The organism is Cellulophaga sp. BC115SP (genome assembly GCF_009905545.1).
Classification (GTDB): domain Bacteria; phylum Bacteroidota; class Bacteroidia; order Cytophagales; family Spirosomataceae; genus Flectobacillus; species Flectobacillus rivi.
This window is the reverse complement of the sequence record NZ_JAAALB010000034.1, coordinates 1-57,671: the sequence shown is the minus strand read 5'-3', so window position 1 is coordinate 57,671 and position 57,671 is coordinate 1. Positions and strand designations below refer to the sequence as shown.

Annotated in this window: 51 protein-coding genes (1 of these 51 running past the window's edge); 22 read left to right on the top strand and 29 right to left on the bottom strand. The window is 36.3% G+C overall.

Annotated features, from left to right (window positions below):
• Nucleotides 1-2,899, top strand: partial view of a T9SS type A sorting domain-containing protein gene (locus GVN22_RS19930; RefSeq protein ID WP_166552769.1) — the 3' portion only. 1,364 nt of this gene lie to the left of the window's left edge; 2,899 of the gene's 4,263 nt are visible here — the last part of the coding sequence; the start codon falls outside the window, past its left edge; the stop codon is at nucleotides 2,897-2,899.
• Between the two features lie 306 nt (nucleotides 2,900-3,205).
• Here the strand turns inward: GVN22_RS19930 and GVN22_RS19925 are convergent, their stop codons facing one another.
• Both GVN22_RS19925 and GVN22_RS19920 read right to left on the bottom strand, forming a co-directional pair.
• Nucleotides 3,206-3,643, bottom strand: coding sequence for an RDD family protein (locus GVN22_RS19925; RefSeq protein WP_166552768.1), 438 nt, complete (start codon nucleotides 3,641-3,643; stop codon nucleotides 3,206-3,208).
• 156 nt (nucleotides 3,644-3,799) lie between these two features.
• Complete coding sequence (locus GVN22_RS19920) at nucleotides 3,800-4,450, bottom strand: VOC family protein (RefSeq protein WP_166552767.1); 651 nt, start codon at nucleotides 4,448-4,450, stop codon at nucleotides 3,800-3,802.
• A gap of 141 nt (nucleotides 4,451-4,591) precedes the next feature.
• On the opposite strand from GVN22_RS19920, the gene GVN22_RS19915 reads away from it, so the two are divergent.
• From GVN22_RS19915 to GVN22_RS19815, 21 genes are all read left to right on the top strand, one after another.
• Nucleotides 4,592-5,269 (top strand): response regulator transcription factor, encoded by a 678-nt coding sequence (locus GVN22_RS19915; RefSeq protein WP_166552766.1) that lies wholly within the window; start codon nucleotides 4,592-4,594, stop codon nucleotides 5,267-5,269.
• A complete protein-coding gene (locus GVN22_RS19910; RefSeq protein WP_166552765.1) occupies nucleotides 5,266-6,633 on the top strand; it encodes a HAMP domain-containing sensor histidine kinase in 1,368 nt (455 codons plus the stop codon). Before GVN22_RS19915 ends, GVN22_RS19910 begins: the two co-directional genes overlap by 4 nt.
• Before the next feature lie 357 nt (nucleotides 6,634-6,990).
• A complete protein-coding gene (locus tag GVN22_RS19905) occupies nucleotides 6,991-8,406 on the top strand; it encodes a TolC family protein (RefSeq protein ID WP_166552764.1) in 1,416 nt (471 codons plus the stop codon).
• Between the two features lie 61 nt (nucleotides 8,407-8,467).
• A complete protein-coding gene (locus GVN22_RS19900; RefSeq protein WP_166552763.1) occupies nucleotides 8,468-11,677 on the top strand; it encodes an efflux RND transporter permease subunit in 3,210 nt (1,069 codons plus the stop codon).
• Nucleotides 11,678-11,703: 26 nt separating this feature from the next.
• On the top strand, nucleotides 11,704-12,801 hold the full coding sequence (locus GVN22_RS19895; RefSeq protein WP_166552762.1) for an efflux RND transporter periplasmic adaptor subunit: 1,098 nt from the start codon (nucleotides 11,704-11,706) through the stop codon (nucleotides 12,799-12,801).
• An 82-nt stretch (nucleotides 12,802-12,883) separates the two neighbouring features.
• Complete coding sequence (locus GVN22_RS19890) at nucleotides 12,884-13,432, top strand: hypothetical protein (protein ID WP_166552761.1); 549 nt, start codon at nucleotides 12,884-12,886, stop codon at nucleotides 13,430-13,432.
• A 112-nt stretch (nucleotides 13,433-13,544) separates the two neighbouring features.
• Nucleotides 13,545-14,591 carry a c-type cytochrome gene (locus tag GVN22_RS19885; protein WP_166552760.1) on the top strand — a complete coding sequence of 349 codons (1,047 nt, stop codon included), beginning with the start codon at nucleotides 13,545-13,547 and terminating at the stop codon, nucleotides 14,589-14,591.
• A 144-nt stretch (nucleotides 14,592-14,735) separates the two neighbouring features.
• Complete coding sequence (locus tag GVN22_RS19880; protein ID WP_205690977.1) at nucleotides 14,736-15,086, top strand: DsrE family protein; 351 nt, start codon at nucleotides 14,736-14,738, stop codon at nucleotides 15,084-15,086.
• A 370-nt stretch (nucleotides 15,087-15,456) separates the two neighbouring features.
• Nucleotides 15,457-16,818: a hypothetical protein gene (locus GVN22_RS19875; RefSeq protein WP_166552758.1), complete on the top strand. Its 1,362-nt coding sequence runs from the start codon at nucleotides 15,457-15,459 to the stop codon at nucleotides 16,816-16,818.
• Nucleotides 16,819-17,034: 216 nt separating this feature from the next.
• Nucleotides 17,035-17,244 (top strand): DUF6132 family protein, encoded by a 210-nt coding sequence (locus GVN22_RS19870; RefSeq protein WP_205690976.1) that lies wholly within the window; start codon nucleotides 17,035-17,037, stop codon nucleotides 17,242-17,244.
• Between the two features lie 103 nt (nucleotides 17,245-17,347).
• Nucleotides 17,348-18,232 carry an alpha/beta hydrolase family protein gene (locus tag GVN22_RS19865; protein ID WP_166552757.1) on the top strand — a complete coding sequence of 295 codons (885 nt, stop codon included), beginning with the start codon at nucleotides 17,348-17,350 and terminating at the stop codon, nucleotides 18,230-18,232.
• Nucleotides 18,233-18,382: 150 nt separating this feature from the next.
• A complete protein-coding gene (locus tag GVN22_RS19860) occupies nucleotides 18,383-19,612 on the top strand; it encodes a hypothetical protein (RefSeq protein ID WP_166552756.1) in 1,230 nt (409 codons plus the stop codon).
• Nucleotides 19,613-19,830: 218 nt separating this feature from the next.
• Entirely contained in the window at nucleotides 19,831-20,517 is a 687-nt protein-coding gene (locus GVN22_RS19855) for a response regulator transcription factor (protein ID WP_205690975.1), read from the top strand.
• Nucleotides 20,514-21,884 (top strand): HAMP domain-containing sensor histidine kinase, encoded by a 1,371-nt coding sequence (locus GVN22_RS19850; RefSeq protein WP_166552755.1) that lies wholly within the window; start codon nucleotides 20,514-20,516, stop codon nucleotides 21,882-21,884. The genes GVN22_RS19855 and GVN22_RS19850 overlap by 4 nt, the downstream gene beginning before the upstream one ends.
• Before the next feature lie 152 nt (nucleotides 21,885-22,036).
• Nucleotides 22,037-23,287, top strand: coding sequence for a TolC family protein (locus tag GVN22_RS19845; protein WP_205690974.1), 1,251 nt, complete (start codon nucleotides 22,037-22,039; stop codon nucleotides 23,285-23,287).
• Nucleotides 23,287-24,357 (top strand): efflux RND transporter periplasmic adaptor subunit, encoded by a 1,071-nt coding sequence (locus GVN22_RS19840; RefSeq protein WP_166552754.1) that lies wholly within the window; start codon nucleotides 23,287-23,289, stop codon nucleotides 24,355-24,357. Before GVN22_RS19845 ends, GVN22_RS19840 begins: the two co-directional genes overlap by 1 nt.
• 92 nt (nucleotides 24,358-24,449) lie before the next feature.
• Complete coding sequence (gene mgtE / locus GVN22_RS19835) at nucleotides 24,450-25,820, top strand: magnesium transporter (protein ID WP_166552753.1); 1,371 nt, start codon at nucleotides 24,450-24,452, stop codon at nucleotides 25,818-25,820.
• Between the two features lie 138 nt (nucleotides 25,821-25,958).
• The gene (locus GVN22_RS19830; protein ID WP_166552752.1) at nucleotides 25,959-29,078 is read left to right on the top strand and encodes an efflux RND transporter permease subunit; all 3,120 of its coding nucleotides are present in this window, start codon (nucleotides 25,959-25,961) and stop codon (nucleotides 29,076-29,078) included.
• Between the two features lie 240 nt (nucleotides 29,079-29,318).
• Nucleotides 29,319-31,778, top strand: coding sequence for a TonB-dependent receptor (locus tag GVN22_RS19825; protein WP_166552751.1), 2,460 nt, complete (start codon nucleotides 29,319-29,321; stop codon nucleotides 31,776-31,778).
• Between the two features lie 365 nt (nucleotides 31,779-32,143).
• On the top strand, nucleotides 32,144-32,728 hold the full coding sequence (locus GVN22_RS19820; protein ID WP_166552750.1) for a hypothetical protein: 585 nt from the start codon (nucleotides 32,144-32,146) through the stop codon (nucleotides 32,726-32,728).
• A 47-nt stretch (nucleotides 32,729-32,775) separates the two neighbouring features.
• A complete protein-coding gene (locus GVN22_RS19815) occupies nucleotides 32,776-33,366 on the top strand; it encodes a DUF4468 domain-containing protein (RefSeq protein WP_166552749.1) in 591 nt (196 codons plus the stop codon).
• A 371-nt stretch (nucleotides 33,367-33,737) separates the two neighbouring features.
• Here the strand turns inward: GVN22_RS19815 and GVN22_RS19810 are convergent, their stop codons facing one another.
• The 27 genes from GVN22_RS19810 to GVN22_RS19680 all read right to left on the bottom strand — a co-directional run bounded on the left by GVN22_RS19810 (nucleotide 33,738) and on the right by GVN22_RS19680 (nucleotide 57,475).
• Complete coding sequence (locus GVN22_RS19810) at nucleotides 33,738-34,850, bottom strand: acyltransferase (protein WP_166552748.1); 1,113 nt, start codon at nucleotides 34,848-34,850, stop codon at nucleotides 33,738-33,740.
• A gap of 109 nt (nucleotides 34,851-34,959) precedes the next feature.
• A complete protein-coding gene (locus tag GVN22_RS19805; protein WP_166552747.1) occupies nucleotides 34,960-35,790 on the bottom strand; it encodes a VanZ family protein in 831 nt (276 codons plus the stop codon).
• 68 nt (nucleotides 35,791-35,858) lie between these two features.
• The gene (locus tag GVN22_RS19800; protein ID WP_166552746.1) at nucleotides 35,859-36,773 is read right to left on the bottom strand and encodes a hypothetical protein; all 915 of its coding nucleotides are present in this window, start codon (nucleotides 36,771-36,773) and stop codon (nucleotides 35,859-35,861) included.
• Nucleotides 36,774-36,820: 47 nt separating this feature from the next.
• Nucleotides 36,821-37,648, bottom strand: coding sequence for a hypothetical protein (locus tag GVN22_RS19795; protein ID WP_166552745.1), 828 nt, complete (start codon nucleotides 37,646-37,648; stop codon nucleotides 36,821-36,823).
• Between the two features lie 29 nt (nucleotides 37,649-37,677).
• Complete coding sequence (locus GVN22_RS19790; protein WP_166552744.1) at nucleotides 37,678-38,220, bottom strand: hypothetical protein; 543 nt, start codon at nucleotides 38,218-38,220, stop codon at nucleotides 37,678-37,680.
• Between the two features lie 21 nt (nucleotides 38,221-38,241).
• The gene (gene arr / locus GVN22_RS19785; RefSeq protein WP_166552743.1) at nucleotides 38,242-38,985 is read right to left on the bottom strand and encodes an NAD(+)--rifampin ADP-ribosyltransferase; all 744 of its coding nucleotides are present in this window, start codon (nucleotides 38,983-38,985) and stop codon (nucleotides 38,242-38,244) included.
• Between the two features lie 422 nt (nucleotides 38,986-39,407).
• Nucleotides 39,408-40,490, bottom strand: a complete 1,083-nt coding sequence (locus GVN22_RS19780; RefSeq protein WP_166552742.1) for a serine hydrolase — start codon at nucleotides 40,488-40,490, stop codon at nucleotides 39,408-39,410.
• Nucleotides 40,491-40,693: 203 nt separating this feature from the next.
• Complete coding sequence (locus GVN22_RS19775) at nucleotides 40,694-41,482, bottom strand: PhzF family phenazine biosynthesis protein (protein ID WP_166552741.1); 789 nt, start codon at nucleotides 41,480-41,482, stop codon at nucleotides 40,694-40,696.
• 59 nt (nucleotides 41,483-41,541) lie between these two features.
• Nucleotides 41,542-41,982, bottom strand: coding sequence for a hypothetical protein (locus tag GVN22_RS19770; protein WP_166552740.1), 441 nt, complete (start codon nucleotides 41,980-41,982; stop codon nucleotides 41,542-41,544).
• 153 nt (nucleotides 41,983-42,135) lie between these two features.
• Nucleotides 42,136-42,732 (bottom strand): DUF1287 domain-containing protein, encoded by a 597-nt coding sequence (locus GVN22_RS19765; RefSeq protein WP_166552739.1) that lies wholly within the window; start codon nucleotides 42,730-42,732, stop codon nucleotides 42,136-42,138.
• A gap of 295 nt (nucleotides 42,733-43,027) precedes the next feature.
• Complete coding sequence (locus GVN22_RS19760) at nucleotides 43,028-43,687, bottom strand: hypothetical protein (RefSeq protein WP_166552738.1); 660 nt, start codon at nucleotides 43,685-43,687, stop codon at nucleotides 43,028-43,030.
• A gap of 15 nt (nucleotides 43,688-43,702) precedes the next feature.
• Entirely contained in the window at nucleotides 43,703-44,029 is a 327-nt protein-coding gene (locus GVN22_RS28450) for a M23 family metallopeptidase (protein WP_370520455.1), read from the bottom strand.
• A gap of 452 nt (nucleotides 44,030-44,481) precedes the next feature.
• The gene (locus GVN22_RS19750; protein ID WP_166552737.1) at nucleotides 44,482-45,144 is read right to left on the bottom strand and encodes a hypothetical protein; all 663 of its coding nucleotides are present in this window, start codon (nucleotides 45,142-45,144) and stop codon (nucleotides 44,482-44,484) included.
• A gap of 107 nt (nucleotides 45,145-45,251) precedes the next feature.
• The gene (locus GVN22_RS19745) at nucleotides 45,252-45,794 is read right to left on the bottom strand and encodes a YcxB family protein (RefSeq protein WP_166552736.1); all 543 of its coding nucleotides are present in this window, start codon (nucleotides 45,792-45,794) and stop codon (nucleotides 45,252-45,254) included.
• A 265-nt stretch (nucleotides 45,795-46,059) separates the two neighbouring features.
• Nucleotides 46,060-47,265, bottom strand: a complete 1,206-nt coding sequence (locus tag GVN22_RS19740; protein ID WP_166552735.1) for a WG repeat-containing protein — start codon at nucleotides 47,263-47,265, stop codon at nucleotides 46,060-46,062.
• Between the two features lie 180 nt (nucleotides 47,266-47,445).
• Nucleotides 47,446-48,165: a DUF1444 family protein gene (locus tag GVN22_RS19735; protein WP_166552734.1), complete on the bottom strand. Its 720-nt coding sequence runs from the start codon at nucleotides 48,163-48,165 to the stop codon at nucleotides 47,446-47,448.
• Nucleotides 48,166-48,252: 87 nt separating this feature from the next.
• The gene (locus tag GVN22_RS19730; RefSeq protein ID WP_166552733.1) at nucleotides 48,253-49,293 is read right to left on the bottom strand and encodes a hypothetical protein; all 1,041 of its coding nucleotides are present in this window, start codon (nucleotides 49,291-49,293) and stop codon (nucleotides 48,253-48,255) included.
• A 61-nt stretch (nucleotides 49,294-49,354) separates the two neighbouring features.
• Nucleotides 49,355-49,870, bottom strand: coding sequence for a hypothetical protein (locus tag GVN22_RS19725; RefSeq protein ID WP_166552732.1), 516 nt, complete (start codon nucleotides 49,868-49,870; stop codon nucleotides 49,355-49,357).
• Nucleotides 49,871-50,008: 138 nt separating this feature from the next.
• On the bottom strand, nucleotides 50,009-50,566 hold the full coding sequence (locus GVN22_RS19720) for a hypothetical protein (protein ID WP_166552731.1): 558 nt from the start codon (nucleotides 50,564-50,566) through the stop codon (nucleotides 50,009-50,011).
• A 215-nt stretch (nucleotides 50,567-50,781) separates the two neighbouring features.
• Complete coding sequence (locus GVN22_RS19715) at nucleotides 50,782-51,846, bottom strand: two-component regulator propeller domain-containing protein (RefSeq protein WP_166552730.1); 1,065 nt, start codon at nucleotides 51,844-51,846, stop codon at nucleotides 50,782-50,784.
• 185 nt (nucleotides 51,847-52,031) lie between these two features.
• On the bottom strand, nucleotides 52,032-52,802 hold the full coding sequence (locus tag GVN22_RS19710) for a hypothetical protein (protein ID WP_166552729.1): 771 nt from the start codon (nucleotides 52,800-52,802) through the stop codon (nucleotides 52,032-52,034).
• A 38-nt stretch (nucleotides 52,803-52,840) separates the two neighbouring features.
• On the bottom strand, nucleotides 52,841-53,908 hold the full coding sequence (locus GVN22_RS19705; protein ID WP_166552728.1) for a serine hydrolase: 1,068 nt from the start codon (nucleotides 53,906-53,908) through the stop codon (nucleotides 52,841-52,843).
• Nucleotides 53,909-53,997: 89 nt separating this feature from the next.
• The gene (locus tag GVN22_RS19700) at nucleotides 53,998-54,657 is read right to left on the bottom strand and encodes a DUF4844 domain-containing protein (protein WP_166552727.1); all 660 of its coding nucleotides are present in this window, start codon (nucleotides 54,655-54,657) and stop codon (nucleotides 53,998-54,000) included.
• Nucleotides 54,658-54,844: 187 nt separating this feature from the next.
• Nucleotides 54,845-55,447 carry a hypothetical protein gene (locus GVN22_RS19695; RefSeq protein ID WP_166552726.1) on the bottom strand — a complete coding sequence of 201 codons (603 nt, stop codon included), beginning with the start codon at nucleotides 55,445-55,447 and terminating at the stop codon, nucleotides 54,845-54,847.
• Between the two features lie 91 nt (nucleotides 55,448-55,538).
• The gene (locus tag GVN22_RS19690; protein ID WP_166552725.1) at nucleotides 55,539-56,006 is read right to left on the bottom strand and encodes a hypothetical protein; all 468 of its coding nucleotides are present in this window, start codon (nucleotides 56,004-56,006) and stop codon (nucleotides 55,539-55,541) included.
• 57 nt (nucleotides 56,007-56,063) lie between these two features.
• Complete coding sequence (locus GVN22_RS19685) at nucleotides 56,064-56,588, bottom strand: hypothetical protein (protein WP_166552724.1); 525 nt, start codon at nucleotides 56,586-56,588, stop codon at nucleotides 56,064-56,066.
• A gap of 47 nt (nucleotides 56,589-56,635) precedes the next feature.
• Nucleotides 56,636-57,475: a hypothetical protein gene (locus GVN22_RS19680; protein WP_166552723.1), complete on the bottom strand. Its 840-nt coding sequence runs from the start codon at nucleotides 57,473-57,475 to the stop codon at nucleotides 56,636-56,638.
• Nucleotides 57,476-57,671 lie beyond the last annotated feature (196 nt).

Here is a 57,671-nt window from a genome sequence, read left to right as displayed (position 1 = left end):
TACTTTTGGTCTTTTCCCCAATCCGTTAATAGGTTCAACATTCGAGTACGGAGCTACTCGATGTCTTTTCAAATCAATCCCCAAATTTGCCTACAGTAATACTAGTAACCCTTATATCATTGAAAAACCAAGCTGGGCTTATGGCAGTCTTGGTTTTTCAGGAGGGGGGAGTATTGAATATGAAGATAATTTTGGTAAAAAATCTACACTCTTTATGCCCGAAGGTGGTGTAGCCTATTTTAATTTCAAAGTCTATGCCTCAGATAATATGACATATAAAGTCAATAAGGTATCGAATGAATGTGGAGTGAATAATGATATAAAACTGAGTTTGGATATTCAAGTTTTAAACCCTGTAAAAAGCCTAAAACTCCTAGCGCCATTTGGTCAAGGTTCGACCATTTGTGCTGGGTCTACACAGGAGTTAACCTTACAGCGGAATGGTCCTTTCGACGCTGGTGCAAGATTTTATTTGGATTATTTAGATGATTCAGGTTTTATAGTTGAAGCTGGTGTTGGTGAGTTTATTAATGATAAGTTGTCGTGGATAGTACCCTCAAAGTATTCCACTATCAATTTACAGGTAAGAGCTTCGGCTCCCTATACTACGGGCGAGAGGTATCTTGTGGAGGTTGGGGATATTCCGACTTATTCTGGACCAAAAGAGATTAATGCCATTGTGTCTAATAGCAATTATTACAGTGGGACGTTAAGATTGGATAACAAGCTATACACTACCGCTGTGTTTGATAATGGACAGAGAGTATCGGGATATGGAGGTTACTTAGGTTATTCCTTTGATGTAGTGAATTCTGGTACTTTTGCAATCAAAAAACTAACGAATGGCTGTGCTACAAAAGATGTTGATATCAAAATAAATGTGAGATTGGCTGACAGAGTAGTTGAGTTTAGAGGCATCAACTACAATGTTACTGCATGTGCTGGTAAAAAAATAGAGCTTAGGTATACCGAGATAATGACCAGACCATCAAACCGTGTGGCAAGTTATAGATTAATGCTCTTTAAAGCGGATGAAACCTTATATTCTAAGCAAGCTATTCTGACAGGAATCAAACAGAGTCCTTTTGAAGTAACTTTACCCCAAGACCTAGCGGAGGTTAATTACAAGTTCCGATTAGTTGATGAGTCAGATTCACTCTTGTATAGTTACGCAAAAGAAATTCGAATTCAAAAGGCTCCTAATGTATCTGTTGTTTTGGCTAATAATCAAAAAGATATTGAGCTGAGTTATGGTGAGTCGATTCAACTTAGTATTGTCGATAATGGAAATTCAACTTTTGAAGGTGTTATAAGAGGGAAGACTGGCGAGGCATATCCTATTGATTACTCTAATTATAGTTACATCAAACTTTCACCTAGTTACTCTACAGTTTATACTCTGCCTTCAGTTTCAAATCAGTGTGGAGTACAAGATTTGAATTTTTCTCTTAATGTACGAGTGAAGCCACAAATTAACTGGTCAGTTATAAACCAAAGTTCGATTGGCTTAAACAATATCTGTCGTAATGATAAGCTTCAGATTAATTTAGCTTCTTATGGGGATGTGGATACGACACAACTTTATAAAGTGTCACTTTTTACGTCTGAAAGTGGCGCTTCTGTATACTATGAAATCGCAAAGATTAAACCTTATGGTCGATACTCTTTATCAATTCCAGCCAATGTCCCACTTGGTTCTTACGCGATGGTTTTACAAAATATTTCAACGCAAAAAGTTGATTTTAGAGGTTCGTGGTATGGTACTTTACTAGAGGTGCCAGAGCTTACCATCGCAGGTAATGTCACCACAGTAGCCAATCAGGCAGTTATTTTGACTGTGAAGTCTACAAGTACTGCAGAAGGATACTATTTGTTTAGTAGCAATCCAGCGTTTGAATTAAGTAATGGTTCGATTGGCAAAATCACAAATTGGAGTAAGCAAACAGGTTTTGTAAGTTTTGTAGCCCAAAAATCTGAGACAGTTACCTTAAAATCAGTATCTAACCAATGTGGAGTTGCCGCTGGTAAAGGTTCAGCAACTATAACAGTTTTGCCTGAATCTGCCAAGTATATTTTAACCATGGGTTCAACCTTGAATAATGGTTATAGCTACCTTTGTGCAGGAACAGAAACAAATGTAGGTTTCAAATTAGTAGGTATTACTGGTGCAAATCCTAGTCTTGGACTTGAAATGTCAGATAGCTCAGGGGTTAATTTTAAGGAGATTGAGACACTTGGAGCCTCATATACAACAAATACAATATCCTTTAAAATTCCGAATAACACTCCTGCTGGACAAAATTACCGTTTTAGAGTAATTGCTAAAGAAAGTGGCATAAACTCAACTACGAGTGTTAATCCTCTCGAAGTAATAAAATCTCCTTCAGCCTCATTTGATACCACCGTGTATTATTTCTCACCTGAAAAGAAGGTTGATTTAAAAGTAAAATTGACGGGTAGTTTTCCTGTAAGTTTTAAATTAGGTACAGATGAATTAAACGCAAAAGACTTTAGCGCACCATCCTCGCCATATACTGTTATTTTGAATCCTACGAGTCCAACTAAGTTTAGATTGTTCAACGTTTCTGACTATTACTGTAGCACAGGAATCATCGGTTCAAACTCAACAGTTAGTCTGGAATTAGTCACTGGCTTCGAAGACATCCAAAACTTAGGCGTTACCATTGGTCCTAATCCAGCGACAGATTTTGTTATGATTAATACCGATGAAAATGGTATCAAAGCTGAATTAGTCGATGTTGCAGGCAATGTGGTTTCTGAAACAAAATTGCAGTCTGGCAGTAATCAACTTGACCTCAAAAACTATCCGAATGGAATGTATCTTTTGCGCATTAGCAAAGATCAGAAGGTGGGAATATTTAAGTTGATGAAGTTTTAAGTACGTTATTTGTTAATTGTATATTAGTTATTTGAAGGAGGGTATATTCAAAAAATTAAATCTTTCCTTATACTTAATTGATGTTTTCAGAATAGCGTAAACCTGAGTTATCCCGAGCTTTAGCATTGGGATTATTCTCCAAGTTTTTATCAAAAAAGGGGTCGAAAAATATTTTTCGACCCCTTTTTTGATGCTACTATACTAGATATGACTTGGCTTAAGATGTAATCATTGCGTCTATTCTGATGGAATACAAATTTTTAAATAATCACTCATTCACTCAATCTCAATTCACTCAATTTGAGATTATTTCCAAAATTTATAGTTACCCATCGTAACGGTTGTACCAGCAAATCTGTCGCCAATACGTTGTACTTTTTTCGAATAAATAGCAGAAATAATGGCGCCTAATCCAAGTGTTAGATAAAAATCGAATATCACACCAAGCCATCTGAAAAAGGCATGTTTGGGCTCAATCATTTTCCCGTTGAGTAGCCTTACTCTAAGCCCACAAATGAATTTTCCTAGGGTAAACCCAAAGGAGAGATATTCGAAGAATAGTTCGTACAGTACACAAAATGGAATAAACAAAATCATCTCTTGAAGACCCGTAAATAATCCATCATGAGGGACGATAGCGTCTCGGTTGAGAAAGTCATAAAACTTACCAAAACAGTAATTTAAAAAGATAAGGTCAATGAGTCTAGCAAGTGCGCGAAGTAAGATTATTTTAGTTTTTTGCATGGGTTATTTATTAAACAAATCGGTAGGTCGATCATCATGGTGCTATCAATGCTATGTAGTCTTGATAAATGAGATTTCGTGATAATATTTTAGAAATTAGACAAAACGATTTCATTTTTTCATGAGAAATGCATCGACCTTTACCCACATACTGAACTAAAAATCTAACGTATGTATTTGATTCTCTACCGTAAATTTAATCGAAACGCTATTCTTTTGTGCAGGATGTTGGGTCGGATACCAATTTCTTCCTGTTCTGGACAAAATTAATAAACCATTGTGGTCACCCAAGGCTGTGAAGTCAGAAAGAATTGGCCCTTTTTCAAAATAATTTAATCCATATTCTTGAATTAATTCTTCTGCAAGAGTTAACGGCTCATCACTTACCAAGCCAATTTCACTAACACATCGAATTAAATTACTTGAAAAACTCTCTGAACTATGATCATTCAGGTCTTTACGGGCAATAAATTCTAAAATATTGCCATTATTGTCATAAAAATAGACACCCTGAGCATTCCAATCTTCAAACTTTGTAATAGATTGCTCGTTGGTATCTAGAATTACTTCAACTTTGCTTTGTAACCAACTTAAGGCTGATTCTACTTGGTTTTGTGGAATGTTGAAAGCAAAATGATAAATTGTGTTAAAGGATAGGTTTTCGGTAAAACGTATTAGCGAAGTTCCAACCCTGAAAATCACTTCATGTTGATTTTTCGTTACTACTTCAAAATCGAGGAGTTCTTGGTAAAAAGCAGTAGTTTTTTCAAGATTGTTAGTGAGAAGCTTAATAGAAATAACGTCCATTTTTTGAAAAAGTTTGGGGAGGTTGTTTACCTATTTTAAACCTTTTAGCAGGTAAATCGTTCCAAGAACTCAGGAAAGGTTTTTTACTTTCGTGCTCCTTTTTATGTTGTTTTTACAAAATTTACACTCAATCAACAAGTTATGCATGTATTACTAGTGGAAGATGACCCCAAATTGGCAGGGTTTATTCAGAAAGGTTTTTCTAGCGAAAATATTAATTTAGATATAGCTTACGACGGTTTGATTGGTCAAAGAATTTTGTCACAAAAGCCCTATGACGTGGTAATTCTGGACGTTAATCTACCAAGTATCAATGGATTTGAGCTTTGTAAGTTTGTTAAAAATAATTGGGCATCTACACCCGTGATGATGCTAACCGCATTGAGTACCATCGAAGATAAAGAGATAGGATTCAATGCTGGTGCTGATGATTATTTGGCAAAACCCTTTGAGTTTAAAGAGCTTTTACTGAGAGTTAAGGCACTTGGTCGTCGAAATATGTTTGTTTCTAAACCAAGCAAGATGCTGGAAATTGCTGATTTGAAATTGAATCTGGATACGCAGGAGGTATCTCGTTCAGGTAAAAAGATTGAACTTACCAAACGTGAATACGATTTGCTGGAATATCTGCTACTCAATAAAGGCAAAGTCGTAAGTAGGGTAGATATCTTGGAAAAAGTCTGGGACTTAAATTTTGATACAAATACCAACGTCATCGATGTGTATATTACGTATCTGAGAAGGAAGTTAGATAAAGATTTTGAACCAAAACTGCTTCATACTATTATCGGTAGAGGCTATTCCCTACGAGAAGAATGACCATTAAGCAACGAATCATCATTGCCTTCCTCTTTGTAGTGTCGGCTATTCTCATCTTATTTTCTTTGTATGTGTATTATTCTTATGAAAGCTACAGAGAAAATTTGATGCACGACCGTTTGATTTCGAGAACAGAGGCTACAAAACGCTTTGTAAAAAGCCTGAGTCGATTCAAAAAGGAGTTTTTCTTTCCTTTGAGTGAACAATACGAGGCGGTGTATGATGACAAAAATAAAATCGTTTATACATCAGATGCCAACCATGATTATTTTCCCGAAACAAGTCTTCTGAACCAAATTAGGGCAGAAAAAAAAGTCTATTTTACCTATAAAAATACGCGCTTGGGTTATCCTAAAGAAGGCTTAGGAATTTCCTATTGGCAAAATGGAAGAATATTTGTAGTTATTGTCACCGCCTACGATTTGCATGGACACAACATGAGCGATACGTTGCGGTATTCCATTTTGATTGGCAATCTCCTAGCGCTGATTATTATTAGTTTGACGGGGTATTTTTTTTCAAAAAGAGCTATGCAACCTTTCGACCGCCTCAATGCGCAGTTGGGAGAAGCGGCCATTTCTGACTTTGGTTTTCGTATCAAAAACTTTGAAAATGAATATAATGAGGCATCTGTTTTAGCCGATGCTATCAATCAATTATTAGAAAAAATTCAAAAACTGGGAGAAAACCAAAAACGCTTTATTTCGTACGCTTCACACGAATTACGAACACCTTTAACCGTAACCAAAGGGGTATTACAGACTTCTCTAGCGTATGACCAAAGTGAAGACGCCCAGAAAAACAGTATTCAAGAAGCCCTTACGCAAGTAGATAGAGCCATTGATTTGTCCAATAACTTGTTGTATTTGACAGAAGTAGAATCTATTTCATCCCCGATTTTTATGCACTCAATCAATATCCTCGAATTACTTATGGATACCATTGATGTGATTAATCAGAAATACCCCAAACAGCCACTTAATTTCAAAATTGACGATTCCTTTACCGAGTCAGAGGAGGGAGAACTTGTCAATGGGATGTTCCATTTGCTTCGTTCAGCGCTCATTAATGTGTTGGATAATGCCTGTAAGTATTCAAACAAGAAACCTATATCTGTTATCCTTTCCAAGGAATCTCATTTCTTAAAAGTTGAAATCAAGGATCAAGGTATTGGCATTTCGAAGGAAGATATTCAAAATGTATTTTTGCCAATGATGCGTGGTAAAAATAGTACACATATTCAAGGCTCAGGCATTGGGTTGACTTTGGTTAAGAAAATTATTGAAATCCATAAAGGTAAATTCGACATTCAATCAGAAATTAATCAAGGTACTTGCGTATGTATTTTGCTGCCCATTGTATAAAATGAGGTTATTCGTTAATTGTTTATCAGTGAATAGATTACACTCATAAATAAAAGCATACTGTTTGCTCAACAAACTTTAAATAACTAGTTCAAGACTTAGTCTTGGACTAGTTATTTAAACTGAAGTGATGACTAGCATTTGTTTAAAATTCCAAAAGCATAAAAATGTAACCCTGTAGAGACATAATATTTTACGTCTCCAAACAAATTCTCCGTCTCAAATACTTCCATCTGCCCATTTCCCCATCCTAAAATCACACAATCTTTCCCTATTTCTTTAATCTCTTTTTAATGTCTCTCTCAGAAGGCTCTTAGTCGTGGCATATACCTTTGATTCATAAACCAATCAGAGATTATGGATAAAAGAGTATTTGTCTATTGGGGAATAGGTCTGCTAATGTGCTGTACGATAGGATATTCTCAAAATAGTCCCAACAATTTAAGTATTCAACAAGCCGTCGAAACAGCAACTGCCAACTATCCAACGATACGTGCCAAGATGTTGGCAATGGACGCAAACGAACGTGATGCCGAAGCCAAAAAGTTGAACTATACCATGCCTTCGGTAGTGTTTCAGGCGCAAACCTTGTTTGCGAGTTCTAATCAGGTAAGAGGAACTTATTTTTCTAATGAGGGTGCCGCTATTCCGTCTTCGGGGACTACCAATATCGATGGATTTGCTTCAGAACCAGTATTTAGCAGTTTTACCACCATTTTGACGAGCTATAAACTAGCCACTTTTGGAAAAAAAGAAGCCGACTTAAAAGTAGCTAATGCCAGTATTCAGCAGGCTAAATTGGATTACGAAAAGGAAGTCTATGTACATAAAGCAAAAGTATCGGATGCTTATATTCTGAGTTTGGTGTTCCAAGAGGCTACCAAAATTCAACAAAAAAATCTGGAACGAGCACAGGCTTTTTACCAAACGATCAAAGCCAATGCCATTGCGGGCTTACGTGCAGGTGTAGATACTTCTTTGGCAGTTGCAGATATTGCCAAAGCTAAAATCTTACTGATAGAAAGTCAAAAACTGGCAGAGCAGCAAAAAGTGAGATTGGCAGAATTATTAGGTTTACCACAAAACCAATATCAGTTACTCGATACCAAATTGGATGGTACTCAGCCCTTTGCTTTAGCCAATAATTCTTCCGATAATCTTAATAATCACCCTATCCTTAGGTTTTTTGAAGCAAGGATAAATACCTCAACGCTCAAGATCAATAGTATCCAAAAATCGTATTTACCTGCCATTATGGCTCGTGGGGCGGTATGGGCAAAGGGTTCGGGGATTGAAGATCATTTGGGTGCCGATGGCAATTATGTCTATAATCAGTCGCTTTCGGGACTTGGCTTTAGAGCCTATAATTATATGTTGGGTTTGACTACCGTCTGGAATATGTCTGATATTTTCAGAATCAAAAAAGAAGCATCTGCCCAACATTCACTTAGTCAGGTTTATCAGAAAGAAAGAGATGAAGCAACTATCAAAATTCAATCAGAAGTAGCACAGTCGGCTATCGAATACCAAAAAGCAAAGGAAGTTTTTGAACAAATTCCATTGCAATTGACCTCCGCCAAAGCTGCTTATGCTCAGGCACAGTCACGCTACCAAGCGGGTTTGGGGACTATTCTGGAAGTAACTCAAACCCAAATGATTCTAAATCGTGCCGAAATAGACGAAATCGTGGCACGAAATAATGTTTGGAGGGCAGTGCTGCATCAATATGCTTCAAAAGGTGAACTAAGTGTTTTTCTCAATCAATTTAACTAAAGAATTCGAGCGATAGGGTTTTGATAATTTCAATCACCTATCAACTCAATGATGATAAAATATGGACAAATTACTCACAGGAGCCTTATCGAAACCCATAACTGTCATTGTGGCAATTCTTGGGCTGACGATTTTTTCGATTTTGGCTTTATTCAAAATACCCATTGATATTTTCCCAAAACTGAATTTGCCAACTATTTATATTGCGCAACCCTACGGTGGAATGACGCCCGCCCAGTTGGAGGGCTTCATTTCTACCCGTTACCAAAACCAAATGTTGTATGTCTCGGGGGTAAAAGATATTGAAGTACGAAATGTACAGGGGCTATGTATTGTGAAGTTGACTTTTTACGAAAATGTAAACATGGCGCAGGCAGCAGGGGAGGTTGCCAACAACGTAAACCGATCATTAAACTATATGCCTCCAGGGACAGTTCCCCCAACAGTAGTACGTTTTGATGCGACTAATTTGCCTGTAGGTCAGTTAGTTTTTAGTAGTAAAAAAGCAGATTTGAATGAGCTACAAGATTTGGCGTCTACCAAAATTCGTCCCTTATTTTCTCAAATTCCTGGGGCTTCTTCACCTTCACCTTTTGGCGGTAACGAACGTACTGTTGTGGTGAGAGTAGATCCCGAAGCAATGCGTAGTTATCAGCTAACACCTGATGAAATTGTGCAGTCGGTGGTTAAAAACAACCAAATTTCACCTGCTGGGAACGTACGTGTGGGCGACTATACCTATATGACGCCAATCAACTCGGTGATGAAACATGTAGAGGACTTTTTGAATGTGCCAATCAAAAGATTAACGGGTACTACCGTTTTCTTGCGAGATGTAGCCTCAGTCGAAGATGCTGCCGATGTCACTGTAGGATATGCCTTAGTAGATGGTAAACGTTCGGTGTATATTCCCCTTACCAAGACTTCAGATGCGTCAACGATGAGTGTAGTAAGAGCTTTGAAGGCAAAAATGCCAGAAATGCAATCACTTTTACCGGACTATGTAGAGCTAAAATATGTCTTTGACCAGTCGGTGTATGTGACCAATGCGGTCGAAAGTTTAGGAACAGAAGGTTTGATTGGAGCATTGTTGACGGGTTTGGTAGTATTACTTTTCTTGGGTGATTTAAGAAGCTCACTTGTGGTTATCATCACGATTCCGACCTCATTGCTAGTAGCAATTTTGGCGCTGAATTTAGTAGGTGAAACCATCAATATCATGACTTTGTCTGGGCTTGCTTTGGCTATTGGTATCTTGGTTGATCAAGCTACCGTAGTAATCGAAAATATTCACCAACATTTGGAAATGGGCAAATCTAAAGCTTGGGCTATTTTGGATGCCACTCGTGAAGTTTCGTTTCCCTTGGTTTTGATTACACTTTGTATTTTGGCAGTTTTTGCTCCTGCTCTATTGATGACAGGCGTTCCCAAAGGAATGTTTATGCCTTTGTCGTTAGCGGTTGGCTTTTCGATGATTGCGTCATTTATTTTTTCACAAACACTCGTTCCAGTATTGGCAAACTGGTGGCTAAAAGGACATGACCATGCTAGTAAGCATGAAAAGAAAATATTGAATGATTTGGATAGTCCACACGAAGAGGCTATGGAAGAGTACGAAGAAAAACATCCAGAAAAAACTTCAGGATTTGAGAAATTCAAACTGGGTTATCTACGACTCTTAGAAAGTTTGATGAATCAGAAAAAGGCTTTAATTCTCGGCTACCTTGTTGTGACGATTGGTGTTGTTGTGGTTGGTTTTATGAAAATTGGAAAAGATATGATGCCCAAACTCAACCACTCTCACCAATTTCAGGTAAGAATTATTGGACAACAAGGTAAACGCATTGAACGTACCGAATTAGCCGTAAAACAGGTTATAGGCATTATTAAAAGCATTGTTCAAGATAAGAATATTGAAATTTCTTCGGCATTTGTTGGTATGACGCCGTCTAGTTATGGAACAAGTTCCTTGTATGTATTCAATGCAGGTCCTCACGAGGCGACGCTTCAAGTCAATATTGCGAAGGAATACGAAATGACTTCATTAGATAATCTAAAAGATGAAATTCGTAAAAAGGTGCGTGAACAATTATCAGGTGTAAATGTGTCTTTTGAGCCTATTGATTTAACGGATAAAATTATGAGTCAAGGTTCGTTAACGCCGATTGAGGTGAGAATAGGAGGAAAGGATTTGAAAGATGGGCAAAAGTATGCCAATCAACTAATCACTGAATTAAAGAAGATTTCATACCTCCGTGATATTCGTATCAACCAACCATTGAACTATCCAAGTTTTGATATTAAAATAGATCGAGTTCGTTTGGCTCAGTTTGGACTGACCGCCGATATGGTATCCAAATCGGTTGTAGCAGCCACCTCTTCGAGCCGTTTTACAGCCAAAAACTTTTGGTTAGACGAGAAGAAAGGATATGCTTATCAGGTACAAGTAGCTTTACCTGAGTACGAAATGTCTTCGGTACAGGATATGGAAAATATTCCACTGATTTCGGGACAATTACGACCAACCTTGGGAGATGTTGCTACGATTACGCCAACAACAATTCCCGGAGAATACGACCGTGTAGGTCCTCGACGCATCGTAACCGTTTCGGCTAATATCCATCAGGTTGATTTGGGTACAGCGACTGTCGATGTTAATCGTGCTATTGCTCAAGCAGGTGAAACGCCCAAAGGAACTATCGTAGAATTGAAAGGAATGGCGAAGCTTTTAGAAGAAACCCTTCAAAGCTTAAGTTCTGGCTTAGCACTAGCTATTGTGGTGATTTTCTTGTTGCTAGCGGCTAATTACCAATCTTTTAAGGTGTCAGGCGTGGTATTAGTGACTGTCCCTGCTGTATTGGCGGGTTCGATTTTGATTCTTTTGGCAACTGGAAGCACGCTCAATCTACAATCCTACATGGGGATTATTATGTCGGTGGGAGTATCGGTTGCCAATGCACTTTTATTGGTAACGAATGCCGAAACACTTCGATTAAGCTACAAAGATTCATATCAAGCTGCCAAAGTAGCAGGAGCCGTTCGTTTACGACCGATTTTGATGACTTCTATCGCCATGGTCGTAGGGATGATTCCGATGGCAAGTGGTATGAGCGAGTCAGGTGAACAAAGTGCACCACTTGGGCGAGCAGTTATTGGAGGTTTGGTTGCGTCAACTTTTGCTGCCTTGTTGGTATTGCCTGTTGTATTTGCAGCCGTTCAGAAAAATAGCTCGTTAGTATCACCTTCGTTAAATCCTGAGGATAAAAATTAGTATTCAGATTCAAAATATTGAACGTTATGAAACTCTCACATCTTATCATATTAGCGGCTTTGACAAGCCAACTTTTATTGGATTCTTGCACCCAATCCAAATCAGAACCTATCAGCTCTAATACCGAAGAGCAAGTGATATATCCTGTCATTAAGGTAGAAAGCGCTAAGCCTAGCCAAGAATTACAAATTCCTGGCGAATTAGAAAGCTACTTTGAAACCGACCTTTTCCCTAAAGTAAATGGATATATCAAAAGAATTCATGTGGATATTGGCGACCGTGTGAGCACTGGGCAAGTATTGGCCGTACTCGATGCTCCCGAACTAAGTTTGCAATTAGCGGAGGCTACTGCCAAAATGCGTTCGGCTGAGTCGCAGCTCAATACGAGCAAATCGGTTTATAAAAGATTGCAAAAAGCCAATCAAACCCCTGGGACAGTTTCGCCTAATGATTTGGATATTGCTCATTCAAAGATTGTGTCGGATAGTTTGACTTGGTTAGGAACAAAAGCTGTTTATCAATCCATTCAAGTGATGACTGAATATCTATCCATCAAAGCACCATTTGATGGCGTAGTTGCCGAACGTCGTTTGTCGCCTGGGGCTTTTGTCGGACCTAATGATAAAAGTGCTGTCGCTATTTTTAAAATCAAACAAGAAAATAGACTTCGTTTAAGAATTCCAGTGCCTGAACGTTACATCAGTGCCATTCGCTTGAATCAACCTATCTCTTTTTCAGTAATGAATTTGCCAGACAAGCAGTTTACAGGAAAAGTAAGTCGTATATCACATAACGTTAATAAACAAACTCGCTCCGAACTCATCGAAATTGATGTTCAGAATCCTCAATTGCAGTTGGTATCGGGTACCTATACACAAGTGACTTTGCCTTTTCAGCGCAATACGACTAGCCTTACTGTACCTAGTTCGGCAGTAGCTACTACCTTAGAAAAATGCTTTGTCGTAAAAGTAGAAAACGGAATAGCTTCATGGGTTGAAGTAAAAAAAGGCATAGAAGCAGAGGGAAAAGTAGAAATTTTTGGTGACATCAAATCTGGCGATACGGTGCTCAAAACGGCATCTGACGAAATACCGAATGGCGTAGCTGTAAAAACGAAATTATAAGAAAAGCACTGGTCGAGTAATCTGTTTAGTAAAAACGACCAGTGCTCCAAAATACTTACCAACAATTTAATAAAACAAAACTATGAGAACCATTATTTCACTTTTGCTTTTAAGCCTGTTGACATTTCAGACTAAAGCTGGAAAACAACCCAAAGGCAATCATATTTCAAGAGTTTTGGGTAATAGTAAAGATATTGCCTTGCCAAATATTGCCACGCAAGACATCCGTTCGGTGGACTGGAAAGCGAGTAAAGGGGCGATAGAAGTGCATATCAAAGATGGGCAAACTCAAATATTGGACATACATCATTTTTGGGGTTATCAGCAAGAAGATAAAGACGTGTATCGTTTTTTTGAAGGTAACTTTTACAAGGTTGAACAATTAGGGAAACTTGTAGTTTATTCACAAGAAAACTATGTAGGTGATACCAACAATACCCTTTATTATTTTAGTGAAACGCCTGATTCTCCGATTTTATGGATGTCTCGCCAAAATTTAAAAATGGTTTTTCATGATAAAAGTTGTGTGCTTGAACAACTTGAAAAACTTCCTTGGACAAAACCTATTGCTGCCTATTCCAAAAAAGATAAAAGCTTTATGATTGAGCATTGGTTGGAAGATTGTCAATAGTTTGGGTATTTGTGACAGATGTTACAGAATACCAAGAATCACTCTGCTAACTTTGAAATACATTGATTGATTAAATAAGACAATTCTAAATTCACTCATTTAGTTTAAAGTTATGCAGAGCAATATCGAAAATTCTTTGGGTTTCTCTACCAAAATGATGCTAGGACTGGTTTCTGTTCTAGTTGTTTTGGTTTTTACGGTTTTAGGTTTAGTGATAAATGAAAAACCATCAAGTAGTTCCAACTCAACAGACTCACTTTTAGTAAAAAACTATCAAGCTCCAGATTCCAATTTTACACACTTGTGGGAAGCCCCTGCCGATTGGCGATTAGCTCAACTCGATAAAAATCAGCGTGATTTGATTCACTATGGGAAAGATTTGATTGCTAATACTGCTGAATATTTAGGCCCCAATGGCACAGTATCTCATATTTCTAATGGAATGAATTGTCAAAATTGCCATTTGAATGCGGGTACTAAGGCATGGGGAAACAACTATTTTGCAGTGGCATCTACCTATCCCAAATTTCGTGCTCGTTCAGGAAAACTTGAATCGAAAGAGAAACGAATTAATGATTGTTTTGAGAGAAGTTTGAATGGAAAAGCATTGGATTCGACTAGTAAAGAAATGCGTGCAATGGTGGCATATATGGACTGGATAGGCTCCGACGTAGAGAAAAAACATACGCCAAAGGGCACGGGTATTTTCAAATTAAAACTACTCCAACGAGCAGCTGACCCTACAAAAGGTGAGGAAGTTTACACCCAAAAATGCCAAAGTTGTCACCAGACAAATGGGCAAGGAATATTGGCTGAAGGAGGGAAGAAATTTACCTATCCTCCGCTTTGGGGCAAAAACAGTTATAATGATGGCGCAGGTTTGTATCGCTTGTCCAACTTGGCTGGCTATGTCAAATACAATATGCCTTTAGGTGTTACTTACCAGAATACCCAACTGAGCGACGAGGAGGCTTGGGATGTTGCTGCGTATATCAACTCACAAACCAGACCGCATAAAGATTTGAGTCAAGATTGGCCTAAAATTGCTGAGAAACCATTTGATCATCCTTTTGGTCCTTATACTGACCCTTTTTCAGAACTGCAACATAAATACGGTCCTTTCAAAGCTATTAAAGACTGGAAGCAGAAAAGAAATTAGTTAACTTTAAGCGCTTCTGTTCACAAGTTAGTCTTCAATATTTTAAACTCAAATTACTCTATAACAATGAAAAAAATACTTTTTTGGGCATTGGCTTTCTGGTGCATACCTAGCCTTCCCTCGTTTTCACAAAAAACTAAAAAAATGAAAGAACACGCGATTGTATTTCATCTAGCAACACCCGACACAGCGGCTTATCGCGCATTGACCAAACAATTAAATAACGTTTTGGAAGTTTGGCCAACCGCCAAGTTAGAGGTAGTTGTACACAATAAGGGTATTGGATTTATGAAAAAAGAAGGGAATGTTCTCACTCCTCAAATAGAAGCACTCACCCAAAAAGGCGTTGTTTTTGCGGTTTGTGAAAATACCATGAAATCCCAGAAAATAACTAAAGACCAAATTCTAACTGTAGCTCAATACGTTCCTGTTGCACTAATCGAATTAGCACTTAAACAAGAAGAAGGCTGGTCGTATATAAAGGCAGGATTTTAAGCTATTGCGGATTGGAGATTTCTGATTTCGGAAATATGAGAGGTAGCCTCTACAACAACATTCTTGAAAAAAATCTTCTTTGAGCGCCGTAAGTGTGACAGAAAGCGAGCTAGATTGCTTTCTGTCACACTTACGGCGCTCTTTTTGTGGTTCAGGAAAATGTTCAATATTACCAAACTATCGTGCCTACAGAGCTACTGTTAAAGTGGTGCCTCTTGAGAATTCTCAAGTAAAAAGGCAAATTATTAACGCATAATGCCTACAGCTCTGCGCCTACAGCAAAATCTTCCTAAAATTTCTTCTGTAACAAATATCACTTTTTAACATTTTTCTCTTTGATAATTTTGGGCATACTTAATCACTTAGATGTATGCGTAATATTTTTCAAATAGTCATTTTCTTTATTTTTCCATTGTTTTTACAGGCACAAACGGATAGTAGTTTTGTCGGAGCATTGTCCAAAGGAAATATTACAGGTCAAGTCAGATTGATGTCCATTTCGACTTGGAATAAGGACGAACTCAGCGATTATTCGGCTGGCGCTATTGGACTTACGCTTGGTTATCAAACTTTATCATTCAAGGGTTTTCGATTAGCTATTTCAGGTAGCTTGACGCAACAGATATATGCTCCTAATTTTTCTATTCCAGACCTTAAGAGTCTTCAGTTAAATCGTTATGAGTGGGGGATGTTTGATTTTACCAATCCTAACAATAAGGATATGCTTTTGCGTTTACAGGAACTCAATTTGCAGTATCGCACCAAGAAAGTCCAAGCATTGGTGGGTAATTATATTCCTCAAAATATCTTCTTAAATGCCCAAGACGGACGCATGAGTCCAACCTTGGTGCAAGGACTTTACCTTAAATATATTCCAAGTAGTAAGTGGCAAATTGGTCTTGAAGCAATTACGGGCATAAACCCAAGGTCGGCCGTAAAATGGGTTTATGTGGCAAACTCCTTTGGGATTTATCCTGTAGGGTTAAATCCAGATGGTACCAAATCGCAATATGCGGGTCATACCACCACCAAGGGTATCGGTATTGCGGAAGTAATGTTTAAACCAAATTCAAAGTGGCAAATCTTGGCGAGTGATATTTTAGTCGAAAATGTTTTTCATACGGCCTATCTCAAAACAGAATACCGCAAATCTATTTGGAACAACCAACAGTTAATGTTGGGAGGATTGCTAGCAACCCAGCGACAGCTTGGCAATGGAGGGAGCGATGTAGCTAGTCAGGTATATTTTACTAAAGAAAATAAGCCTGTTATTATTAATGTCAGATTAGGTTTGAAAGATAAAAAATGGGAAGGCTCACTCAATTTCGGGCGTATTACCGCACAAGGACGTTATCAGATGCCACGTGAATGGGGCGTAGAGCAATTTTATACTTTTATTCCCAGAGAGCGCAATGAAGGTTCAGGAGATGTATGGGCGTATACCGCCAAATATGCTTATACTTTCTCCAAAAATTGGAAGCTTGAGACTGCCTATGGGTATTATAACATGCCAGATGTAAAAGATACTCGACTGAATAAATATGGCGTTCCAGATTATTCGCATACGATGCTTAATGTGCAGTATAGTTTTCTGGGAAATTTGAAAGGACTAAGCCTGCAAGCGCTCGGCATATACAAAGCAAATCAGGGCTTGGTCTATGACAATCTCAAATATGTCCAAAACAAAGTGGATATGAGCCAGTTGAATTTGGTGGTTAATTATAAATGGTAAGTAATTTAATTTGAAAATTTGAGAATTTGAAGATTTGAAAATGGATTTATAAATAATTAATAGTCAATGTTTTAATTTTTTAATGGGGCTTTTCTAGGAGTTTTGTTTTGTTCAGAGGCATTCCCATCATCCGCATTTTAACGTAGTGGCAACCCTTGGGTTGCCATCACAACTAATTCACAATTCGAGATTCACAATTCAAAATTGACACATGGTATGGAAAATAAAATGAGATTTTTACCTAACAAATGGAAAGTATTTGGCGCCTTAATCGGTGCTATTGGAGGATATTTTTATTGGTCAGAAATTGGTTGTTTGACAGGTACTTGTCCGCTCAAATCGCAGTGGCAAACGATGGTGCCGTATGGTGCAATACTCGGTTTTACGATTTCTGGAATCATAACTGATATTTTGAAAAAGAAATAAAAGTCTACAAAAATTGCTTGAGGCAAATGGGGAAAGAGAATTGTTATGATTTATCCTTAAATTGTACAAAAAATACCTTCTTTTCACATTTATTCTATTCATTATGTTATTATCCAAAAAACTTAAACTTGTGCTTGTAGGCGTGTTTTCACTGCTTACATCAGTATCTTTCGCTTCGACCGTTGATAGTTTGGATGTACCAAGCACTGCCATGAACAAAACTTACAAGGCAGCTGTGGTACTACCCAACTCCTACGCCAAAAACAAAGCTTCTTATCCTGTGCTTTATTTGCTTCATGGAGGAGGCGGACATTTTAGGGACTGGCTAACGTCTACGCCTGATAAGATGCTGGTCAAAAACTTGGCAGACCAATACAATATGATTATCGTAATGCCCGAAGGTGAAACTTTTGGCTGGTATTTAGATAGTCCTTACGACGCCACAAACAAATTTGAAACCTATATTACCAAAGAGGTCATTCAAAAAATAGATAACACCTACCGAACGGTTAAGGATAAAAAAGGAAGAGTTATCACTGGTTTATCGATGGGTGGTCACGGTGCCATGTATTTGTCTACTCGCCATCCCGAATTGTTTGCTGCCGCAGGAACGATGAGTGGTGCTATGGATATGAATTATACCAAATTCAAAATCAATGAGGCTTTTACCCAATCGCTCAAAGATAGATTCCAGAAATTACTGGGAACTTCGGATGTAAGTCAGGAAGTATTTTTCAAAAATTCCGTCGTGAATATGGCAGAAACAATTAAAGCCAATAATCTGCCAGTGACAATTGATTGTGGTGTCGATGATTTTTTGATAGAAGTAAATCGTGAATTGCATCGACGTTTAGTCTACAACGGAACGCCTCACGATTACACTGAGCGCCCAGGTGCACATACGTGGGAGTATTGGCAAAATTCTTTGCCGTATCATGTATTGTTTTTTCATAAAGTTTTAAAAACAAACGGTGTAACTGTAGAATAGAAAAACGTATAACCGCCTCAAAGATTTGCTTTTGAGGCGGTTTGCGTTATCATCGGTTTCATTTGCCCATTTGAAAATATTCTACTACCTTCAAGCACATAAAATACGTTTACTAATTCCTATTTTAATAATTTCTACCCAACATCTACCATGAGAACAAACACCAGCCTATCATTTATCAGTCTACTATTGCTGTTATTTTCATTTAAAACTAGCTTTGGACAATATGGTATTCGAGCCGACGGAGTAGTTTATGTCAAGAACCGAGAAGCGCCTATCAAAGGATCAATCAAGTTTACAGATCATTACACCAAAGTGTCGATTTTAAAAGAAAACGAGCAATATACAACCTTGCCAATTTCACAAATCGATTCAGTCAAAACGGAAGGCAAGTATCTATTTGTAGTCAAAGAGTTTAAAGAAAATCCAATTTTACTAGAAGCGAGTGTCATTGCACCTGTGTCACTATTTTTCAGTAGAAAATTACAGTTGTATTTTTACTCAAAAGGTAAAGAAGTTGTCCTGATTCCTAAAGAAAAACTTCGAGGATATTTGCTCGTCTTTTTTCCAGATTTTTCTTACACTCCCAAATTGAGATCAGCAGGCTATCAGAAAATAAAATACAAGGAAGAGTACCTGTCGCAACTGGTTACAACCTACAACGAGGAGATTTATCCAAAATATTATCCTAAGGTTTACCCGTTGCCGAGTCAGAGATTAAAGGCTTCTATTTCGCCTTACTTGGGTGTTGCAACAAGTGCACATAGCCTTTCATATTCGCATACAACTGATGTTCTTTATTATGACATCAATGCTCAACCTCAATTTGGAATCAATGCCGAATTTGAAGGAAGAAGTAGAATCTCATTTGGTGTGGATGTTTTTTGGACAAAAATCTATGGCGAAATACCCTATAAATTAGGAGTGCCCTACACCAGCATGGAAGAAAAATATCAATACAATAGTGTAGGGGAATTTGATATTTCTGGCATAGGTATAGATACCAAATTTAAGTATGCATTGAGTGACTTGAACAATACCAAACATCAGTTTAAGATATTTATTGGACCATCATTTTTTGTTCCAATGGGGGGCAAAATGACAGCTTATAGTACAATTCCTCGTTATGTGGCTCCCGATGTAATTTATAAACCAGAATTATATAGAGAAGATACAAAACCGAATTTGAATGTTTTTTATGGGCTCAATATTGGGGTAGATAGTCGATGGAAAATGACTCCAAAATATGATTTGCACATAGAAGCTAAAGCAAAATATTTACAAATGCCAAGGTTTGATTCCAGACTGATAGGGGCATCTATAAGCTTTCAAACCAGCACTTTTCAGCTTGATTTAGCAATGTTCCTTTCAAAACGGTAGAATCACGATTGTAGATTTCGTAAATGAGGTTGTATTTCTTCAATTTTTGAAAAGAATAAACTATACTTCCGAAACCCAACATCCGACATCTGAAATAATTACTTCTAGCGGGCTTTCAAAAGAAGTAAAATAACGCTTGTTTATCCAAAAAATTAATTAATCCAACGGGTATTCAAGCGTTTCTCCTTACTTTCGTAGTCAAATAAAAGGCATTAAACATGATGGATATTCTAGTAATTGAAGACGATTTAAGAGTTTCGGAGCTAATCAAGCGAGGTTTGGAGGAGCAAGGTTTTTCGGCTACAGTAGCGTACGATGGTGTTATGGGGAAAAAATTAGCCCTTCAGCATCCTTATGAGTTGATTATTACAGATATTATTTTGCCTAAGATGGATGGTCTCGAATTGTGTAAGCAATTGCGAGAAGCAAACCTCGAAATTCCTATTATCATGCTCACTGCCTTGGGTACTACCGACGACAAACTCGAAGGCTTTGATGCTGGTGCTGATGATTATTTGGTAAAGCCATTTGAAATAAGAGAACTGATGGCGCGTATTCGAGTGCTTCTCAAACGTCAAAGCAAAACTCCACAGACTTACAGCAATGTGCTCAAATACGATGAGTTAGAATTGAATCTCCAAAACAAAACTGTGAAAAGGGGAGAGGTAGATATCGATTTAACTCCCAAGGAATTTAAGTTGCTAGAATATTTACTTCAAAATCCAGAAAGAGTCCTTTCTAGAACTGAAATTGCAGAAAAAGTTTGGGATACTCATTTTGATACGGGTACGAATTTTATCGATGTGTATATAAATTATCTTAGAAAAAAGATTGATAAAAGTTTTGAGAAAAAATTGATTCACACCAAATCAGGAATGGGCTTTATTCTTAAATCAGACTTATGAAAATTCGGACCAAAATTAGCCTTTTGTTTATCTTTTTGTCAGTTATTATTTTGTTTGCTTTTGCAAGCTTGATATACCTTTCTGCCAAAAGAGATAGAGAAGTCCAGTTTTTTACCAGACTCAAAAAAGAGGCTGTAACGAAGGCTAACCTCTTTTTTGATGCCCAAGTAAGTGCCAAAACCCTCCAAAGAATCTACAAAAACAATCGCCAGACTATCAGTGAAGTGGAGGTAGCGATTTATGATTCTACCTTTAACTTGGTATATCATGATGCCTCGGAACTGGATTTTGTGAAAGAAACCAAGGAAATGATGCATACCGTTTTTAGTAATGGACAAGTGCGTCTACAGAAAAATAATTGGGATATTATCGGTATTAAATACAAGTACGAAGGGAAAAAATATCTAGTAACAGCTGCCGCTTACGACCAGTTTGGCTACAATAAATTGCAAACACTTTTTGAAAGTACAATCGCTTTTTTTGTGCTTTCCATCATCATGATTTACATCATCGCTTATTTCTTTGCGCTTCATGTGCTTGACCCTATCAGAGAAATGACCGATAAAGCCAAACAAATTTCGGGTACCAATCTGGATCTTCGATTGGTGACTACACCAGACAAGGATGAATTAACAGAATTGGCCGAAACTTTCAATCAAATGCTAAATCGATTGGAAAATTCGTTTGATGCCCAAAAGAGCTTCGTCTCCAATATCTCTCATGAACTACGTACTCCACTGGCAGCTATCGTGGCAGAACTGGAACTAACTAGCGAAAAGGAACGCACAAATACCGAGTATAAATTGGCTATCCATAATGCCCTCAACGACGCCCGAAAAATGGTACGTTTGTCTAATAGCCTCCTCGATTTTGCCAAAGCAAGTTATGACCCTTCCGAAATATCATTTCGTCCTGTGAGAATCGACGAACTGATTTTGGATGCTTGTTTGTTGATTCAAAAATCAAATCCAGATTATAAGATTGATATTCATTTTGAAGAAGATTTTGAAGATGACGCCCAAATCTCAGTCAACGCCAACGAATATCTGCTCAAAACAGCTTTTGTGAATTTAATGGAAAATGGTTGTAAGTTTTCACCTGAAAAACAAATGTTGGTGTCAATCTTCTTCGATAAAAATGGTATTTTAGTCTCCTTTGAAGATCATGGAATAGGCATTTCAGAAAAAGACTTGGAAAGACTTTTTACACCTTTTTTTAGAGGAGAAAACAAAAGCCATGCCGATGGAAACGGCATAGGACTATCACTTACCAAACGTATCGTAGAACTACATGGCGGAACCATTCAGGTAAAGTCCATAAAAACTCAGGGAACAACATTTCTTGTCCATCTACCATATACCTATTAATTTCATCTATACCTTTTAGTGAAACAACTTATAATTCTTCTATTTTATCGCACTCTTCTAATAATTTTCTAATTTTTTTCTATTAGAGCTCTAACAGTCTTTCTTAATCGTAAAATATAGTTTTGTACCGCTATACGATGACCCTCAAAGCAATGATGAAGAGAATAAAAATAGTCCTTTTACTCTCGCTGGTAGTCGGCAAAGGTTATGCTCAAAATGTGATAAGCCTAACACAAGCCCTCAAAACTGCCACCGAGCAAAACCCCTATATGAAGGTGGGAGCTTTAGGGGTTGACGCATCCAGAGCCGATATTGTTACGGCTAAGCTGCGCCCCAACCCAATACTCAATAATCAGTCTTTACAGGCTCTTAGGCCTTCACAACTCGCCAATAATCCCAAATTGCTTACAGGTGAAAGTATGCAAACTTGGTGGCAGTTGACCAAAGAGATTCAGTTGAGCGGGCAACGTAAAAATCGTATCGATTATGCTAACCAAAATGTCAAATTAGCAGAAAAAGAATACGCCGAATTTCAACGTGGTCTTTATACAGACGTTGCGTTCAAATGGGTTGAGGCTTGGAATACAAGAAAGCAAATCGATTTATTAAAAACAGCCGTAAACAATATTGATACTTTGGTGACGATTAATAGCTACCGTTTCAAGAAACAAATTATTACTGAAACCGAGCTTTATCGTACTCAATTGATTGCCAAGCAATATAAAATTCAGATTTCTGAGCTAAATCAGGAGTTAAGACAGCAATTGAACGAACTACAATTGATGATTGGTGCCAAAGAAAATTTGTCTATTTCAACTAGTGCTGATCTTGGTGTTGATAGTTTTCTGAAAGTAGATTCCTTGCTTGCCGATGCCTACGCAAGTAGAACAGATTTACAGTATTTTCAAACGCGACAAAGCGTAATGGAGTCGAATATCAAGTTGCAACAATCTTTGGCTTTTCCTAAGACAGAGGCAGGGTTTATTTATAACCCACAAAATACATTGCCATATTTTGGGATTTATGCCACCGTAGAATTGCCATTTTTTGATAGAAATCAAGGCGAAATCAAAAAGGCAAAAGTGCAACGAGAACAAGCGCTTACACAAATTGAAGCCGTACAGAACACCATCCGAACTGAAGTTCAGAACGCAAGTTTGCAAAGAGAAACTAATCAAAATAATCTGAAGGGTTATGCTTTGATTACTGAGCAAGCCGATCAAATCTTGAAAAATGTTCGCTATTCCTATTCGGTGGGTGGTACCACAATTATCGACTTTTTGGAAGCACAAAGAAGTTGGCTTGAAACGCAGCAACAATATACCAATCTATTGCATAAGTATCACCAAAGCCAAATTCAGCTATTAAGTGTTACAGGTTTAATCAACAAATTGGCACAATAATGAAAAGAATCTTATTCATAGTATCTCTAGTTTCGCTTTCAATTTGGGGGTGCAAAAAAGAAACAAAGAATACCAACAACGATATTCAGTCGCCATCGGTATCTAAGGATGGTGTTACCATTTCGATTCCAGATAAACAAAGTGCTGCATTTTTCAAAACAGAAACTGTAGCTAGCTCACTTATTTCGGCAGACTTGACGGCCCCTGCGCAAGTAGTGGCAACGGTTGTGGCGGATAAAGTGGTTTTGTTTAGCAATCCTGATTTAACATCAGATTATACCGAACTCTTGAATCACCAGTCTGCTATTGCTCAACGCAAAGCAGTGGTATTGCAAAAACAATCTGTCATTGCTCAGAAAGACGCTATTATCAAACAAAAGCAAATTGAAATTGAGCGTTTTGAAGACTTGAAAGCTCATGGTTCTGCCACAGGCAAGGACGTTTCGGATGCTCGTACAGATAAGTTGTTGGCAGAAAGTGAAAAATCAATCGCACAATCAGAAAAAGCCAGTGCCGAAGCTGATTTGATTGCCGAACGCAGTTTGATTATTGAGCATAGTACCAATCTGAAAGTGGCAGGATTTGACCCAGAAACTTTAATTGATTCTCCTGTAGGAAATGGTTGGATTATCGCAGATGTTTCTGAAAACCAGATTCTTAAAATCCATAAAGGTGCAAAATGCCAAATTAGATTTACGGCCTATCCTGAAGAAAATCATGTGGGTATCGTCAATGGTATTGCAGATGTAATGGATAATACCAGCCACATGACTAAGGTAAGAATCTTGATTAATAACAAACAAGCTAAATTCCGTTCAGGGATGTTTGCTTTGGTTTCATTTGGGATTAGTGAAGGTCATTTTATCAGTGTAGATAAAAATGCGTTGATTACCGTTCAAGGTAAAAACTTTGTTTTTGTGAAAAAGGACAACAAAAGCTTTGAACGCAGAGAGGTACACACTGGACAACAAATTGGCGATCGTGTAATCATTTTTAGTGGTTTGCAAAACAACGAACAGGTAGTAAATACGGGTGCTATTCAGCTCAAAGGCTTGTCGTTTGGATATTAGAGGTTGCTCTTAGCTTGAATGTTTAAGTTAAAAGCTTGTTGAACGGGGTTTTTATAAAAGGTATAATTTGATTTTTCTCCCCAACACCACGTATGACTTTTAGAGAAAAAATCTTGAAAAATGACTTTTCAGACTTATTGTTTAAGAGAGGTCATAAAAATTATGTGCACCCATCAAAAGTAGCGCAGTTGTTTGAAACCCTACCTTTTGAAAATGCACTGAAAGCATATTTAGCTTTTGATGAGGAGAGTCAAGTCAATGTTTTTGCGTATCTCGATACTGTTTTACAACAAGATTTGTTAGAAAATTTTTCGAGCAATAAAGCAAGTCATCTTCTTAGCAAACTCCACTCTGATGATAGAATGATGTTTTTATCGTCTTTGAAAGATTGGGAACAAACGCGCTATATCAATTTGCTCAATCAAAGTCAAAAAGAACTGACACATAATTTGTTAGGCTATCCCAAAGACAGCGTTGCGCGCATTATGAATACCAATGCTGTAACTATTCAGCAAAACAAAAGCGTATCGGAAGCCATTGATTACATCCGTCAAAATTACTCAGATAGCGAAACCGCAGATGTAATTTTTGTTGTAGACGAAAAAAATAAATTGATAGACGACGTACCAATTCGCCGATTGGTATTCAATGAGCCAGACCAACGAATTGGAGAACTTTTAGACCATTTTTGTCCAAGTTTGACCATTCAAGAAAATCAAGAAAGTGCAGTAAGTATGTTTAAGGAATACGACAGGGTGACATTGCCCGTCGTAAACGAACAAAATGTACTCTTGGGAGTGGTTACGATTGATGATATTTTGGACGTCGCTGAAAGAGAAAATACTAAGGATATTCAGAAAATAGGTGGTTTGGAAGAGTTGGATTATCCTTATGTGCGTACGCCCTTCTGGGACTTGATTAAAAAAAGAGCAGGCTGGTTGATTGTATTGTTTTTGGGGGAAATGCTTACCGCCTCTGCAATGGGGCATTTTGAAGCAGAGATTGCCAAAGCTGTGGTTTTAGCACTTTTTGTACCCCTCATTATTTCGAGTGGAGGCAATAGTGGTTCACAGGCAGCCACTTTGATTATTAGAGCGATGGCATTAAAAGAAATCACTCTCAAAGATTGGTGGTACGTAGCTCGTCGAGAACTACTTTCGGGCTTGACCCTTGGCTTAGTGCTTGGTGCAATTGGCTTTATTCGAATCGCTTTGTGGCAAAATATGGGTATTTTTGATTACGGACAGCATTGGGTATTGGTAGGCTGGACAATCTTTTTCTCGCTGATTGGTATCGTGCTTTGGGGTACTTTAACTGGCTCACTGATTCCGATGTTCCTGAAAAAACTTAAACTTGATCCAGCTACTTCATCAGCACCATTTGTCGCAACATTGGTCGATGTCACTGGTTTAGTAATCTATTTCTCAATCGCTTCCATCATTCTTAAAGGTGCAATACTATGATGTTTGCGGTAGGGAATAAGCTTTAAGCAATAAGCAAATGAGATGCTATAAACATTTTGCCTAGTACTTAAAGCCTACAACCCTAATTATTAGTTATTGAATTCAATTGGATAAACTTCCTAAATTCTATATTCCAAGATGGTAAAAAAGTTAATCATATTTTCATTAAATAACCGCTGGGTAGTAACTGGTATTGGTATTTTGGTGATGCTTGTCGGCTATTGGTGTTTTACTCAACTCAAGATTGAAGCATATCCTGATATTGCTGATACCAACGTAATTATTGTAGCCAAATACGAAGGACGAGCAACTGAAGAAGTTGAGCAACAAGTAACCGTACCAATCGAGCGTGCTTTACAAAATACCCCCAACGTATTAGACCGCCGTAGTCGTACAATTTTTGGTTTGTCGGTAGTACAATTGACTTTCCAAGATGGTACAGATGATTACTTTGCTCGCCAGCAGGTAATGGAGCGCTTAGCTACGGTTGGCTTGCCTGATGGTGTTCAGCCAGAATTGGCACCGCTTTCAACGGCAGTAGGAGAGATTTTTAGATATGTGGTTGAAGCGCCAGCAACGTATTCGCCGACACAATTGAGAGATTTACAAGATTGGGTCATTAAGCCTTATTTGTTACAAACCAAAGGTGTCGCTGATGTGGTAACTTTTGGGGGACCTCTTAAGCAGTTTCATATTTTGACCAACCCTGATAACCTTCGTAAATACAAACTCAGTATTTCTGATATTGAAGAGGCGGTTTCAAAAAATAATCAAAACTCAGGAGGTAATATCCTCGAACGTGGAGGACAAGGCTTTGCAGTGCGTGGACTAGGTACGATTAAGACCGAAAAAGATATTGAAAATATCGTATTAAAGTCTGAAAATGGCGTGCCTATTTATATCAGAGACGTCGCTTCGGTTGAGATAGCTCCGCCACCTCCAAGTGGTATTTTGGGCTATAATATTCCTGCGGAAAAAGTAGCAGTAAATAGTGGGGTAGAGGGTATTATTTTGTTGCGTCGTTACGAAAACCCAAGTGAGTCATTGAAGGATTTACGAGAAAAATTGACCGAATTACAAGAGAAAGAATTGCCTGCAGGTGTCAAAATTCGTCCTTTATATGATCGTAGTTTCTTGATTGATAGCTCATTGCATACAGTAGGCAAAACACTCTTTGAAGGAATTAGTATTGTAATTGTAATTTTGATTTTCTTCCTTGGAAATTTCAGAAGTGCCCTGGTGGTAGCCGTTACGATTCCCTTTTCTTTGCTGTTTGCCTTTATCATTATGCGATTGACGGGTATTCCTGCCAACCTCTTATCATTAGGAGCGATTGATTTTGGGATTATTGTGGATGGGGCTGTGGTGATGGTCGAGCACCTGATAAGGAATTACCAGAAAGCGACACACGAAGAAAAGAAAAAAGGTATTATCGCCTTGACCATTCAGTCTGCTAATGAGGTTTCAAAGGAGATTTTCTTCTCTGTAAGTATCATCATTTTTGCTTATATGCCAATTTTGATGATGACACGTGTTGAAGGAAAACTGTTTAGCCCAATGGCTTTGACCTTGTCGTTTGCGGTAATTGGTTCGATGGTATTTGCCTTGACAGTGATTCCTGTGTTGACTTCCTTTATTTTCCAGAAAGTCATTAACGAAAACCATGAAATCAAAGAGCATCACAATTTTGTATTGACTTTTTTTGATAAAGTATATGCAAAACTCCTTCATGGCATCGCTCGTTTTTATAAGCAAACTGTAGTGGCAGGCTTTGTAGTTGTTATTGCTTTGATTAGTTTGGGTGGTTTTCTAGGCTCTGAGTTTTTGCCAGAATTGGATGAAGGTTCGATTTTCCTAAGAGGAAATTTTCCTGCTGGAATTACCATTCAAGAGAATGCTAAATATGCACCAACGATTCGTTCGATTATTTCCAAATATCCACAAATCTCATTTGTGATTACCCAAACAGGTCGCAATGACGATGGTACGGACCCATTCCCAGCCAACCGTAATGAGATTTTGGTAGGCTTAAAAGATTATAAGCTTTGGACGGATACGGTTTCTAAAAAGGAATTAGTTCAGTTGGTGACAGCCGATTTGGAAAGAGCTTTGCCAAGTGTAAAATTCACTTCTGGTCAGCCAATCATTGACCAAGTAATGGAAATTGTAACAGGTTCGGCAGCCGATTTGGCAGTATCTGTTGTTGGTGATGATTTATCGTTAATGCGAGGAAAGTCAGAGCAAATTGCTGAGATTGTCAAAAATATGAAAGGTAGCAAAGGCGTAAATATTGAGCAAGAAGGCTCACAAGAGCAACTTGCCATCAATATCAATCGAGAGCAAACAGCTCGTTATGGCATCAATGTATCTGACGTCCAAAATATGATTGAGGCCGCAATTGGTGGAAAATATGTTTCGGTACTTTATGATGGAACTAAGCGATATGACATTTTGGTACGCTATCTGCCACAATACCGCAATAACATCGACGAAATCAAGAAGTTGTTAGTGAGTTCATCGTCTGGTGCTTTGATTCCTATGAGTGAGTTGGCAGATATTCGTTTTGTCGCTGGTCAGACCAATATTTACCGCTATAACAACAAACGAATGATTACGGTTAGAACCAATATCCGTGGACGTGACCAAGGTGGTTTTGTAAAAGAATTAAAAGATAAAATTGAAAAAGGAGTAAACGTACCAAAAGGATATGAGGTGATATATGGTGGGCAGTATGAAAACCTTGAGCGAGCAGGTAAACAATTAGCCTTTACGATTCCACTGACGATTGTGTTGGTATTTGGATTGTTGTTTATGCTGTATCACAATTTACAAGATACCTTATTGACGATGTCATGTATTTTGTTTGCCTTAGCAGGTGGTATTTCAGCGCTTTTGTTACGAGGTTATTACTTCAATGTATCGGGTGGTGTGGGTTTTGTGTCTATTTTCGGTATCTCGGTAATGGCAGGAGTCATATTAGTCTCAGCGCTCAACCGAGCCATACACGCCCTAGAGGTAAGTCAAGATACGATTAATAATGTTGCTAAAGAGCAATTGAGAGCCATACTTTCCATCCTTGTTTTAGCCATCTTGGGTCTGATTCCTGCGGCAGTATCCACGGGAATTGGCTCGGATGTGCAACGCCCATTGGCAACAGTAATTATTGGAGGGCTAATCAGTACACTGATTTTCACCCCAATTCTGATTCCTCCGTTGTTTTATTGGGTAAAACAAAAAAAAGCTGATTCTTCTAACTAATTAGGAATGTAATTTCTCAATAAAGCCATTGAAAACTTAAAATAAATCTCTTTCAACTATATTTTAATTTCCATTTAAAACCTCAGATGGCGTTTTTTATCGTCATTTGAGGTTTTTTTGTCTACATCTTAGATTTAATTGAACCATAGCAATATTATTTAGATTTATTCTAAATAATATTGCTATTCGTTTTTATTTTAGTCAAATTTGAACTGTTATTTATAATTAGACTTAATAAAAATGAAAAATCACTACTCTTTACTACTCATCTTATTCCTGTTTTCACAACATGTATTTTCACAAAAAATAACAGGTCTGGTTCACAACTCCCATAACGAACCTATTGCAGGCGTATCTGTTTCTATTCTCAAAACCACTAAAGGGGTATCAACTGACCCAGAAGGAAGGTTTCAAATAGAGGGAGTCTCAACGGGACGTTATACACTAAAATTCACTTTCGTGGGTTTTGAGCCTCTTTTTAAGGATATCACTGTGGATAATCAAAATTCCCCTAGTTTGGATATTGAGCTTACAGAGACCTCAGAGCAATTACAAACGATAGAAGTGGTAGGTCGTAAGGAAACAGAATATAAAAATTCGGTTTCCTTTGTCGGTACCAAAACAGCAACAGCCTTGAAGGATGTTCCGCAAAGTATCAGCTATGTCACGAAGGAACTGATTCTAGATCAAGGAGCATTTCGATTGAATGATGTCGTAAAAAATATGAGCGGAGTGACGCAATTTTCGTTTTATAATGATCTCACCGTACGGGGTCACAGAATTCAAGGTGGGCAAAACTCGTCGATTTTGGTCAATGGGCAACGTGCTTTTACCAGTTTTTGGAAACAACAATTAATACCACATATAGAAAGGGTAGAGGTCATCAAAGGGCCTGCCTCGGCATTATTTGGAAACGCCTCCGCTGGTGGTACGATCAATAGAGTTACCAAAAAACCATTAGACGAAAAAGCTCAATCTATCTCCACAACCTTTGGAAGTTTTAATACGATGAGAGCCCTAGCTGATTTTACAGGACCTTTGACGCAAGATAAAACGGTATTGTATAGAATCAATTTAGGCTACGAGAATTCAGGTTCTTTTAGAAATATGCAGTACGACAAAAACCTGATTATTGCGCCAAGTCTATCGTTTTTACCAAGTAAAAATACCCGAATCAATGCTGATTTAGTAATCCAAACCTCAGAAGGGAGACTTGACCGAGGACAATCAGCTTTAGGAAATGGGGATTTGTATTCGACCTCAATAAAGACTTCCCTAAATAGTGTAAACGATTATTTGAAAGAAGAGACGTATAATTTCACTTTAGGTTTCTCTCAAAAGATTACCCATAAATTAGTGTTCAATGCTTCTTATATGCACAGTAATTACAACGAAGATTTGCTTGAACACCGTTCTGCCAATACCTATGCAAAAGACGGCAAAGGTGCTGTTATTCCTTCCCAAGTTGAAATGCAGGTATTTATCCGTAAAAGAACCTACAATGCGGATAACTTCACAGGCTACTTTAATTATGAGCTAGAAACAGGGCGTTTGAAACATAAGCTGTTACTTGGATATGATTATGCACAGCAAGAGCTAATGCCTGGCGGCTCTCAATTACAAGCACGAGGTTACAGAAATGCTGCCAACACTGGCGCTATTAATTCTTATAACCCTGCACAGTCAAGTAGGTATCTATTGGATGCTAATGGTAATCCCGTTCCCAACGTTCCTCATTTTGATTTGACGGCGAGCAATCCGTATGTCTTTAGAGATATGTCAAAGTATTTTTATACGGTTGTAAATTACGATCCTGAATTTTTAAGAACGCAAGGGGTTTATTTGCAAGACCAGATCCAAATGGGGAAATTTCAGGCCTTGTTAGGTTTACGTCAGGATTATTTTACCGATATAGTAGGTTATAATACTTCAAATGCGACAGAGGTAACGCAACATGCTTTTTTACCGAGACTAGGTTTAGTGTACAGCGCCAATCAGCATATTAATGTGTACGGAACTTATGTAAATGGTTATCAACCACAAACGGCATCGGTAATTAGTAATCCACTCGCTGGAGGGCCATTTGATCCATTGATTAGTCGACTTTACGAAGTGGGTGCCAAATCCGAATGGCTTGACAAGCGCTTGGTTGTTTCAACTGCTATCTACCACCTATTGGTGAAAGGGCAATTATACAATGCAGGAGAAGCAGGAAACCCAGATAAAATGATTCAAATGGGAGAGGAAATTTCGAAGGGTGTTGAACTTGATGTGGTAGGCTACATAGCTCCTTATTGGACAATTACCGCAAATTATGCCTTCAATGATGCGAAAATCACCAGTAGTACTACTGAATCAGATATTGGTCGACAAAAGCCAAATGCGCCAAGACATCAAGGAAATTTGTGGACAAAATATACTATTCACAAAGGAAGTTTATCTGGTTTGGGCTTAGGTTTGGGTACAAACTACGTGGCAGACCGTTATGGGTCAATTTTTGATGCAGGAACTCAGCCACAGGTATTTCCTGCTTATCAGTTGTGGAATGCTGGTATTTATTACAACCTTAAAAAAGTAAGGCTTCAATTGAATTTGAATAATCTCACCAATAAAACCCATTGGGTAGGAGGATATGATTATTTGAGAGCTTTTCCGGGCGCACCAAGAAACTTTTTGATGACAGTAACTTATAATATTTAATAAATTGCAAGTCGTCCATAATTTAGTGAATTGAAATTGAGTGAATGAGTGATTATTTTTATATCTACATTCCATAAGTAAAGCATGCAATGCTTTGCCTCTAAGGATATATGATTATAGAATATAGTATCAAAAAAGGTGTTCGAAAAACTCATTTCGAACACCTTTTTGATTAATAGTAAAGAAATGCCTAATGTTTGAGTGCCTTTTTCCCAATAAGGACAAATGAGAGGTCTCTATTTTCAATCATCCATCCCAAAATTCAGGATGACTCATGTTTTTGTTAAATATTTGTTAAAGCCCAAAATAAAACTTGTCCCTAAAACTTTATATTTAATATTTGCGCCAACTAAAATACTCTACCTATGAAACGTACCTATTTTCTACTAATGCTCCTCATGTTGTCTGTTTGCTTTACTCACAAAGCACAAAGTCAAGAACTAGATTATGCTAAATCTCGTGAGTATTGGGTTGTTGACGAAAATCAAAACCCTGTAGTTTCAAAGGTATTTGCATTGCCTTCAAGTGCAACAAAATCAGATGTTTACGAAGTTGTCATGACGTTTGTTGCACTAAATTATGCGGCGACTAACTTTAAACTCTTGTATGCTGATAGTACCAAGGGAAAATTTATTATTAATGCGAATTATCCGCTTGTCTACTCAACAATGAGTGTTTGGCATTCATTAATTGTTGAAACCCGTGGAAATAAAATAAAGGTTTCATTTACTTTAAACTTATTTGAAAGACCCTATTTTTACGGAGCAGAACTCTCTAGAATGACTGAATTTCTTTCGATAGCAACAGAATATCCTTTAAATCAAAGTAAGCTCAAAAGAAAGATGCAGGAACAAACTTTTCTTGCCGCAGTTCAGAAGTCATTAGATTTGTTGGGAAATTTTGAGCGAACGCTTACGAAAGTAGTAACTGCTAAAAATGCCGATTGGTAGTGGTTTATCTATCTCTATTTAATACACAAAAGCAACTATCAAAACCTATGAAAAAAGCGATTATTATCTCTGTACTTTTGCTATGTTCCAAATTTGTAGCGATGAGTCAAAATGTCGATGAGAAGCTCTCAAGTATCCAAGGAAAATGGGCGCTTGACGATAGAAAGAATGTCACCATTCAACGAATAATAGAAGCTCCTTCTCTCAATAAAGAAGAAATCTATAATCGTGCACTGAATTTCTTTGCTTACTATTACATCGATGAGAATATCAAAATAGTTAACCTTGACAAATCGCATGGATTAGTGGTTGCCAGAGGGGTATTTGATAATTTGAATAATAGTTGCAGAGGTTGGCATGTGATTAAAATTGATGTAAAGGATGGAAAAGCGAAGATTTTAGTAACACTGACCGAATATCAATATCCCAAAAATATCTCTACAGATGGAGTCTTTAATACTTGGGCTCACTCAAAGGTAAGTGACGAAGTTCCTATCAATGCCAAAGGCAGTAAATATGTCTATTGGGGTAATGCTTTTTATAGTTTCTTTACAAAAGCCACTAGCTTAGTAGATAGTTTTGAGATAGCCGTAAAAGAAGGAAATACCTCTAACGAGATTGAAAGTAGTGCTTGGTAATGTTTTTTAACTAATATATCTCATCTTGGTTTATAACTAGTAGTTTAAATCAGTTAAAATACTAAAGCAGGCAAAATTAAATTATTTTGCCTGCTTTAGGCAGCCGTAGACTAAAGGTTAAAACGCATTTCTCATAAAAAAGAGAAGCTTTTACCTTATGCCTATAACTAATAACCTAAAGCCTATTAATTCAATTTTATTTTGCATGATTCCTAAATTAGCTTTTAGGAAATCTGCTAAAGTAATAATGCATATTGTACCTAAATTATAAAGAAGCCTTTTTAGAGTAATTACCCAATGAGACTCTAAAAAGGCTTTCTGTCGAATAACTCTTGTTTTTGTATTAAAAAAACTACCTCATGAAAATTAACCTAAGCTTTGATTTTCCCATGTAACCATTTTCTCACTGGCTCATCATATAGTTTTAAGCTTATCATTGCCAAAACAATAGCTCCTCCAAAGGTTAGTAAAGCCGTTGGCCAAGCTTCTACAAGGGTTATACCTTTATGATTACTAATCCATGCCACATAAAAATAAACTAGCACATAGTGCGTCATGTATAAAGGATAGGAAATGTCTCCTAGAAATTTACAAATTTTATCTTCGTTTGGATGTAATATTCCACTGGCGCCAATATAGACGATCAATGGAAAGATTACGATGATACAAAATGCTTCAAACAGTCCATTTAACCATAAATTTGATGCTCCGCCAATTCTTGGCATCAATAAAACTGTTATAACCAAAAGGCTACACCACAAAAAGGCATTTTTAATTTTGGTCGGTTGAGTGACTCTGGATAAAAGCAAGCCAGCAAAAAATGGGAAAAGAGTTCTTGTAATCCCAACCCGCATGTGTTCATAGTTGAGTGTCCATCCTCCAGTGACATCACCGTTTGGATTGGTGACTGCAAAATGTATTAATAGCAAAGCTGACAGTGATACAAATATGGCGAGTGATTTATTTGATAACTTTCGAATACCAAGAGCATACATCATATTGGCGATGTATTCGAAGAAAAGTGACCAGCCAACACTATTGAGCGGGTGCATTTCTTGCCAACCTCGAATATCCATCGAAAGTGGTATCGGTAAAATGGTGTACCCAATTAGCATTACAATGATGAGTTTCCAAAGTGGAACTGTATGAATCATTGGCCAAATTGTAGAGTCTGTAAAGTAAAAGGTGATTCCTCCAAGCGTCATACCCAAAATTACAAGAGGTTGAAGCCTGATTAACCTCCGACGAAGAAAGCTTTTAAAAGTTAGCGTCCTCCATCTATCATCGTATGCATATCCGATGACAAAACCAGAAAGGAGAAAGAAAAAATCAACTGCTAAATAACCGTGGTTTACGACGTTGTCAAGGTGACTACTAGCGAGTGGTTCTGCAAGGTGAAAGAATACAACGAGCACAGCGGCTACTCCACGAAGCCCATCCAAAATTTGAAAATGGGGCTTCGAACTTAAATGTTCTTGATTCATTTAGATTAAGTGTTTGTTTATCAGTTTTTTATAGAATTTGGGTTTGTTTTAAAGAATAGGGCGTTTTTCTATTTACTGTAAAAAATGAGTATAGTTTTGGGTAGTTTTTCTATTTTTTAATATTCGAATGTGCCAATGCACAAACCAAAACCATGGACGCAGTTTCGGTTTCATCTATTACTATCGTGACTCTTTCACCAACTTTTAGTGCTGAGGCTGCAATGGGACCTGATGAAGTTTTGACTATCGTTTGGTTTGTTAGTCGAATTTGTTGTATAACACCATCATTTCTTTTGATGGTAAACCTATTTACACCTGTTTTGATAATCTCGCCAGTACCGCCAGTTCCTCCACATAAATCTTCGTTTTGAGCTAGCTTTTTAGGTTGTAATTGACTTGAAGCATTTCCTTTTGGGAAAAAGGCATAAAAACCTCCGAACGAAATAATTAAGACTAATAAACTAGCCACAATCATGAGGGCATATTGCTTCTTTTGCCACCAAAAGAGATAGATTGTATAAGTCCAATAGCCGATCATGACACCCAAAGCATTTAGGATAATATCGTCTATGTCAAAGATTCCTACCTGTAATATTACCTGCATGACTTCGATGGATAGACCTGAGCAAAAACCTAAAAGCAAAGATTTTTGCGTATAAAAATCTTTAAACACCAAAGGAGTTAATATCCCTATTGGAATCAATAACCCAATATTTCCTAGTAGGTTAATACTGGCGATAATAAGTCCTTTGTGACCGAGAAGATACGGGTAAATGGTGGTGAAGGGAATAAAGTTTGGGGCGTGCCCAGGGTTTGTTCCTGAAAAATTTAGCATCAAACCTCCAATATTTATCGTTGGCAAGTCTTTGAATACCATGATTTTGATTAATAAAGCACAGTATAACAAAAGAAGAGTTACGGGTAAAATTTTAATTTTCACAGTAATTTAGAATGTTTTGTATATCGTATGAGGTATTTACCAAATATACATTTTAATGGAGTATGGTTTTATGTTGTGCTGTGTTGGTTGAATGAATAAGTTTCAATTTTGCCAGTAAACCAATCGTACCCGACTATACTAAGGTATTCCTTTGGGACTTTATTAATGACCTTGAGAATGTTCTGATTAGTTTCTGATTTTCTGCTTCGAAGAATAAGGAATTTCCCAGTTTTCTCTCCATTAGATCTTTTTTGATAGGCGATGAATTCCAAAGTATCAATTTGTCGTCCTCGCCATTTATACTTGTACATTTCGGTATCGCCTGCTTGTCCGTAACAGATTCCACGAATGATTTTTTCTTTTGGTGAAAAAGTGGGATTCATAAACTTGTAGGGATTTACCACAAAACGACCTTGTGTTTTTTGTACATAAACCTTGCTAACAGCTCTTAGACAGCAACCACAACAACTATATGTTCGAATGACATAATCTTTAAGTCCATCACCATCAATATCTTGTATGGTATCTGAGACATATTCTAAGACCTCTTCTTGTAAAGAAAGAACCTTTTTGAAATCGTTGCCTGCTTTTACAAAAACATCGATTAAAATCTGCTGTTTATTAACTCTTCGGATAATAAGATGTGATTCGTTTTTTGAAAAATAATAATCTCTACTAATATGAATTTGGTACTTAATATTTGGTTTGCAGTACTTGATTCTTTTTAAGAACTTATTTTTTGCAATGTGCTTTTGCGCAATATTCAAGGCAAATTGAAGAGAAGAATCTACTTGTTTCTTTAACTGGGGACTTTTTAGTAGTTTTTTAGCGTTAGCCTCAGGTATATGAGTTGAGTTGATAGGCAAAGGTGTCAAGACGGTTACTTCGACCTTATTAGGCGACTTTTGAGCACCAATGGTATTCAAAAAAGCCCATATCGATAAAGATAGTATTGAAAATGAAACGGTTAGATAATTTAGCATGGATTCATAATTGAAAATAGAATAATATACTAGAATGAGCTATTCATTTAACATCCCAATATAGTATGTTTACCAACTAGCATCAACAGTTCATTATTGTTCGCAGGTTTAGATAAATAAAGGGTAGTTCTTTCACTATTGTAGTGGTTGGAGGTATCCAAAAGTAAATCCAAAATTCCATCTCCATCCATATCACCGACGAAAAGGATACTGATCATCGTATCATTAAATTCTTCAACACTCACCAAAAGCGTTTTTCTGATTTTACCGTGAATCCTTGTAGTAATGAAGAGTTTATAATTTTTCACCTCATATATATCCGGCTGATCAGAAAGCTTTATCTTTTGGCCTGTAGCATAAATCTGATAGTTGTTGCCCATGTAATTGAGCTTTAGGGTATCTTGAGGATATACATTAGATTTTGGTACCTCAATTTTTTGGATTTTTCTCGGAGTCAAATAATTCATAGTTTTTATTAAAACCAATGAGGTGTCTTTACTAGCAGTTTTTACTTGCCACCCACTTAGATTATCTTCCTCCGAAATTGGATCGTTTACTTGTGTAAGCTTCAATTTAGTTTTTGCAAGGTAATAACCTTGTTGATTTTGGAAAAGCCCAAACCACTCCTCATTTGCAGCCTTTGGCCATACCTCATCGTTATGAAATACTCCCTCAGTTAAAAGCCGAGTGGGTAAAAGACTATCAGCCATTTCAGTTGATTCAGAATCGGAAGAATCTTTGAATTCGTAAGACAGGATGGAAGAGGCGGTGTCTTTGCTTGTGAATTTCACTTCTCCTTCAGGATTTCTATTTTGATTATGGCATCCAATAAATGCTACAGATAATAGCAGAATGAAGATTTTAAACTTTTTCATAAATAGATTTAGGTCGTGAAGTAAATGGCTTATTTGCTTAGTCCAAAAAGCTTAGTAATATTTTTTTCATAATGTCCGTTCACTTCTATTTTGGTTATTTCCTCAACAGAGATTAGCAAGAATTTTCTATCAAGTGTTGATGTTGTACCAAATTCATGAAACAGTAAGGTGTTGTTATCGATTTCTTCAACCTGTCCAACAAAGCAAATATCTTTAGCCAAATGTTGAGTATAAATGGTAAGGACACTAAATTCTTTTGCCAAATCCACTATGAGTGAATTAATGTTTTCAAGATTTATCGAAGATTTCCACGAAGTTTTATGTTCTAAATCTATCAATTTATTGATACTTTGAAGGTCATTGCCCGCCCATCGTACTCGTGTAATATCATTCCGATAAAGAATGCAAATCCCATCAAATTTGAAATTGATATCAACTTTTTCAAAAATCAAAAACTCATCTGTAAAGTCCAATACATACCCGTCGTAGGATTCATTGAAATGGTCAGTAAATAAGCAAGTTAAGGTATTTTCTTCCTTTAGTTTTTGTAAATATTTAGTGTAAATTTCCATTTCCTTCATTTTTAAAAAAGCCTAGTTAATAATTTCTCCCTTATTGTTATCTAGTTTTTCTTTAAATTTTTGTATTTCCTCAGGACTACGACGTGCCCATTCTTTTATTTCTCCAACGATTTTCAATGGTGCTTCCGAACGATAAGAACGGGTTGGGTTTCCTGGGAATTTTTTATCTGTAAGATTGGGGTCATTTTCATAACTTCCTGTTGTCTCAACCACATAGACTCTTTCAGTACCTTCTCCATTTGCTAGTGCTGCTGCTAAACCTGCACCATCCACCAAGGCAGTAAAATAGATATGGTTCATTTTGAGATTGTTCTGATAATTTGATTTTCCACCCGCTACTAAGAAATCGCCAACTGATAAATCTGCTTTTGTTCCATGATAGAAAGGTCCCTTATCAGAAGGGCTATATTGATGAGCCTCTGACTGAGCTAACAGTTCCTCTGCTTTTTCAAATTCACCTAATGATTTGTAACATTCGGAGATAGTAAGATATATAGTAGGCAAGGCTGTATTGACAGCGGGACTATTTGATTTTAAGGCAATGGATAAGGTTGACTCTAACCAAAATAACTTTTGCTGAGTGTCATCTTGGAGCTTGGCGATATAGTAGGAGGTAAGATACTTTTCAAAATCGTTGTTTGCCTCATTCCATCCTTCTAAATAGATTTGTAATGCTTTTTCACGATTATTTTGGGCTTCTAATTCCATGCCTTGTAAGCATAATTTGACAGTTGGGTTGAAGGGAGAAAATTCCATAAGTAAAAGGTTTTATAACAGTTGAATATTATTGATGCTTTTGCCAGATGAGTAATGTTGAGTCTTGCTTCGAGCGAAGAGTTACATCGTACTTATGTATTCCGTAGACGATTTTTATTATTCCATTTCCACAAATAGGAAAATTGTAGTTTTGTCTACCATGTCCATTTATTTTTGCCTGTGGCAAACCCAGTGGTATGCTATCTTGAACAGAAATGCTTTCGTAATTATTTAGCGTCAAGGAATCTGAATTTGCCAAGTGAAAGTAGTGACCCTCAAATTCAAGAGAATCGAGAGCATACCCAGTTTTATTAAAAATCATAATTTGAAGCTTATTCTGGTCGCTCTCCAAAACGTACAGTAATAGACTGATCAAAATCGCTAAAAAAGATGAAGAAATAATTCTATGTATATATACCGACTTAATACCCATAACTCTCTTTTAGTTTTCGCATAATAAGTCTTACTGCTTGTTGTGTATTATTGTTGAATGAATTGGTGAAAATGATATAGGCTCGAAGTTTTATACGGTCGATATGCACTAGACTAAAGTAAGTAAAAGCGCCAGTACCAGAATGAACAGATAACTCATTATTGTTTTCATAAATATTAAACCAGCCGAGCGAATAATTTTTGATTCCTTTATGAATCAGGTTGTAAGTTCTAGCTGTCAGATAGTTATTATGCCCTTCAAGTCCGTCAAGGTTCATTTGAATGAATTTTATATAGTCTGTTAACTTTATGTTGAGGTCTCCTGCTGGTTCGGTGAAATCCAGATGAAAATCATTTTTTGATGGAACGGGCGTAAGTACGTCATTTTCGGTGAGGTGCCCCCATGTATCTTTATTGGTTTGATTTTCAGGCCATGACAGTTTTACATTGAGTTTTAAATCCCGATTAAAGATCTGATCAACTAACTGCTCCCAACTTTTACCCGTAACCTTTTCTACCATAAGTGTTGCAAGGGTATAACCTGCATTTGAATAAACAAAAGGATGCTCATCATCTATTTTTACAGGTGAAAATGTAAGGACGAATTGAGCAAACTGTTTTCTTTTTTGAATATTATTTCCCTTAAAGTCAGGAATTTGTGGGTCATCTTCCCCTTGAAATGGTAAAATTCCAGCTCTGTGTGACAGTAAATCCTGAAGAGTCATTTTGGCATATTCTGGTTTGCTCTTAGATTTCCAGCTCGGGAACAGGTCAAAAAATTTGGTGTTCCAATTGAGTTTTCCTTTTTCTACATATTTGGCAATAATGAATGCTGTCATAGCTTTTGTATTTGAGCCAATATGGAAACGGTCGTTCAAGCTGGCCGTATCGGTAAGTTGAATCGAGTGTTTTCCTAATGCTGCTATCTCCAAAACAGTTTTAGCATCCACGATTGCATAACTCAACTCAGGTATGTGGTAGTGTTTTCTAATGGAGTCTGCGTAAGCAACGTTGATTTGTCCTTTACAAATACAGGCAGTGAGTAAGCAAACAAGGAGAAGGATATTTTTCATGGTGATTAATTAGGTTTTGCTAAAGGTCAAATTGACACCTATTTTGAAATGGCAAAAAAGATATGCTAAAAAAATATGAATGCAAGATTTGAATGGTTTTGCCTTTATAAAACATTGTGATGTTTGTATAAAGATGGAAAATCCTATATTTCTGTTGTAAAAAAAATAAAACTAGATTTCAATACAAACGATGAAATCGAGAATTAGTCTGTCCAGAGTGTTCCAACAGAGTAAGTTCTAGCCTTTCCACTGATAATTACTCTATCTCCAAGGTTTTCACAATACAACTTGCCTTTCCTCTCTGAAATTTGTGAGGCTTCAAGTACATTTTTACCTAATCTTTCTGCCCAAAAAGGAATCAATGAACAGTGAGCTGAGCCTGTGACAGGATCTTCGAGTATAGAAGCTTGAGGAGTAAAAAATCTGGAGACAAAATCGTCTTTTAACCCTCTGGCAGTGACAATTACCCCACCTGGGTCGAGGTTTATTTGGTCAAATATTTGCCTATTAATCTGTATATCCTTAATGTCCTGTTCACTTTCATAAACTAACATATAGTCTCTTGACTTGAAAATCTCCTTAGGTTGAATACTCAAAGATTGGGAGATAATCTCAGGTAATGCTGCCTTTGTTGGCATTCTTGAAGGAAAATCCATTCGATATACATCACCGTCGACTATCACTTTCAACTCACCACTGAGTGTTTCAAATCGAATAATATCAGAAGAATAGCCAAGTATTGTTTTTAGACAATGGGCCGTTGCCAAGGTCGCATGACCGCATAAGTCCATTTCGATTTCGGGGGTAAACCATCTTAAATGAATATAGTCTTTGTGTTGGACAAAAAAAGCAGTTTCGGCGACAGCATTTTCTTGGGTTATTTTCATTAATAAATTGTCAGGTAACCAATTGTCGAGAGGTACTACACACGCAGGGTTGCCTCCAAAGACACTGTCTGTAAAGGCATCTATTTGATATAAATCTAGCTTCATGTTGATGATCAATATTATTCAATACTTTATTTTAGTAAGCACAATTCTTTTTATTCCATTTATAAAGTCCATGTAAGTGAGATAGACTTGCCAATTTCAAGATTTCTCCAGTGATTTTGAATAGTTGCTATTTCTTCGAGGCAATTGTTTAAGACGAGGTCGGATATTTCAAAATTCAGATGATGGATGAATTGAGAAAATTGCTGTTTAGGCAAATGCCCAGCATATACAGATTGTATAGGTCCAACGATCTGTTCAATAAATCGAAGTTCAGGAGTCAAAGGGTTTTCTTTTCCGAAAAGCTCTTGAAGCGAATGCCCGATTGAAAGCATTCCCCAGAAGCCTTTCTTGAACTGAAGTTGCTTTTCGACCACATAGTGACAAATATCATGTAAAAAATAAGTCTTTGTCTCAAGCGTAAAATGCTCATGAGTTGTATCATCTCTGGTAATGCTGTATTCACAAGCATACTGAGTCTTTTTACAAATTTCTATTAACATAAATATATTTTCCTACCTTGAAAGGAATTTAAGGATCATCTTCTGAAGTTTTCAATTAGGTAAAATTTGAAAGAGGTAAACGGGTAAAATAATTTGCTTTAATCAACTCGGCAAAAGTTTAGTGTTTAAGATATATACGCTTATCGAAACTTATCAGTGGGTTTTATTACTATATTGGTAATGTCCTATGATTTTGAAACTAAAGAGACAATCCTCCAATACTTGCCCACTACCAATGTTATGAACAATCAAATATCGCTGCTGGCCAATGGTTTTCTTTGATGAAACAAGTCCAATATGGGTAAGTCTGTCTGAAAGTTGCCAGCACACAATATCTCCTGGTGTGTAATCTTGAGCGTTTTTCGTGATAGGTTTAACGATACCAAATCTAGAAAAATAGGTCATCAAATTAGGAACCCTTCTGTGGTCTATATTTTTGTCAGGGCTTTTAAGACCCCATTTTTGGGGATATTTTTTGAAATGAGATTTCATATCTTCATGAACCTCTTTTTGCAAATCAACTCCCATTTTTCTATAAGCTCGGATGATTACATCCGTACAGACGCCTCTCTGCGGTGAGACATCACCATTGGGGTACGGTATAACGGTATAAGTTGGATCGTAAATAACCTTTTGATGTGTGAGAGACAATGCCGCTTCAGCTAATTTTTGATAAAATGTAGGCTGAATAAAACCAGTAAAAATCAAAATGCCAAGGAAAATAACGGTAATTGAATAATTTCTTTTCATAGCAAGAGTTAGTAAAATGACCTTGTTTAGCAAATTTTATCTCAAGAGGAAAACCTAATGATTTGATGTCTCCGTACGACAATTTATTTTATCCTAGGCAATAATGCAAAATAAGATTGTATTGTTGTGCTTTAGACTGTAAGCAAAAATGTTTCCATTTTTCATGAGAAAATCGTCTAGGGTTTTAGCTTACAGTGTACAGCCTAATACCTACTTCTAACAAAGTTGATTTAATCTTATTGCCCGCAATGATGTTTTACCTAACAGTTTTTCAAGCCTCAGATCCATTCTAAATTTAGAAAATGGCATTGATAAGTTTTTTAATAAAGCCACCTATGCTTTTGATAATGAACTCAACAATACTCTCGCTGGGATTATTTTGAGAAATATTTACCGAGGCAGTATGTTTCTTCGAAGGTGTCTGGTTTGCTCCTTGAGTAGCTTCTGGACTTATTATAAGCATTAATTCGGCCGCATCTGGCTCCTTCATATTTTGATTATTCTTATACATGAACAAATTGGTCATAGTTCCATCTGAACTTGTAATACTCTTGGTAGAACCATTATTTAAAATGGTTATCTGTGTGCCGTTACCACCAGTGATAATACTTCTGTCGCCATTTTCCATTATTGTAGAAATGGAACCGTCTGTGTTAACCATGGTTGCTAGAGAACCTTGTTTGACAAGCGTTGTAACACTTCCGTTTGAATGGGTGATTATTTTATGGGTTGGTGTACTATCAAATACAGTGCTTATTTTCCCATTCGGGTGGATAATAGTTTTAGATTGTCCATTTTGGTGAATAATGGTTTGCACACCATCTGGGTGCACAAGGGTGATAGAGCCTTGTACGAAATGATTAGTGTCATTTTCGGAAGGGAAACCCGCCGCGAAATAGGACACAAAAGGTATTGAGGAAGTCAATAGGAGGAGAGACAAAATAGTATTTTTCATGTGTTGAATAAGTGTCTAATTCTTTGATTTTCTGGAAAAATATTCGTTCAAATATACAGTTGGATCTAAAAAAGTCATTTTTCTCCATCCCTGCCGACTTTTATCAATTCTCCAGAAATATGGAATAATAGTTTCAATAGAGTAGTGTAAATGTGGGCTTTTCCCAGATGCATTTCCAGAATCTCCAACTGTCCCTATCATGGTTTGATGGTTTACAAAATTTAAAATATGAACAGTAGTTTTTTCTAAATGTGAATAATAGTGAAGTCTCCATTTGGGTCCGAGTATAAAAATGATTTTTCCCACCAATTGGAATTTCGCCCTGAAATAACACGATACCATTAGTCGCAGAAAAAACCTTTGTGCCTTTTTTAGCAAAAATATCAACTCCCTTATGAGTAACAGATTTTCCCCATGGGTAATACCAAAATGATTGTTGGTTATAGCTACTTTTGGCAGCTCCTTCAACAGGCATCCTCAGGTTCTGTGGAATACAAAACCCTATGACAATAATAGTTGCGATATATAGAAATAATTTAGAGAGTTTTATTTTTTTCATTGCAAAAAGTGGAAAGGAAGATCTAAATTTATCTTCTTTGTTTATGTATTAAAGTCTGATTTTGTGTTTTGTATTCATCATTTGATTTTTCATTATGAGATTTAAAGAGTAAATTTTTTTAATTCTAGTTTATCATCTGGAAGAATAAATTTGTCCTTGTAATGTACTTGTTGTGAGATTGTTAGATTTTGTGGCATATAAGGAGATTCTTGCCTCCAGAGCGATGTGCCTATTGTTATTTAGGCATATTATTCTCTTCTAAAAGCCTTTGCAATTGATTTGGGTAAAGTTTTATAGTAATTTGGTTTGATTCTATTGACTGATTATTGTAAGTCATCATAAATTTATACTTCAAAGAGATTGTACCATTTTCCTGATTGACAGGTGAAATATTATAGCAACTAACAGCATTGGGTAGAAAATGAATTTTTGGAAGTGGTTTACGACAGAGCCATCCTGCTTTTCTCCTTAGAGCTATCCATTTATTTTCTACATAAATATACTCGATTAAGCCTTGTGGAGCTGTACCGATGCTAGGGACTGCGACCTGCTTAGCCGAAAAATTAAAGATATACAGCTTTAAGCCATCCGAAGATTTTTCTAGCAGATTTTTCTGATTGTCTGAGATTAGCAGATGTAGCACTGTTTTTTTTAGTCGAGGAAGAGTATCTATATTCTTATCATTCACTTGGTTTGCCACCCTTTGCTTAAGATTGAGTGGAGAAATATACCCTGTCTCTTTTACAAAAAACTGCCAAGTTTGTTGATCGTGTCTTGAAACATTCGTTTCCCTAAACAATAGATTTCCTAAACTATCCTCTTTGCTGATCCAGTTGGTTTGAGATTGTGCTTGTTTGCAAACACAGAGAAGAGTGATTGAAAAAAGTAAATATTTCATTTGCTGTGGTGTAAAAAGAGGTTGTTTTAAAGGATTGCTTAGAGATATACTATCAAATCAAATTAAGCTTTAGGAAGTGCGTCTGAAAAATAATCATTGAATGTGGTTTACCACTTCCAATTAAGATCTGTGGTATAACCAATTTCAAATCTTTGTGCGATTTGCTTTAATTCTGACTGCAAATCTTGGATGTTTTCAACTGGATTTTTTGGAATGATAAATGTATCTCCAATTTTTAATTTCAAGTAAAAATATTCGCCGACCTCAACAATTTCTCCGATTTGTTGAAGTTTTATTTTTGTTTCACAATCTTCAGAAAAAGACCTTAAATAATCTTCAGTAAGTACTATTGTAAATTCAATGTCGAACTTATTACTTACATAATCTCTTAGCTGGGTTCTCAATCTTTCTTTATATGATTGCTTATAATAAGTAGGAAAAGCGATAAGTGTTATCAATCCAATTATTATCATGGTATATCCAAAGAAGTCCTTTTTAAAGTAAAAAGAAAAACTAACTGTAATAATGTACAAAACGGTAATTGTTATCATACTTATTTGTCTGAACTTTTGAAAAGTTCCTTTGCTCTTTATAATGAATATCTGACTATTGAGAAAGTCATCTTCAGATAAGCTATATGTTAAAGTCATAGTAAGTAATAATGTTTATCGGTTAATTTATTTTTGACTATGAAGCTGTTTAAACTTTTCAAAAACAGTTATATTGATTTATTCTTCGCCTTACTTTTTAACTAGGCGTTCCCGCCTTGATACAAAAAGTAACCGCAGCGGCGGCCGCAAAAAAATCAAGAATTTATAATCGGAGTGGCGTCCCACCTCGCTTCGCTCAAACAGTATAAATTCATTGCTGACGCAAGTAATTTTACGAAAGTTTAAACAGCTTCTATCTCATTATTCAGTTTTTTACATAAACCTCAAACAGTTTATATCCATCTTTGGTCTTAAGAAATTCAAATCTTTCCTGATAATCAAGTTCAAAATTGATATCAAATTCTGATGGTTTCCAATTTGGATCTAGCTTGGAAATACTCGTTAGATCAAGTGCTTCTTTTCTTTTTACATAGTAGTTTATGGCAATTAAGAAAGCAGGAAACTTCTCTTTTTGGTGGCGCCCACAAGCGTCTAGATATTTTTTATAAACAGGTTTTTCTATGTCGACGAACATTAAATCTCCATTCATAATATTGATTTCTTTTAGGAGATTGGCTTGAAATCGTTCGGGTGTAACTATTTTGCGAATAAAAGTATTGAAATTTTTTTGATGGGAATTACTCGTACCTAATTTCTCTGATTTAATTTGTAAACCTGAAAAAAACAGCCTTCTCAAATTCTCCTGATTGTATGATTTTAGAGCGAATAAAAATTTCGTCTCGAACCAATGTTTGAACTCTTTTTGATAGTCTATAAATGAATAGGTATTCCCATTTTTTCCCTTAATGGTAAACCAAATATTGGTGTCTAAGTCGGCTTGATTTGTTTTTAATGAATACCAATTAATATTATCTGGAAGGTTATGAAGACTATCCGCTAAAATCTCATTTTTATCGTTAATTAAAACTTGGATTCCTCCTTTCCAACCTAGATGTTCACAGTTTAGTGTATCCTCCTTTTCATCCCAGCATGCACGTTTTGCATTTATAAGTGCTCTGGACACACCATTATAAAACGGAGTGGCATAATTATAAATGGCAGGAATGACGGCTTTCCCATTTTTATCTAAAAAACCAATTCTGTCATTTTTCCTGTTTTGGAATCGGATTTTCCCTTCACTTTCACAATCAACAGTATAGTCTAAAATATATAAGCTGTCTAAACCAACTTTTTTCCCATTTTTTAAGAGATAATAGGTCTTGTAATTATGCAGATTTTCTTCTTTTACAGAGATGATATTGTAAAATGAGTCAGCTTGGGTAAAAAATTTTTCGAACTTGGCAGGAATTTTAATTTTACCTTTTAAATCTTTGTAGCCGTATAAATTCTTGGCTTTATCATGGTAGCGTATCCAGACGTCGTTTTTTTGTCCTAATGCTAATCCATGATATAGCATAACGATATTGAAGACTAGGATAAATTTTACCACTTTGAAATCAAGGCTTAGCATAATTATGTTGGATTAGAAGAATCGATATTTATTGGCATGGAAAGATAGAACTATTTACGAATATTTGAAATAGTTGACCCAAAAGCATATTTTCTTCCTATAAGCAAAATTATCTGATAAAATATGCCAATTAATCTATCGGTTATTAATAAGAATAAAGCTTATTTTTAGCTGAAATCACTACCAAAGTTCAGCCATTTGTTCATCCGTATCAAGAAATAAAATCCACTTTCCGTTCTTACGGATATAGGTATTGGTTGATAATTCTACCTGATCTAATATAGAGGCTTCGTAGAATTTTTTTGAAATTGGACGCATCGTTCTGAAACTCTCCATCACTTTCATATCGGAGAAGAAAATAATATTTTTCGCTGGGATTGTTACCGCAATGGTATCAATATCAATAATTTCTTTGATACTCGACTCCCAAAATTCATCCAAAAGCATAATGGAAGGATTCAGATTACTATCAAATTCCAAACGATAAAAAGGCTTGATGGCAGGATTGCTCGAGGAATAATCCATAATCGAAATTTTACAATCTTCATTTACTCGGTTGATGAGATTTCGTCTGCCTGCGTCACGTATATCATCAAAGGTTAGTCCAAAGCTCAAGAGATGCCTTGTGGTTATAAACTCAAAATTTTCCCCCATATCTATTACGTAGCAAACCACAATTTCTTCTGCGACGGGGTCTTTAAGAATTTCTCCTGCAGAAATCGAATTGATATTAATCTTTGGGTCATCAGCTCTTTTAATGACAGGGAAAATACTTTGTCCTAGGTTTATAGTGCCTTCTCTAGCCTTTTGTAGTTCAGAAATAGGTATATCGAAGGCGGATGGTTCTTGATTGCTTTCGGTGTTTTGGTTTTTTTTGAAAAATTGATCGAAAATTCCCATGGTTTGGTGTGAAAAGGTTTTATATTATTTATTTGAATACTTTAATAAAATACGAAATAATCAGGTGTTAAATTGGACTGGGTGGCACTACTGCTGTTCTCTCAGAATATCTTCTAATGAAATTTTACCATCTTTAAAAAGTCTTGATTTGTACTCGATACCTAGTTTGTCTAATAAGCGAGCCATATTGAAACCAGTGGCGTAAAAGTAGGTAGTTTTGTCAGTCAAGTACAACCACTTATCCTTTTGAAGATTATAGTTCTTGAATTTTGCAAATGATTTAAAAGAGCTATCAGATTTTAGCAAACTTTCATCGGGTTTTCTAGTAGCAAAATCCTTGTATAACGAAAATTCAACATATCTGGCAGTGCCTTCCATGGTTTCATAACACTTTTCAAATTTGTCAAGGCTAAATTTATGTTTCTGTTGAAATTGCCCTCTTCTTTGTTTTCGTTTATTCCAAAAAGCCTGAATTAGCTTCTTTGTTTGGATACTATCTTTTTCGGCAATTGCATCGAGTAGTAACTGGTTTTCGGCATCGATTGATTGTTTAAACCAAGGGAGTTTTTTGTAGAAAGTCGTCAAGCTATCTGGTTGGATCTGTACGATTTCGTTCTCATAATAATCCATATAAGGTTTGTGCTTATACTGAAAACCGTGAAAATATTCGTGAATAATCATAGTTGTCCATTCATCCGTAGAGCCGACATCTGGAATAGTTTTGACGGTTTCTTCAAAACTACTACACATCATGAAAGGTGAATGGTAATTAAAATCAGGGGTAGGGTCGCCCAAAGTCATGCCTGTCTCCATGTGAAAAGGAGAGTCATCCACTCTTTTTTGAGTTTTGTAAATTTTGATAGTGCCATCCTCTAATACGAGTTCAGATTTGAAAGTTTTGAGGAATTTTTCGGTAGGATTTGCCACATAAGAACTCGAATCAGTGAAGTATATTAATGGCACATCGTATTGAGGATCGTCGAATGTCATCCATGTATTTGCTTCTACGGATTGTTTTAAGTGATACACAAATAGGATTCTGTCAAATATCTTTTGTTCGGGACGCTGTTTGTCTTTCTGGCAACCCAATAGACAAAAAAGGAGTAAAAGGAGTGGTGCTTTATTCATAAATGATTTGATGGAAGATTTTGGCGTAAGAGGTTGATTTTATCTGAATGTTCAAATGTATTTAACGAAATGACGAAATTACGTTAATCATAATTTCAGTTCTTATATCGCATTCCAATAAATTTTCTTGTAATTCCTTTAGTCGATTGAGTGAACCACATTGTAAATCTTGAACTTTATCAGTAATTATTCTAGAGATTTGTGTTAAATCAAGGTTTAAGCTTCTTTTCAAGAAAAGGAGTTGTTTTTGACTAAGTGAATCTATTTCCTTTAATGTTAATTTCCAAATATGGTTTTCTTCTTCGTATTTTACAAGGAGAGTGTCCAAATCGAACGCAGTTGAGTAAGTACTTATTTTGCCAGAATACTTGTTTACAAAAACTAATGAATTACCAGCTATCTGAAAATTTACATTATTGGTTTCAAATACACGCTTGGAGGTGTAGGTAAAAACCCAAGCAAAAGGTTTTTCAATGGTTTGAGTTTCAATAACCACTAAAGTGTCATCAATAAGGCTTAGCTCTAAGTTAGAGACATAGTTTTCAACGATTATTTTCGCTTGCTCGTACGATATCATAGCAGCTTGACTTTAAAATCTATAAATTTCTATATCTAGTTCAAGACTTAGTCTTGGACTGATTTTTTCAGCAGTTTTAAAACTGAAAAATACACACCCGTAATTATAACTTTATAGTTTCCCCAGTATTATAAATTGTTAAGCTATATCGTTTTGTGATAGCGCATTTATCCTTGGCTGAATGACCCAAATTCCAATAAAGAAAAACCATATCAGAAAAAAATCTCCCAAACAATCACCAAAACTTACCTTTTCTTGACTTTCTACAGTTTTTATAACTTTTGCAACAAAATATATGCAGTAGAATACACAAAACATTGAAAATAAGTGAAGAGGAAATATCATGAACAGAATCATGGAATTGGGCTCAACCGACTGACTCATGTTAAAAATAAAAAAGCATATAAATCCAATATAAACGACTGGGAAAACCAAAAAGGTTTTGAAGAGCATTAGGTTCATTTTTACAGAGGAAGGTAATTTTTGGTGCAAATTAGAGCCAACAGCATAAAACCAACCAAAATACGTACCCATGAATACAAGTGTCAAAAGCGGGAAGAGATAAGAAATATAAAAAAAGTTAGCTGGGGTTTTACTTGCAAAAATTGATACTAGTGCAATGATTTGAAAAATGATTGGTAACCCGAAGGAGATTCCGAATAGTTGCCAATGTTTAAGTGTAAGAAATATTTTCATTTGAGTTATGGTTAAGAGTCAATTTTTATTTGCTAGAAGTATTAATTTCTGCACTAATTTAGAATAAGTAGCTTATGAAGTTATAATTGAATCGGCAAAATAATTATTTCAATACCAATCGGATAGAATCCTAAGAAATGGTCGGTGCTGGATAGGAATCCAGCACCAGCGGGTGAACTGGTCGGAGCTGGCTAGGAATCCAGCAAAGGCAATACCTAATTTTGCCAAGGTCCATTACGCTTTACCTGATAAAATCTTGTTTTATCAAAATTATATAATCCTTGACCAGTACCCCACCATACATGACCTGATTGATCTTGGAACATACTTTGTACACAACAAGTAAATCCATCCGCAGAAGTGAATACACTAAATGCCTTAGGGTTTGGTAATGGAATGGATGGATTGAATCTAGTGGTGCTACCTCTGGCAGTAATCCAGATTATCCCAGATTTCTCTATTAATATACCCCAAAACTCAGTTCCTCCTAAGCCATCTTTAGCGGTATATTCTGTAAATGTTTTACCGTCATATTTACAGATGCCATTTTTGAACACAAACCACATATTGCCTGCTGGATCTTGCGCAATTCCTCCTGCGTAGTTTTCTCCTAATTGGGCTTTTTCATTAAAATTTGTGATTGCTTTTCCATCATATTTAAAAACTCCTTGATTGGAGGAAGCGAACCAAATATTTCCAGTTTTATCTTCAAATATATCAGCTGTGTTGATTTCTGGTAGTAATGAAAATAAGCTAAAACTTGGCTTCCCTTGCTGGTCTGCCTCGGCATTATATTGATACACGCCTCGATGAGTGCCTACCCAAATTTTACCAGATTTGTCTACAAGGATACTTCTACGACTGATATCTAAATGCTCGAGTCCGTCTTTTTGATTAAAGTTTCGAAAGGTTTTACCATCGTATCGATAGACTCCTTGGTCTGTTCCAATCCATATATTTCCTTGATGGTCTTCATTTATGGCAAAAACGCTATTTGAAATAAATCCCTCTGTGTTTGAAAAATATTGCAAGTTTTTTTTGTCATAGCGTACCACGCCATCACCAATGGTGCCAAACCACAAATTCCCTTTTGAATCTTGAAAGATACTCCTGATGTATTGACTTACTAAAGTGGTATCAAAATCTGGCGCTAACCCAGTTGTTTTAAAAGATTTTACCACTGTAGGAGCTGAGTTATTTTCTTGTGTTTTCCATTGTCCAAAACAAGAAGATAACAGTGTAAAAAGGCTAAAAGTGATAGTTGTTTTGAAAGAGATCATCTGGATTTTGAAGGTTAGAGGTTCATGTTGGACAACTTTCTACAATTTAACAAAGTAATTTTTTCTTTTCAAAGAAAGCTCAATATTGTTGGAAACGATACAAGCTATAAAAACAAAATTGGGTCAAAGAGAAATCCACTATCTCATTGACCCAAAGAATACAAAGTATCTAAAAAGGGATAAAGTTATAAGAAGCTTTTTAGAAAAGGCTTGCCTTGTAAAGCTTGAATAAGAGTACTTAAAGCAAGAAGACCATATACAAGAGCGAGTCCAATGGTAAGTTTGGTATCTTTTAAGAAATAAAAGGAAACGATTGGCAGTACTTGTAAAGCATGCATTCCGATAAAGTGTGCAACTCGCAAATCCCCAACTGTTTTACTCCATGCAATAATCCATAAATTTGAGTTATCGTTAAGCGCTCCTACACTATGATTGAGTCGTGAGCCCATGGCGAAACCTTCAAAAGAGAAAATTACAAAGAGAATAATCCCCAATCGGATTGCCCATAGGTAATAGGTTGGTATTAATAGGAAGTCATCATTGAAAAATAAGAATCCAACATAAGCAGTGTAAAGCGTGACTACAGTTGCCGCAATTGCCATTAAACCATACAATATTGTATAAACTGGAGTCGATAAATTATAGTGTGAAAGTTGTCCCTTACTTGCTTGAAAGGCAATATAAATGAGTTCAAAACTCCATAATACTACTACTGTCCAGTTGAATAAGATTAAATTAAAATTGGGTAAATAATGACAATACCATGCCATAGTCCATGAATATACACCCAGTGATACGGCAAATTTAAAAGGTTTGTACCATGCGCTGACACCATAGATTTTCAGAGGAGAAATTTTTGAGAGCACCAAAAATACAATCCCAGCCCCAAGGCATATTTGACCAAAATAGAATAAGGTTTCGTTTCGATTTTTTAATTCTTGGATAAATTCCATCATCTTTAAAGACTTATTAAGTTCTTTTTATCTTCATCATGCTATTTAATGGTAGGTTTTTCACCTTTGCTTACCAAATACAACTGCTCAGACATTCCGTACAGATTTGTCCCGTTGGTATTATTCAAAACTAAAATACATCTTTGGTCTTCCAGCGAATGTATCCAGTTTGAGCTTGCACCTAAAATTCCGCCAGTACGATAAATAAAAGGTTTGCTAAATGTTCCATATCCATCGGCATACCATACACCAAAGGCAACATTGCCTAGTTTGGGATTGGGTTTGAGTAAGAGTTTAGTCGTTACGGGTTTGAGTAACTTCTCTTGAAAAATCCCTTGATCAAATTTGAATAAGTCTTCAGCTGTTGAATACATCGCACCTGCGCCGAAGTAATTTTCGGCAAAGTAAGGTTTATCTTTTGTAATAACCTTGGTGCTGTCATCAACAGAATAGGAAGTCACAAGTCCCTTTGGATAATCTTGAGTATGAATCATTCCCGAATGAGTCATTTTTAACGGTGTCAGAATTTGCTCTTGGAGAACCCTTTCGTAAGGCTTTTTTGTAATGTTCTCAATTATTTTGGTTAGAATAATGTATTCAACATTGCTGTAGATGCTTTTGTCTCCTGGTTTATCGACAACATTTTCACTACAATACAGATTGATAAAATCATCAAGTTTCAACTGTTTCTCGTAGGGTTTCATGTCTAACTTAGCCCCCTTGTCGGGAATACCTGAGCTGTAGGTTAACAAGTTTTCGATGGTTGCTACATTTTTCGCATTGCCTTTATAGGAAGGAAAATATTTACCGAATGGAACATTCAACTCTAATTTGCCTTTTTCATAGAGTTGTAAAATCAGTACAGCCGTAAATGCTTTGGTAATGGAAGCTATTCTAAAAGTTGAGTTATTGGTAATCTTCGCTTTAGTATCTCGATTGGCAAGCCCAGTTCCACCCAGAAATTCTATTTTCCCTTCCTTTGCTACAATTACTGTCCCATTAAAATTTTGATGAGTTTGATAATAGTTTAACACTTCAGTATATGGGCTATTTTGACTGAAAGCCAATGGGGCAATAAGGATGAAGAGGCAAATAGAAAAATACTTCATGAGGAGGAATGGATTTATGAGGATTTAATAGTTAAGGTTCTTATTTTATTTTCAAAATAACGGGAATCTATATAAGCTGTATCAATGAATTATTTGGAACTTTTCTTGAGTTGTTCAAGATGTTGAATAGCTTGATGCTGGTTGTAGTCCTTTCCATCTAGCTGCTCTTTTACTAGATAAGTACCGTAATTTTGTAGCTTAATATTTTTGCCAGTCGGAATTAAATTTAGCTCTAAACAAGTGACACATTCCGCAACCAACCAGTCTGTTTGTGCGTTATGGTCATTTATGTCTTTGATAATGAACTCAATCATACTACTACATTTAGTACATACTTGTTCAATTATTTCCACTTTTTTTTGAGACTCAAACATTTCTTGTAAGTATGAAATGGTGTCAAGGGTGGATCCATAGAGCCAGTTGTTCAAATCTTCACTAATTTCTACTTCTACCAACGAGGCTAATTCATATAATAAATCACAGACGAATTCATTTTCTTCTGTATCAAAATCATCCTTTTCCAACGTGGCTAACTGTGAATTAAAGGTCTTTTGGAGTGTTTTAGATGCGCTATTTTTTTCAATATTTTTTATGAGTTTTTGAGCAGTAATGTTAAAAAAAGCATTCAATTCTTGACTCATTTCATCACTAGATGGAAGAAGCCCTCGTTGATTCCATGCTTCTTCGGAGAATTTATCTCTTTTTATAAATTCTTCTAGTTTCTCGATTTTTTGTTCTTTTGATAGCATAGGTAGGTTGGGTTTTATTTGGAATTATATCTATAATTTGAAGACAGTTCAAGGACGAATAATTAAAAAGTACTGCATAGGAATCCAGCACCAGCGACTGAAATAGTAGGAAGAAAAATGAAAGTAGCCAAATTGTCACTTGTTGAGAATTTAAAAATTGATCTGTAATTTTAATAGCAGGTAAAAACTAACCAAACAAAAGGGCGTATCCAAGTCCGATGGTTATAAATAAGAAAAGAATTGTCATGAATACATCAGATGAGTTGTCTAATAGATATAAGAATCTATGCTGTTGTTGAACTTTGATTTTACCTTCACTCTGTCTCAACCTACGAAAGGTTTTGTTTAATTCTTGAAAATCCATTTCACCAATACTGTAAAGCTTAACTACTTTGTCATTTTTGAGCAGTATTGTAGTTGTTATATGATAAAAACTACAGCCTGATTTCGAAAATATGCCCTCGTTGACAATAACCTTTTCTTTCGTTTGAAGTAGACTCCTTACTTCTTCAAATTTGAATTCCTCCCTCATTGGTAGATTCAAATGATAAACACAAAGTGTTTTTCCGCTAAGCTTAATCCCTCGCATGGTAAGGAAATAATACAGTGCGGTTAACGATAGCGTTTCAAAAAATATAATAAATGATATAGATAAAACGCTGAATTGCGTGTTTACACTTTTGATTATTAAAATACTTAAAAGCTGAAAACAGGCAAAACCACAAAGTGTTATACTCAAAAGAATAAGCCTCGGTCGAGTTTTGTAGATGATTATTTCCCTTTCTGTCATTGATTCTGAATATACACTAGTAAGATTGCTATTAGAATGACTAGCTTTTGCTTCATGTATTTTACCAGTAATTAATAGATAAAACTCTTTCCTAAAAGGTACTCCTTTTCATTAAAAATAGATTTATTATCAGACCAATAGTTAAGATAAGAAATGATGTAAGCCAAAGCTTATATCCGATACCTAAAGCTATGATTTTGGATGTACTCCCTGACTCGCTAGTCATAATTGTATCAAGTTGAAGGAATAGGATTGCAGCGGAGGTAGAATATAAGGCAGCTTTTAGACTGTGAGCATTATTGTTAATCGTCCAGATAATTGAAAGAAAAAAAACAGGATTGGCTAACCAAATTATAAATGGAATATAAGCTCCACCTAAAAAACTCATCCAGCCAAATAAAAAGAGGAAAAAACTATCATTGAGCCCATCTGAGTCACCAACATGCTCTACGTAAAAGGAGGGTTGTGTTAATGAAATGATAAATATAAATAGACTCAATCCTATCGTAATCTTAAGACTTGTTGGTAGACTTTTGATACTGTTCAAAAATGGTTTCATAAAGTTTCAAAACATTAATGTTAAATTTAAAATACACAATTTCAATGTAATGTTATGCTAGTTCTGCTCTAAAGTCAACCCCTCAAGCAACCTCTCTCTATATTTAATCTCCTCTTGAATTTTTACAATTTGTACAGTCCAGAAGGCTGCCACGATATTGATATTAAAGATAATCAGCTCATCTTTATAGTTCCAATTGAGGGAAATCATTGAGAAATCACTATTCATGATGAGCTTAAATGATTGAGTATAGTCAATGCCAATCGAAATAAGAAATCCTGAAACTAAAGTGAATCCAAAACCAGCGATAGTAAAATTGATAATTTGTGGTATTTGAATGAATAATGAAAGTAAAAGTCCTCTTTTAACATTACCTACTATTAATTGCTGACCAGAAAAAATAGTGAATAGATTAAACCCTATAAGCGTTACAGATAATAAATAGAAATAACTTGCTGGTGACTCGCTTTTGATGATTGAATATATTGATAGGAGTGTGCCTACGCCTCCACCGATTATTTGATAATAGGCTAGTCTTTTTATTTTTGCTTTGGTGTCGTTTGTGATAATCGTATCAGTCATGTTTTGGATAAAAATATTTTAAAATAGAATTATTCTTGTAAAAATATCTAATAGTTTAGAAAAAACATATTTGAAGCATATTTGTCAAGTTTGCCATCTTCTGAATAGTTTCGCTTTATTCTTTCTGGCAAATTGAATTGACTTTTATGGATTGTCCCTCGGTAACTATTGGAGTAATATACTTGCAGATTGCTCCTTAGCTTTAATCGAAGGTCAGTGGCAAAATTTCCTTTGTATCTAATTACCCGAGTAAAGACTAAACCATTCGACATCAATTCGATAGGAGAGCGGTTATAACCACACCGAGGAAAGATCCAATATTCTATAGGTCTCCAAATTCCTTTTTCGTTCTTGGCTTCTTGAATCATCGTCAGTTTTTCATCCTGCTGTTCTAGTAAAATCGTTTTAATTCCTGAATTATAAATGAAAACTGGTATCGCCTGTATTAAATTTCTTTTTCTAGAAATCCATTTATTGTAATCCTTGAGCGTGGCAAGACTATCAATCTCTGAACTATTCTCTCTGAACCTTGGGGCTGGCGGAATGGAATCATAATCTGCAAACATCGCCATATTTTGTGTTGGACACACTGTAACTTGTAGCCCTTCTGGTTCGTCATTCTTTTTGATAAGCGTATTACTGGCTAAATGTTGGTTTAGTGAAATTTTGTACAGGTTTAAATTGATAGTATCGGAAAGAGTTCCAAAAAATAAGATTTGATTTTCAGGAAATATCATGTTTGGGGTTTCAAACTGGGTTTGACCTTCTCGAAAATTATCCAGAATATTGGGTGAGTGAAAGTAAGGATAGTCAGCCGGACTAGAAATATAGGTTTCTTGTACACAAGAACTAATGAGTATAGCCAATAGGTAGGGGAGAGTCTTCATGTAGATGATTTTTATTTGAGGTGTGCTTAAAGTAAATAAGGTTTGTATTAATCTAATAAAATGAAAATAGGAATATCTTAAAAATAACTTAACTATTAGGCATTCGCTGAAAATTAATCAAACATGAGTCATCCCGAATTTTTCGGGAGAACTTTTAAAAACGAAACCTCCTTGTTTATTTTGTGAATCACGACAA

Excerpts from the sequence above, each read along its gene's own strand:
- GVN22_RS19910 (WP_166552765.1), top strand. The coding sequence starts at position 5,266 with ATGACCATTAAGCAACGAATCATCATTGCCTTCCTCTTTGTAGTGTCG.
- GVN22_RS19780 (WP_166552742.1), bottom strand. The coding sequence starts at position 40,490 with ATGAAAAATATCCTTCTCCTTGTTTGCTTACTCACTGCCTGTATTTGT.
- GVN22_RS19720 (WP_166552731.1), bottom strand. The coding sequence starts at position 50,566 with ATGAAAATATTTCTTACACTTAAACATTGGCAACTATTCGGAATCTCC.
- GVN22_RS19885 (WP_166552760.1), top strand. The coding sequence starts at position 13,545 with ATGCAGAGCAATATCGAAAATTCTTTGGGTTTCTCTACCAAAATGATG.
- GVN22_RS19800 (WP_166552746.1), bottom strand. The coding sequence starts at position 36,773 with ATGCTAAATTATCTAACCGTTTCATTTTCAATACTATCTTTATCGATA.
- GVN22_RS19795 (WP_166552745.1), bottom strand. The coding sequence starts at position 37,648 with ATGAAAAAGTTTAAAATCTTCATTCTGCTATTATCTGTAGCATTTATT.
- GVN22_RS19735 (WP_166552734.1), bottom strand. The coding sequence starts at position 48,165 with ATGGGAATTTTCGATCAATTTTTCAAAAAAAACCAAAACACCGAAAGC.
- GVN22_RS19685 (WP_166552724.1), bottom strand. The coding sequence starts at position 56,588 with ATGACTGATACGATTATCACAAACGACACCAAAGCAAAAATAAAAAGA.
- GVN22_RS19740 (WP_166552735.1), bottom strand. The coding sequence starts at position 47,265 with ATGCTAAGCCTTGATTTCAAAGTGGTAAAATTTATCCTAGTCTTCAAT.
- GVN22_RS19730 (WP_166552733.1), bottom strand. The coding sequence starts at position 49,293 with ATGAATAAAGCACCACTCCTTTTACTCCTTTTTTGTCTATTGGGTTGC.
- GVN22_RS19750 (WP_166552737.1), bottom strand. The coding sequence starts at position 45,144 with ATGAAATATTTACTTTTTTCAATCACTCTTCTCTGTGTTTGCAAACAA.
- GVN22_RS19695 (WP_166552726.1), bottom strand. The coding sequence starts at position 55,447 with ATGACAGAAAGGGAAATAATCATCTACAAAACTCGACCGAGGCTTATT.
- GVN22_RS19865 (WP_166552757.1), top strand. The coding sequence starts at position 17,348 with ATGTTATTATCCAAAAAACTTAAACTTGTGCTTGTAGGCGTGTTTTCA.
- GVN22_RS19915 (WP_166552766.1), top strand. The coding sequence starts at position 4,592 with ATGCATGTATTACTAGTGGAAGATGACCCCAAATTGGCAGGGTTTATT.
- GVN22_RS19715 (WP_166552730.1), bottom strand. The coding sequence starts at position 51,846 with ATGATCTCTTTCAAAACAACTATCACTTTTAGCCTTTTTACACTGTTA.
- GVN22_RS19745 (WP_166552736.1), bottom strand. The coding sequence starts at position 45,794 with ATGACTTTAACATATAGCTTATCTGAAGATGACTTTCTCAATAGTCAG.
- mgtE (WP_166552753.1), top strand. The coding sequence starts at position 24,450 with ATGACTTTTAGAGAAAAAATCTTGAAAAATGACTTTTCAGACTTATTG.
- GVN22_RS19920 (WP_166552767.1), bottom strand. The coding sequence starts at position 4,450 with ATGGACGTTATTTCTATTAAGCTTCTCACTAACAATCTTGAAAAAACT.
- GVN22_RS19890 (WP_166552761.1), top strand. The coding sequence starts at position 12,884 with ATGAGAACCATTATTTCACTTTTGCTTTTAAGCCTGTTGACATTTCAG.
- GVN22_RS19765 (WP_166552739.1), bottom strand. The coding sequence starts at position 42,732 with ATGAAAAGAAATTATTCAATTACCGTTATTTTCCTTGGCATTTTGATT.
- GVN22_RS19855 (WP_205690975.1), top strand. The coding sequence starts at position 19,831 with ATGATGGATATTCTAGTAATTGAAGACGATTTAAGAGTTTCGGAGCTA.
- GVN22_RS19810 (WP_166552748.1), bottom strand. The coding sequence starts at position 34,850 with ATGAATCAAGAACATTTAAGTTCGAAGCCCCATTTTCAAATTTTGGAT.
- GVN22_RS19770 (WP_166552740.1), bottom strand. The coding sequence starts at position 41,982 with ATGTTAATAGAAATTTGTAAAAAGACTCAGTATGCTTGTGAATACAGC.
- GVN22_RS19830 (WP_166552752.1), top strand. The coding sequence starts at position 25,959 with ATGGTAAAAAAGTTAATCATATTTTCATTAAATAACCGCTGGGTAGTA.
- GVN22_RS19790 (WP_166552744.1), bottom strand. The coding sequence starts at position 38,220 with ATGGAAATTTACACTAAATATTTACAAAAACTAAAGGAAGAAAATACC.
- GVN22_RS19690 (WP_166552725.1), bottom strand. The coding sequence starts at position 56,006 with ATGAAACCATTTTTGAACAGTATCAAAAGTCTACCAACAAGTCTTAAG.
- GVN22_RS19710 (WP_166552729.1), bottom strand. The coding sequence starts at position 52,802 with ATGATGGAATTTATCCAAGAATTAAAAAATCGAAACGAAACCTTATTC.
- GVN22_RS28450 (WP_370520455.1), bottom strand. The coding sequence starts at position 44,029 with ATGGTATCGTGTTATTTCAGGGCGAAATTCCAATTGGTGGGAAAAATC.
- GVN22_RS19905 (WP_166552764.1), top strand. The coding sequence starts at position 6,991 with ATGGATAAAAGAGTATTTGTCTATTGGGGAATAGGTCTGCTAATGTGC.
- GVN22_RS19700 (WP_166552727.1), bottom strand. The coding sequence starts at position 54,657 with ATGCTATCAAAAGAACAAAAAATCGAGAAACTAGAAGAATTTATAAAA.
- GVN22_RS19880 (WP_205690977.1), top strand. The coding sequence starts at position 14,736 with ATGAAAGAACACGCGATTGTATTTCATCTAGCAACACCCGACACAGCG.
- GVN22_RS19825 (WP_166552751.1), top strand. The coding sequence starts at position 29,319 with ATGAAAAATCACTACTCTTTACTACTCATCTTATTCCTGTTTTCACAA.
- GVN22_RS19840 (WP_166552754.1), top strand. The coding sequence starts at position 23,287 with ATGAAAAGAATCTTATTCATAGTATCTCTAGTTTCGCTTTCAATTTGG.
- arr (WP_166552743.1), bottom strand. The coding sequence starts at position 38,985 with ATGGAATTTTCTCCCTTCAACCCAACTGTCAAATTATGCTTACAAGGC.
- GVN22_RS19850 (WP_166552755.1), top strand. The coding sequence starts at position 20,514 with ATGAAAATTCGGACCAAAATTAGCCTTTTGTTTATCTTTTTGTCAGTT.
- GVN22_RS19895 (WP_166552762.1), top strand. The coding sequence starts at position 11,704 with ATGAAACTCTCACATCTTATCATATTAGCGGCTTTGACAAGCCAACTT.
- GVN22_RS19860 (WP_166552756.1), top strand. The coding sequence starts at position 18,383 with ATGAGAACAAACACCAGCCTATCATTTATCAGTCTACTATTGCTGTTA.
- GVN22_RS19775 (WP_166552741.1), bottom strand. The coding sequence starts at position 41,482 with ATGAAGCTAGATTTATATCAAATAGATGCCTTTACAGACAGTGTCTTT.
- GVN22_RS19760 (WP_166552738.1), bottom strand. The coding sequence starts at position 43,687 with ATGAAAAATACTATTTTGTCTCTCCTCCTATTGACTTCCTCAATACCT.
- GVN22_RS19820 (WP_166552750.1), top strand. The coding sequence starts at position 32,144 with ATGAAACGTACCTATTTTCTACTAATGCTCCTCATGTTGTCTGTTTGC.
- GVN22_RS19845 (WP_205690974.1), top strand. The coding sequence starts at position 22,037 with ATGATGAAGAGAATAAAAATAGTCCTTTTACTCTCGCTGGTAGTCGGC.
- GVN22_RS19870 (WP_205690976.1), top strand. The coding sequence starts at position 17,035 with ATGGAAAATAAAATGAGATTTTTACCTAACAAATGGAAAGTATTTGGC.
- GVN22_RS19725 (WP_166552732.1), bottom strand. The coding sequence starts at position 49,870 with ATGATATCGTACGAGCAAGCGAAAATAATCGTTGAAAACTATGTCTCT.
- GVN22_RS19680 (WP_166552723.1), bottom strand. The coding sequence starts at position 57,475 with ATGAAGACTCTCCCCTACCTATTGGCTATACTCATTAGTTCTTGTGTA.
- GVN22_RS19705 (WP_166552728.1), bottom strand. The coding sequence starts at position 53,908 with ATGAAGTATTTTTCTATTTGCCTCTTCATCCTTATTGCCCCATTGGCT.
- GVN22_RS19815 (WP_166552749.1), top strand. The coding sequence starts at position 32,776 with ATGAAAAAAGCGATTATTATCTCTGTACTTTTGCTATGTTCCAAATTT.
- GVN22_RS19925 (WP_166552768.1), bottom strand. The coding sequence starts at position 3,643 with ATGCAAAAAACTAAAATAATCTTACTTCGCGCACTTGCTAGACTCATT.
- GVN22_RS19900 (WP_166552763.1), top strand. The coding sequence starts at position 8,468 with ATGGACAAATTACTCACAGGAGCCTTATCGAAACCCATAACTGTCATT.
- GVN22_RS19875 (WP_166552758.1), top strand. The coding sequence starts at position 15,457 with ATGCGTAATATTTTTCAAATAGTCATTTTCTTTATTTTTCCATTGTTT.